The sequence below is a fragment of the Extensimonas perlucida genome (genome assembly GCF_007655255.1).
Classification (GTDB): Bacteria; Pseudomonadota; Gammaproteobacteria; order Burkholderiales; family Burkholderiaceae_C; genus Extensimonas; species Extensimonas perlucida.
On sequence record NZ_VMYE01000002.1, the window covers coordinates 169,729 to 226,644 of the forward strand.

Below are 56,916 nucleotides of genomic sequence, written 5' to 3' on the forward strand. Positions count from 1 at the left end.
AGCGTGGACAGCTGCAGCAGGCGGATCGATTGTTGCAGCTGGGGGGTGAGGGCAAGGTGCTGCGAAAGGCGCAGGGAAAGGCCGGGCTTCATGGCGCAGTATCCGGCGCGTTGCACGGGGGCGTGGCCGGCGGTGCGAAGAGCGGTGCGAAGAGCGATGCAAAGAGCGGTGTGAACGGCGCAAGCATGGCGGTCACATGCGGAAATGCTCGCCGAGGTACACGCGGCGTACTTCGGCGTTGTCGACGATTTCGGACGGCGTGCCCTGGGCCAGTACCCGTCCGTCGCTGATGATGAAGGCGTGGTCGCAGATGCCCAGCGTCTCGCGCACGTTGTGGTCGGTGATGAGCACGCCTATGCCGCGCGCTTTGAGAAAGCCGATGATGCGCTGGATTTCGATCACCGCGATCGGGTCTATGCCGGCAAAGGGCTCGTCGAGCAGGATGAAGCGCGGTTGCGTGGCCAGTGCACGGGCGATTTCCACGCGGCGGCGCTCGCCGCCCGAGAGCGAGGGCGCGGGCGCGTCGCGCAGATGGTCCACGCGCAGCTCCTGCAGCAGCCGGTCGAGGCGCTCCTGGATGGTCGCAGCGGAGAGCGGGCGACCGTCGGGGCCGCGCTGCAGCTCGAGCACGGCGCGCACGTTTTCTTCGACGCTGAGCTTGCGGAAAATCGAAGCCTCTTGCGGCAGGTACGACAGGCCCAGGCGCGAGCGCTGGTGGATGGGCATGTGCGCGATCGAGTGGTCGTCAATGCGGATGTCGCCGCCGTCGCAGCGCACCAGCCCCACGATCATGTAAAACGACGTGGTCTTGCCCGCACCGTTGGGGCCCAGCAGCCCGACGACTTCACCCTTGTCCACGCGCAAGGAAACGTCCTTGACGACCTTGCGGCTGCCGTAGGTTTTTTCGAGGTGCCGCACTTCCAGGTGGCCGCCGGCAGGGGCTTGCTGGGGCGCGGCCGGCCCGGCGTCGCGTACGGCTGCGGTCATGGGTTTTCCAGGCTCTGGCTGGGGCGCAGGGCCGGCGCGCTGGCGGGTTTTGCCGGTGCAGCCGCTGGGGCTTGCTTCGCAGGGGGCTCCTTGGGCGAGAGCATGGCGCGCACGCGCCCACCCGCAGCCGGCGCAGTGCCCGCGGGACGGTTGGCAGCGCTGGGCTGCCCATCGACGGTGAACAGGTCGGTGAGGTTGTTGTAGACGATGACCGCGCCCGACACCTCGTCGCTCAGCGTGGCGTTGCGGTAGCGGCGCAACTCGGCGCGGCGGATGAAGCGCACGGTATCGTTGCGGCCATCGTATTCGATGACTTCGCCTTCGCCCTCGATGAATTCATCGGGCGCGCCCGGCGGGGTGTCGCGCTTTTGGCGGAAAAAGGCGCGCTTTCCGGGCTCCGCCGTGGCCACGCCGGACTGGTAGCCGTCGGCATCCTGGCGCACCTCTACCTGTGCGCCGCGCAGCACCATGGTGCCCTTGGTCACGACCACATGCCCGGTGAACACGCTGGTTTGCTTGAGCTCGTCATGGCGCAGCGCGTCGGCCTCGATGTTCATGGGCTTGCCGCGGTCGGCTTTTTCGGCCAGGGCCACGCCCGAAAAAGCTACCGCAGCACTCAACAAAAGAAGGGAGGGAAGCCGGTGTTTCATAAGGGCATGGATCTTGCTATTTGCTGCCTTGCATTGTAGCCCGGCCCGTCGGCAGGCAGGCATCAGCCCTGGCGCACCTGAGCGGCAAGGTGTTCGACGATTTTGAGCACGGTCTGCATGCTGCCGGCCATGGTGCCGTCGGTGTAGTAGCGCCCCGCGATGCCCATGGAGGGCACGCCTTCGACGCCGTAGGCATCCTGCAGCTGCGTGGCGCGGCGCACCTGGTTGGCGACGCCGAAAGACTGGTACATCTCCTTGAACTTGGCCGCGTCCACGCCCTGCTGGGCGATCCAGGCGAAGATGGCCTCATCTTTGTTGAGCGGCTTGCGCTCCGCATGGACGGCCTGAAAGACCTTGGCGTGCAGGGCGTCGAGCTTGCCCATGCCTTCGAGCGCGTAGTAGAGCTTTTGCTGCGGCACGAAACTCGCATTGAAGGCCACGGGCACGCGGCGCACGCTAATGTATTTGGGTGCGCTCTTGAGCCAGGCTTCGAAGCTCGGCTCGAAGGCGTGGCAGTGCGGGCAGCTGTACCAGAAGAATTCGAGCACTTCGACTTTGCCCGCGGGCGCGTCGGTGGGCACGGGTTTGGCGAGCCTGAGGTAATCCTTGCCTTCCCGGAAGGCGTTTTGCGCCTGGGCCGAAGGGGCCAGCGGCCCCATGAAGGCGAATGCCAGGGTGGACGCGGTGGACAGCGAAAACGCGCGGCGTTGCATGGTGGAATCTCTCCGGTCGGTGTCTATGGGACAAAAGGCTATGAGTGCGGAATCGGTACGAGGTTTTGGCGTTACGCAGGTTCAGTGCTGCACGCGCACCAGCGCTGCGTCCACGCCGGCCGCTGCCAGTTTGCCCTTGAGGTCCTCGGCATCGTCACGTTTGGCAAAAGGCCCCACGCGCACGCGGAACACCGTGCGGCCGTTTTGCTCGCGCTCGCTCACGCGCGCTTCCCAGCCCAGCATGGCCAGCTTGGCGCGCTGGGCGTCGGCTTCGGCCTGGGAGCGGAAAGCACCGGCTTGAACAAAGTAGTCGAAGGCGTTGCCGTCTGCAGCCGCGGCGCGGGCCGCAGCAAGCTCACCCAGGGGGTCGGCGGAGCCGGCCTTGGCATCGGCTTTGCCGGCGGCGGGCTTGGCGCCGGAGACGGCGGCCTCTGCATCGGCCGGCGCGGGCGCGGCCGTGGCGGCTGGGGTGGAGGCGGGTTGCGCGGAGGGCTGTGCGATCGGTGCCGGGTTTTTGCCGTAGAGCGGCGCGTTCGGGTCCCAGTTCTTGTTCTTCTGGTCTTCCTGCGCGTCCTGGCCCGGCGAGCGGATGACGCCCTTGTTCATGAAGGGCACGGGCACCTTGGTCACATAGACGGCCACGACCAGGGCAATGCCCAGGCCCACGACCAGGCCGATGATGAAGCCGACGATGGTGCCGCCCTGTTGCTGCTTGTGCATGTTCTACCCACCTACATTCTTTGCGGCGCCGCGACGCCGAGCACCGCGAGGCCATTGTGCAATACCTGCGCCGTGGCGGCGACGAGCGCCAGGCGGGCGCGCTTGACGGCTTCATCATCGACGAGGATGCGCTCGGCGTCGTAGTAGCTGTGGTAGCTCGCCGCCAGGTCGCGCAGGTAAAAGCTCACGTCGTGTGGCGCCTCGCTGTGCGTGGCGGCGCTGAGCATGTCAGGGTACTTGGCCAGTTGCAGCATCAGCGCCTGCGCCTCACGGCCTTGCAGGGGCGAAAGGTCAACCTGCGCGAGCGCAGCCACGTCGCCACCCCAGGCAGCGAGCACCGAGCAGATGCGCGCATGGGCGTATTGCACGTAATACACCGGGTTGTCGTTGTTCTGCGCCACGGCCAGATCGACGTCGAAGGTGTATTCGGTGTCGGGCTTGCGGCTGAGCAGGAAAAAGCGCACCGCGTCCTTGCTCGTCCACTCGATCAAGTCACGCAGCGTGACGTAGCTGCCTGCGCGCTTGCTGATCTTGACCTCCTGCCCGCCCTTGGTCACGCGCACCATGGTGTGCAGCACGTAGTCGGGGTAGCCGGGCGGGATGCCGATGTCGAGCGCCTGCAGGCCGGCGCGCACGCGCGCAATGGTGCCGTGATGATCCGTGCCCTGCACGTTCACCGCCTTGGTGAAGCCGCGCTCCCACTTCGTCACGTGGTAGGCCACGTCGGGCACGAAGTAGGTGTAGCTGCCGTCCTGTTTGCGCATGACGCGGTCTTTGTCGTCGCCATATTCGGTGGTCTTGAGCCACAGCGCGCCGTCTTGCTCGTAGGTCTTGCCCTTGGCGATCAGGCGCTGCACGGTTTGCTCGACGCGGCCGCTGGTGTAGAGGCTGGACTCGAGGTAATACTGGTCGAACCTGAGGTCGAAGGCGCGCAGGTCTTTGTCCTGCTCGTGGCGCAGGTAGGCCACGGCGAAGTGGCGGATCGACTCGATGTCCTCGACGTCGCCGCTCGCAGTGAAGGCGCAGTCGTCGGCCTGCACGGTTTGCCGGGCGAGGAAGGCGTCGGCGATGTCCTGGATGTAGTCGCCGTTGTAAAAATTTTTGCTCTCGGGGTTGTCGGGGTCGGTGGGCCAGCACGGGTCGCCGGGCTTGAAGCCCTTGGCGCGCAACTGCACGCTGCGCGCGAGCGTTTGAATTTGCACGCCCGCGTCGTTGTAATAAAACTCGCGGTGCACGCTCCAGCCCTGCGAAGCGAACAGGTGGCACAGCGCATCGCCTATGGCCGCCTGGCGCCCGTGGCCCACGTGCAGCGGCCCCGTGGGGTTGGCCGAGACGAATTCGACGATCACGCGGCCGCCGTGCGCGGGTTGAAAGCCGTAGCGCGCGCCGGCCGTCAGCACTTCGCGCACCACCTGCTGGTGTGCGGCGGGCAGCAGGCGCAGGTTGATGAAGCCCGGGCCGGCAATTTCTATGCTGGCCACCCAGCGCTGGAAGGTGGGCGCTGCGAGCAGCGCAGTGCGCAGTTTTTCTGCGACTTGGCGTGGATTGAGCTGCAGCGGCTTGGCTAGCTGCAGCGCGGCCGTGCAGGCGAGGTCGCCGTGTGTGGCCGCCTTGGGCGATTCGAAGGCCGCCTTGGCGCCGGCACCGGGGGAGAGTTGTTCGAGCGCAGCCGCCAGGTCGGCGAGCAATTCTTGTTTGACGGAAAGCATCGCGCGATTCTACGAGGCGCTCTGGCGAGATTGCTGGCGCGGTTGCTGTCGCAAGTGGCCCGCGCCGCGCCGGATTCCGGCCACGCCGCCGCTGTGGCGTTTGCGGCACGCGCGGGCACAGTGAACTGCTGCGGGCCGTTGTGGGCGCGCTGGAGCTATGGTGCAATGCGAGCGGGGTGTCATGCCCTGTTGACTCCTTTATCTACTCTTTCAGGAGAACCGCATGAAACAGCTTCTTTCCATGTCCGTGCTGGGCCTTGCCCTCGCGATGGGCGCTGCCCACGCAGCCGATAGTGCCAGCGCCGCGGCCGGTGCAGCGAGCAAGCCCGCCGCTGCCCCCACGGCGCAGCAGGAAAAAATGAAGGCTTGCAACGCCCAGGCCAAGGGCAAGAAGGGCGACGAGCGCAAAGCCTTCATGAAAGAATGCCTGAGCAACAAGCCTGCTGGCGCACCCGCCGCTGCAGCCAGTCAAGCCGCCGCACCCCAAACCCAGCAGGAAAAGATGAAAGTCTGCAGCGCCGAAGCCAAAGGCAAGAAAGGCGACGAGCGCAAGGCCTTCATGGCCGAATGCCTCAAAAAATAAGCCTTCGCTGCTGAACCCAAAGGCCGGCCTAGGAGCCTGTCGGACTTTGGAATCGTCGGCTGCGAATGCGCCGCAGCGGCCCATTTTTTACCGTCTTCTTGCCCCATAGCACCACTATGGGGGCGGCGCATCCGGCAAAAACTGGCCTCGCTGGGGCGCATTCTCGCTTTCGACGCCCAAAGTCCGACAGGCTCCTAGCGTCGGCTTTTGCTTTTTCGGCGGCGGTGCAGTTTTACCAGCCGCGCGCCCAGAACACGGCGAGCACGGCAATCACTGGCAGCAGGTGCGACTCGAACATGATGAGCCGGCGCACCGTGCGCACTGCGTCGGCGCCGGGCAGCGCGCCCGTGGAATGCAGCGTACGTTGCCAGCGGCGCAAGGCCAGCGTGGGCGCCACGTGCAAGGCCGCCATGAGCACGAACAGCGTCACCTTGAGATGCAAAAGCGGCTGCGGCGCGTACCACGCCGCGCCCTTGATGCCCCAGAACACCCGCGCGAGCCCCGTGGCCAGCACGGCAGCCAGGCACACGAGGTAGATCACATTCAAGCGGCCCAGGCGCTGCACCACCGCGGCATTGAGCCATTCGATGCGGCACAGCGCGGCTTGGCTCGAGAGGAATACCGTCAAGGTCAGCACGGCCACCAGGTGCAGCGCGGCCAGCAGGGCTTCGAGGGTCATGGCGGACGCCCTTTCAGAGAAGAAAACCCAAGGGAGGGAGCCTTCAGGCAGCCTGCCCAAAGAACCCCGGCTGGGCGTAATTGTGCTTGAGGAAGTCTATCCACAGGCGCAGGCGCAGTGGCAGGTGCTTGCGTTGCAAAAACACCGCGTAAATACCGTTGGGCGGCGCGGCATACGCTGCCAGCACCTCGACGAGCCGGCCCGCGGCAATATCGGCGGCCACCTCCCAGGTGCTGCGCCAGGCGATGCCGTGGCCTGCGAGGCACCAGTCGTGCAGCACTTGCCCGTCCGAACAGTCGAGCGGCCCGGCGGGTTTGAAATGCACGATTTCACCGCCACCACTGCCACCGCCGGTGCCACCACCGGATGCCGGCACGCGAAACGCCCAGCCGCGCGTCTGCGCCGCTTCGCTCGAGAGCGCAAGGCAAGCGTGCGCCGCCAGCTCGCCCGGGTGCTGCGGCGTGCCGCGGCGCTGCAGGTACTCGGGCGTGGCCACGCACAGGCGCCGGTTGTCCGCGAGGCGGATGCTCACGAGCGACGAGTCGGGAAAGTCGCCCACGCGTACCGCGCAGTCGAAGCCCTCGGCAGCCAGATCGAGCACGCGGTCGCTGAGCGACAGCGACAGCGTCACCTCGGGGTGCGCCGCGTGAAACTGCGGCAGCAGCGGCGCCACGTGGCGGCGCCCGAAGCCTGCGGGCGCCGTGATGCGCAAATGCCCCGCCGCGCGCACGCCGCCTGCGGACACGCTGGCCTCGGCATGGGCCACGTCGGCAAGCAGGCGCTGGCAGTCTTCGAGAAAGGCGCTGCCCTCGTGCGTGAGGCTGATGCGTCGCGTGGTGCGCACGAGCAGCTTGACGCCCAGATGCGCTTCGAGCGCGTCTATGCGCCGCCCGATCAGCGCAGGCGCCACACCTTCAGCGCGCGCCGCAGCGCTCAGGCTGCCGCGCGTGGCCACGGCGACGAAGGAGGCAAATGCCTTGAGCTTGTCCATTCACTTTCCACTTTTGCAAAAAAGTTGCAGGTTTCGATATTTTCAGGGGATTTATGTGCGTGGACAAATCGAATACAGTGGCCCGCTTTCGCACGCCGCGCTGCGTGTGCCCGCGTTTTGCCCTTTTGGCTGAGAGGAATCCCGATGACCGCACGCACCACCGTCCACCGCCTGCAGGTGGCCACCATCTTGTATGACTTCATCGAGCAGCAGGTGCTGCCCGGCACCGGCGTCGCAAGCGCTGCGTTCTGGCGCGGCTTCGATGCCATCGTCGCCGACCTCGCGCCCAAGAACATCGCTCTGCTGGCCGAGCGCGACCGCCTGCAGGCCGAGCTCGACGCCTGGCACAAGGCGCACCCCGGCCCCATTCAAGACATGGCCGCGTACCGCGCCTTCCTCGAACAAATCGGCTACCTCGTGCCGCAACCCGCGCAGGTGCAGGTGAGCACGGCGAACGTCGATGCCGAGCTCGCCTCGCAGGCCGGCCCGCAGCTCGTGGTGCCGATTTTGAACGCGCGCTACGCGCTCAACGCCGCCAATGCGCGCTGGGGCAGCCTGTACGACGCGCTCTACGGCACCGACGTGCTGTCCGAAACCGAGGGCGCGACCAAGCGCACGCCCGACGGCAAGGCGTACAACCCCGTGCGTGGCGCCAAGGTGATCGCCTACGTGCGCCGCCTGCTCGACGCCTTTGCACCGCTGGCGCAGGGCTCGCACGCCGACGCCACGGCCTACCGCGTGGACGGCGGGCGTCTCTCCGTGGCGCTGCAAGGTGGCGCGAGCACGGGGCTCAAGGACGCCGCGCAGTTCGCCGGCTACCGCGGGGACGCGGCCCAGCCCAGCGCCGTGCTGCTGCGCCACCACGGCCTGCACATCGAAATCCAGATCGACCGTAACACGCCCATAGGCCAGAGCGACGCCGCGGGCGTGAGCGACGTGGTGCTCGAAGCGGCGCTCTCGACCATTCTCGACCTCGAAGACTCGGTGGCCGCCGTCGATGCCGAAGACAAGCTGCTGGGCTACAGCAACTGGCTGGGCATTTTGCGCGGCACGCTCACTGAATCGTTCGAGAAAAACGGCAAGACGCTCACGCGCGGCCTCAACCCCGACCGCAGCTACACCGCACCCGTTGGCCAGGGCACGCTGCGCCTGCACGGCCGCTCGCTGCTGTTCGTGCGCAACGTGGGCCACCTGATGACCAACCCAGCCATTCTCTACACCGCCGCCGACGGCACGGTCAAGGAGATTCCCGAAGGCATCATGGACGCCGTCGTCACCACCACGATCGCACTGCACGACCTGCAAGGCCATGGCAAGCTGCCCTCGGGCGAGGCGCTGCGCAACTCGCGCGCGGGCTCGGTGTACATCGTCAAGCCCAAGATGCACGGCCCGGCCGAAGTGGCCTTTGCCGCGGAATTATTCGGCCGCGTCGAGCAGATGCTGGGTCTTCCCGACAGCACCGTGAAGCTCGGCATCATGGACGAAGAGCGCCGCACCAGCGTGAACCTCAAAGCCTGCATCGCCGCCGCCGCGAGCCGCGTGGCCTTCATCAACACGGGCTTCCTCGACCGCACGGGCGACGAAATCCACACCGCGATGCACGCCGGCCCCATGATCCGCAAGGGCGACATGAAAAACAGCGCCTGGATTCAGGCGTATGAAAAGAACAACGTGCTCGTGGGCCTGGGCTGCGGGCTACGCGGCAAGGCGCAGATCGGCAAAGGCATGTGGGCCGCGCCCGACCTCATGGCGGCGATGCTCGAGCAAAAAATCGCCCACCCCAAGGCCGGCGCCAATACCGCCTGGGTGCCCAACCCCACCGCGGCCACGCTGCACGCGCTGCACTACCACCAGGTCAACGTCGCGCAGGTGCAGCAGGAGCTCGAGCGCATCGACGCCGATGCACAGCGCGAAAGCCTGCTGCAGGGCCTGCTGACGGCGCCTGTCGCAAGCCAGCCGAACTGGAGTGCGCAGGAGCGCCAGGAGGAGCTCGACAACAACCTGCAGGGTATTCTGGGCTACGTGGTGCGCTGGGTCGATCAGGGCGTGGGCTGCTCCAAGGTGCCCGACATCCACAACATCGGCCTCATGGAAGACCGCGCCACGTTACGCATCAGCAGCCAGCATGTGGCCAACTGGCTGCTGCATGGCGTGGTGGGCTCCGAGCAGGTGCGCGCGACCTTCGAGCGCATGGCCGCCGTGGTCGATGCGCAAAACGCCGGCGATCCGCTGTACCGCCCCATGGCCGGCCATTTCGATACCAGCATGGCCTACCAGGCCGCGTGCGATCTGGTCTTCCAGGGCCTCACGCAACCGAGCGGCTACACCGAACCGCTGCTGCATGCCTGGCGCCTCAAGGTGAAGGCCGCGGCTTGAGCGACCGAGCGTTTTTCGTGCGCCTGCCTTGCGTGCCCACAAAAGATCGGGCGGGCGCGGCAGCGGCGGGCCTGCGAAACCATGCTAGAATCTATAACTCTTTGGAGGGGTGCCCGAGTGGCTAAAGGGGGCAGACTGTAAATCTGTTGGCTTACGCCTACACTGGTTCGAATCCAGTCCCCTCCACCAGCCATGGCGTGGTTGCATGGATGCCGTGAAGGCAAGGATGCTGGCCGCGATGTGTGCGGGTTGTGCGGGAGTAGTTCAATGGTAGAACCCTAGCCTTCCAAGCTAATGACGCGGGTTCGATTCCCGTCTCCCGCTCCATTGGAAGTTTTGTGAGTGTTGTGTGCCGCCTCAGGGCGCCACCTCTTGCCCATGTGGCTCAGTGGTAGAGCACTCCCTTGGTAAGGGAGAGGTCGCGGGTCCGATTCCCGCCATGGGCACCATTTTTTGGTGTGTCCAAGTTTGGTTGCGCCGAGTTTCGGTTGTTGTATTGATACAAATATTTTTCGGAGTCGGAAAATGGCAAAAGGAAAATTCGAACGCACGAAGCCGCACGTGAACGTGGGCACGATTGGTCACGTGGATCATGGCAAGACCACGCTGACGGCGGCCATCGCCACGGTGCTGTCGGCCAAGTTCGGCGGTGAAGCCAAGAAATACGACGAAATCGACGCAGCGCCTGAAGAAAAGGCGCGCGGCATCACCATCAACACCGCGCACGTCGAATACGAAACCGCCAGCCGCCACTACGCCCACGTGGACTGCCCCGGCCACGCCGACTATGTGAAGAACATGATCACCGGCGCAGCCCAAATGGACGGCGCCATCCTCGTCGTCTCCGCCGCCGACGGCCCCATGCCGCAAACGCGCGAGCACATCCTGCTGGCCCGCCAGGTGGGCGTGCCCTACATCATCGTCTTCCTCAACAAGTGCGACATGGTCGACGACGAAGAACTGCTCGAACTCGTCGAAATGGAAGTGCGCGAACTGCTCGACAAATACGACTTCCCCGGCGACGACACGCCCATCATCCGCGGCTCGGCCAAACTCGCCCTCGAAGGCGACAAAGGTCCGCTCGGTGAGCAAGCCATCATGAAGCTCGCCGAAGCCCTGGACAGCTACATCCCCACGCCCGAGCGCGCCATCGACCAGCCCTTCCTCATGCCCGTCGAAGACGTGTTCTCCATCTCCGGACGCGGCACCGTGGTCACGGGCCGTGTCGAGCGCGGCGTCATCAAAGTCGGCGAAGAAATCGAAATCGTCGGCATCCGTGACACGCAAAAAACCACCTGCACCGGCGTGGAAATGTTCCGCAAGCTGCTCGACCAGGGCCAGGCCGGCGACAACGTCGGTATCCTGCTGCGCGGCACCAAGCGCGAAGACGTTGAGCGCGGCCAGGTGCTGGCCAAGCCCGGCACCATCAAGCCGCACACGCACTTCACCGCTGAAGTCTATGTGCTGTCCAAGGAAGAAGGCGGCCGCCACACGCCGTTCTTCAACAACTACCGTCCGCAGTTCTACTTCCGCACCACCGACGTGACCGGCGCGATCGAGCTGCCGGCCGACAAGGAAATGGTGATGCCTGGCGACAACGTGACGATCACCGTCAAGCTGATCAACCCCATCGCCATGGAAGAAGGCCTGCGCTTTGCCATCCGTGAAGGCGGGCGCACCGTCGGCGCCGGCGTCGTGGCAAAGATTCTTGCCTGAGGCTTGAGAGAGGTTCAGTAGGGGTATAGCTCAATTGGCAGAGCGTCGGTCTCCAAAACCGAAGGTTGTAGGTTCGATTCCTACTGCCCCTGCCACTTGAAGGTGGCCTTCACGAGCCCGCCAAACTCTGGCGGGCTTCAGTGTCTTCAAGGCGCTGGAAACGAGATTGCGGGAATACATCAGATATGGCCACAACACAGGTCGAAACCGTACAAACGGGTGCAGATAAAGCCAAAATCGCAGCAGTAGTGGTTTTGGTGCTCGCTTCTGTGGCCGGCTTTTATTTGCTCGCCAAACAGGGTGCGGTGGTGCAATGGGCCGTCCTGCTGCTGGGTCTTGTGCTTGCAGTGGGTGTTTTTCTGCTCTCGGAGCCCGGGCGGCGTTTTGTCGGCTTCGCCCGTGAAGCCTGGCGTGAGGTCAAAAAAGTCGTTTGGCCCAGCCGCAAAGAAGCGGTGCAGATGACGGCTTATGTATTTGCTTTCGTCGTGATCATGGCATTGTTTTTGTGGATGACGGACAAAACGCTGGAGTGGGTTTTGTACGATCTGGTGTTGGGTTGGAGAAAATCATGACGAATGTTACGGAAGCGGTTGAGGCCGCGAACAACCTGTCTCCTGCCACTCCGGGTATGCAATGGTATATCGTCCATGCTTATTCCGGCATGGAGAAGGCGGTCGAGCGCAACATTCGCGAACGGATCGCGCGCTCCGGCATGCAGGATAAATTCGGCCGTATCCTCGTGCCCACCGAAGAGGTGGTCGAAATCAAAAACGGTCAGCGCAAGACGGCAGAACGGCGTTTGTTTCCGGGCTACGTGTTCGTCGAAATGGTCATGGACGACGATACCTGGCACCTCGTCAAACATACGAGCAAGGTCACGGGCTTTGTCGGTGGAGCAAAAAACCGCCCCGCGCCGATTTCGGAAGAAGAGGTGCAAAAAATCCTCCAGCAGATGCAGGAGGGGGCTGAAAAGCCGCGCCACAAAGTCGAATTCATGGTGGGCGAAGTGGTGCGCATCAAAGATGGGCCATTCACCGATTTCAATGGCGCGGTGGAAGAAGTCAATTACGAGAAAAGCCGCTTGCGCGTTTCCGTCATGATCTTCGGACGCTCCACCCCGGTGGAACTCGAATTCGCCCAGGTGGAAAAAACCTGAAAGGCCCTTGCGCCGTTTGGCGCAAGGCTGCGAAAAGAACGGTGCGCTTTCCGGCTCGGCGCACGAAATACATTTCAAAGAGTCGTTTATCACGGGGAGCCTGCAGGAGATGCAGGCGTTCGCACCCGTAAGGAGTAAAGCATGGCGAAGAAAATCGTCGGCTTCATCAAGCTGCAAGTGCCAGCTGGTAAAGCCAATCCCTCACCACCCATTGGCCCGGCGCTCGGTCAACGCGGTCTCAACATCATGGAGTTCTGCAAGGCATTCAATGCCCAGACCCAGGGTGTGGAGCCGGGCCTGCCGCTGCCAGTGGTGATCACCGCCTTTGCGGACAAGAGCTTCACTTTCATCATCAAGACGCCGCCCGCGACGACGCTGATCAAAAAAGCGATCAAGCTCGAAAAAGGCTCTTCCAATGCGCTCAAGACCAAGGTCGGCAAGATCACGCGCGCGCAGCTCGAAGAAATAGCGCAAACCAAGATGAAAGACATGAATGCAGCCAGCCTGGATGCGGCGGTGCGCACCTTGGCGGGTTCGGCGCGCTCCATGGGCGTTTCGGTGGAGGGTTTGTAAATGGCCAAGTTGACGAAAAAGCAAAAAGCCTTGCAGGGCAAGGTGGACAGCACCAAGCTGTATCCGCTGGGTGAGGCTCTGGCGCTCGTGAAGGAAGCCGCAACGGCCAAGTTCGACGAATCGATCGATGTTGCCGTGCAGCTTGGCGTCGATGCGAAGAAGTCCGACCAGGTGGTGCGTGGCGCCGTGGTGCTGCCCAATGGCACCGGCAAAACCACGCGCGTGGCAGTGTTCGCCCAAGGCGCCAAGGCAGATGAGGCCAAGGCGGCCGGTGCCGACATCGTCGGAATGGACGACCTGGCTGCCATGATCAAGGCCGGCGACATGCCGTTTGACGTGGTGATTGCCGCGCCGGATGCCATGCGCATCGTCGGCACGCTGGGCCAGATTCTCGGTCCGCGCGGTCTGATGCCTAACCCCAAAGTGGGTACGGTGACGCCCGATGTGGCCACGGCTGTCAAGAATGCCAAGGCGGGTCAGGTGCAGTTCCGCGTGGACAAGGCCGGTATCGTGCACGGCACGATTGGCCGCCGCTCGTTCGAAAACGAAAAACTGCAAGGCAACCTCGCGGCCCTCATCGACGCGCTGAACAAGGCCAAGCCCGCATCGAGCAAGGGGCAATACCTGCGCAAGGTGGCTTTGTCCTCGACCATGGGTATCGGGGTGCGGGTAGATACCCAATCCATCGCTGCCTGAGGCGGGGATGCCGCGTTCATCGCGGGCAAAAAATCTTCAGGCTTCTTTATGGGGCCTGATGTGGTGGGTCGCAGATGCGTGCATCTGCGGGCCATCCAAGACCGTTGGTGTGCAGACCGGTGCACTTAAACCATTCATGGGCCAACGCAGATGGCGATCCCGCTGCAGATGGAATTTGTTCCACCACAGTTGGTCGCTGCAACAAGAGCGTGTTCCAGGGTGCAAGCCCCAAAACACATTTTTTAAGGAGTAAACCTTGAGTCTGAATCGCAGTGAGAAAGAAGCGGTCATACAAGATGTGACCAAGCTCGCCGCTAAAGCTCAAACGCTCGTGATTGCGGAATACCGTGGCATTACGGTGGCCGACATGACACGACTGCGCGTGGATGCACGCAGCAAAGGCGTGAGCCTGAGTGTTCTCAAGAACACCCTGGCACGCCGCGCGGTGGCAGGCAGCGCATTCGAAGTGGTGTCGGACCAATTGACGGGTCCGCTGATCTACGGCTTCTCGGAAGACGCCGTGGCTGCCGCGAAAGTGGTGGCCGATTTTGCGAAGACCAACGACAAATTGGTCATTCGCGGTGGCGCATTCGCAGGGAAAGCCCTCGACGTTGAAGGCGTGAAGCAGCTGGCCAACATTCCTTCGAAGGAAGTATTGCTGGCGCAGTTGTGTGGCTTGCTGAAGTCCCCCATCTCGCGTACCGCAGTGGTGCTCGGCGCGCTGGCTACGAAAAAAGGCGAAGCTGTCGCCGCATAAGGGCGCAGCAAACTTGTCAACCCTGACCCATGCAAGCGCAGCTGTCTGGGCCACTCGCGGCGAAAACGCCCTGGGCCTGCAGCGCGAATGTGGCATGGGTCCTCAACCCAATATCAGGAAATCAAAATGGCATTCGATAAAGACGCATTTCTGACCGCTCTCGACAGCATGACGGTCATGGAACTCAATGACCTGGTCAAGGCCATCGAGGAAAAATTCGGTGTGAGCGCTGCCGCCATGGCTGCTCCCGCTGCGGGCGGTGGTGCTGGTGGCGCAGCGGCTGCTGCTGCCGAAGAGAAGACCGAGTTCAACGTGGTGCTGCTAGAAGCTGGCGCCAACAAGGTGTCGGTCATCAAGGCTGTGCGCGAAATCACCGGCCTGGGCCTCAAGGAAGCCAAGGACTTGGTCGATGGCGCTCCCAAGAACGTCAAGGAAGGCATTGCCAAGGCCGACGCCGAAGCTGCTGTCAAGAAGCTCGTGGAAGCCGGCGCCAAGGCCGAACTCAAGTAATTTTGGCCGTCCGCAAGGGCTGGAGCGCTCGCCAAGGGCCTCCAGCCTTTGGCGCTTTCAGAGCGCACCCGAAAACCCCGCTGCTCGGGCGGTTTTCGAGTGTCTTCTGAATACCCCCGACAGCAGAAGACGCCTTGGTACGGGCGATGTGCAAGGCATCGCCGTCCGCCATGGTTGGTAGCGGCCAACCGCCAAGCCTGCAAAGTTTGACTTTGTGGGGCAGTCGTCGAAGACCCCCTTCCATGTCTTTGCCCGGAGATCTCATGGCTTATTCTTTCACCGAACGCAAACGCATCCGCAAAAGTTTCGGCAGCCGCGAAAGCGTGTTGGAAGTTCCCTATCTGCTACAAATGCAAAAGGACGCCTATACGGCTTTCCTGCAGGCAGATACGCCGCCCCAAAAAAGGGCCAACGAAGGCCTGCAGGCCGCATTCCAATCCGCGTTCCCCATCGTCTCGCACAATGGCTTCGTCGAGATGAAGTTCATCGAATACAACCTGGCCAAGCCGGCGTTCGATGTGCGCGAATGCCAGACCCGCGGCCTCACCTTTGCCTCGGCCGTGCGGGCCAAGGTGCAGCTGATCATTTACGACCGTGAATCTTCCACGGCCCACTCGAAGGTGGTCAAGGAGGTCAAGGAGCAGGAGGTCTACATGGGCGAAGTGCCGCTCATGACCGACAAGGGCTCGTTCATCATCAATGGCACCGAGCGCGTGATCGTCTCGCAGCTGCACCGCTCGCCCGGCGTGTTCTTCGAGCACGACAAGGGCAAGACGCACAGCTCGGGCAAATTGCTGTTTTCCGCGCGCATCATTCCTTACCGTGGTTCGTGGCTGGACTTTGAATTCGATCCCAAGGATATTTTGTATTTCCGCGTGGACCGTCGGCGCAAGATGCCGGTCACGATTTTGCTCAAGGCGATCGGCCTGAATGCCGAGCAGATCCTTGCGCACTTTTTTGTCAACGACAACTTCCGCCTGATGGACAGCGGTGCGCAGCTGGAATTCATTGCCGACCGCCTCAAGGGTGAGGTGGCGCGCTTTGATATCACCGACAAATCCGGCAAGGTCGTCGTTCCCAAGGACAAGCGCATCACGGCGCGCCATGTGCGCGAGCTCGAACAATCGGGCACCACGCACATCAGCGTTCCCGAAGACTATCTGATCGGCCGCGTGCTCGCGCGCAACATCGTCGATCCCGACACCGGCGAAATCCTCGCCAAAAGCAACGAGGAGTTGACCGAGGCCCTGCTGAAAAAGCTGCGCAGTGCAGGCGTGCAGGAGCTGCAGTGCCTCTACACCAACGAACTCGACCAGGGCCCCTACATCTCGCAGACGCTGCGCATCGACGAGACCGCGGACGAGTTTGCCGCGCGTGTGGCGATCTACCGCATGATGCGCCCCGGCGAGCCGCCCACCGAAGACGCCGTGCAGGCCTTGTTCCAGCGCCTGTTCTACAACCCCGACACGTATGACCTCTCGCGCGTGGGGCGCATGAAGTTCAATGCGCGTGTGGGGCGCGCCGAGTCCACCGGCCCCATGGTGCTGTCGAATGAAGACATTCTGGCCGTGGTCAAAATCCTGGTCGAGCTGCGCAATGGCCGCGGCGAGGTCGATGACATCGACCACCTGGGCAACCGCCGCGTGCGCTGCGTGGGCGAGCTGGCTGAAAACCAGTACCGCACGGGCCTGGCGCGCATCGAAAAGGCCGTCAAGGAACGTCTGGGGCAGGCCGAGCAAGAGCCGCTGATGCCGCACGACCTGATCAACTCCAAGCCGATTTCTGCGGCCTTGAAGGAATTCTTCGGCGCCTCGCAGCTCTCGCAGTTCATGGACCAGACCAATCCGCTGGCCGAGATCACGCACAAGCGCCGTGTCTCGGCGCTTGGCCCTGGCGGTCTGACGCGCGAGCGTGCCGGCTTCGAGGTGCGTGACGTGCACGTCACGCACTATGGCCGCGTGTGCCCGATCGAAACGCCCGAAGGCCCGAACATCGGCCTGATCAACTCGCTGGCGCTGTACGCGCGCCTGAACGAATACGGCTTTATCGAAACGCCGTACCGCCGCGTGGTCGATGGCAAGGTCACGAGCGAGATCGACTACCTGTCCGCGATCGAGGAAGGCAAGTACGTGATCGCCCAGGCCAACGCCGCGCTCGACAAAGAGGGGCGCCTGGTGGGCGAGCTGGTCTCGGCGCGCGAAAAGGGCGAATCCATTCTGACCCCGCCCGAGACCGTGCAATACATGGACGTGTCGCCTGCGCAGATCGTTTCGGTGGCCGCGTCGCTCGTGCCCTTCCTGGAGCACGACGATGCGAACCGCGCCCTGATGGGCGCCAATATGTCGCGCCAGGCCGTGCCCGTGCTGCGGCCCGAAAAACCCCTGGTTGGCACCGGCATAGAGCGCGTGGCTGCGGTCGATTCGGGCACCGTGGTGACGGCCAAGCGCGGCGGCGTGGTGGACTATGTGGACGCCACGCGCATCGTGATCCGCGTCAACGACGCTGAAGCGGTGGCCGGTGAGGTCGGGGTGGACATCTACAACCTCATCAAGTACCAGCGCAGCAACCAGAACACCAACATCAGCCAGCGCCCCATCGTCAAGCGTGGCGACCGCCTCGAAAAAGGCGACGTGATCGCCGACGGCGCCTCGACCGACCTGGGCGAGATCGCGATCGGGCAGAATATGCTGATCGCCTTCATGCCCTGGAACGGCTACAACTTCGAGGACTCGATCCTGATTTCCGAAAAGGTGGTGGCCGACGACCGCTACACCAGCATCCACATCGAGGAACTGGTGGTCATGGCGCGCGACACCAAACTGGGCGCCGAGGAAATCACGCGCGACATTCCGAACCTGAGCGAGCAGCAGCTCAACCGCCTCGACGACTCGGGCATCATCTACGTGGGTGCCGAGGTGCAGCCTGGCGACGTGCTCGTGGGCAAGGTCACGCCCAAGGGCGAAACCACGCTGACGCCTGAAGAAAAGCTGCTGCGCGCGATCTTCGGCGAAAAGGCCTCCGACGTGAAAGACACCTCGCTGCGCGTGGACCAAGGCTCGCAGGGCGTGGTGATCGACGTGCAGGTGTTCACGCGTGAAGGCATCCCGCGCGACAAGCGCGCGCAGCAGATCATCGACGACGAGCTCAAGCGCTTCCGCCTCGACTTGAACGACCAGCTGCGCATCGTCGAGGCCGACGCCTTCGACCGTATCGAGAAGCTCCTGCTCGGCCGCGTGGCCAACGGCGGCCCGCAAAAGTTGCCCAAGGGCACGAAGATCGACAAGGCCTATCTGGACGCGATCGACAAGTTCCATTGGTTCGACATCCGCCCCGCCGAGGACGAGGTCGCGGCGCAGCTCGAGAGCATCAAGAACGCGCTCGAGCAGACGCGCCACAACTTCGACCTCGCGTTCGAAGAAAAGCGCAAAAAGCTCACGCAAGGCGATGAGTTGCCCGCAGGCGTGCTCAAGATGGTCAAGGTCTATCTGGCCGTCAAGCGCCGTCTGCAGCCCGGCGACAAGATGGCCGGCCGCCACGGCAACAAGGGTGTGGTCTCCAAGATCGTGCCGATCGAGGACATGCCCTACATGGCCGACGGCACGCCCGTGGACATCGTGCTGAACCCGCTGGGCGTGCCTTCGCGCATGAACATCGGGCAGGTGCTCGAAGTGCATCTGGGCTGGGCCGGCAAAGGCATTGGCCAGCGCATCGGTGACATGCTGCAGCGCGAGGCCAAGGCGGCCGAGCTGCGCAAATTCCTCGAAGAGGTTTACAACACGCGCGGCCGCAGTGAAGACCTGGCCAAGCTCAGCGACGAGGCCTTACTCGCCATGGCGTCCAACCTCGTCGATGGCGTGCCCTTTGCCTCGCCCGTGTTCGACGGCGCTTCGGAAGACGAAATCCGCGCCATGCTGCAGCTTGCCTACCCGGACGACGTCGTTGCACGCAAGGGCCTGACCCCCGCGCGCACGCAGGCCTACCTGCACGATGGGCGCACCGGCGACCGCTTCGAGCGCCCGACCACCATAGGCTACATGCACTACCTCAAGCTGCACCACCTGGTGGACGACAAGATGCACGCGCGCTCCACCGGGCCGTACAGCCTGGTCACGCAGCAGCCGTTGGGCGGCAAGGCGCAATTTGGTGGCCAGCGTTTCGGCGAGATGGAAGTGTGGGCGCTCGAGGCTTACGGCGCCGCCTACGTGCTGCAGGAAATGCTCACCGTCAAGTCCGACGACGTGCAGGGCCGCACCAAAGTCTATGAAAACATCGTCAAGGGCGAGCACTCGATCGAGGCCGGCATGCCCGAATCGTTCAACGTGCTGGTCAAGGAAATCCGTTCGCTGGGCCTGGACATGGAGCTGGAGAGGGATTGACGGCCAGCGGCCCGGCGCACCACCGCGCGCGGGGCCGCGACATTTCGCCTGCCTGCACCCCGATTCCAGCCCCGTCCTCATCATTTAAGGAAGTTCGACATGAAGTCCTTGCTCGACCTGTTCAAACAATTCACGCCGAATGAGCACTTTGACGCCATTCGCATCGGCCTGGCCTCGCCCGAGAAGATCCGTTCGTGGTCTTTTGGCGAGGTGAAAAAGCCCGAAACCATCAACTACCGCACCTTCAAGCCCGAGCGCGACGGCCTGTTCTGCGCCAAGATCTTCGGCCCCATCAAGGACTACGAGTGCCTGTGCGGCAAATACAAGCGCCTCAAGCACCGCGGCGTGATCTGCGAGAAGTGCGGCGTCGAAGTCACGCAGACCAAAGTGCGCCGCGAGCGCATGGGCCACATCGACCTGGCCGCGCCCTGCGCGCACATCTGGTTCCTCAAGTCGCTGCCCAGCCGCCTCGGTCTGGTGCTCGACATGACGCTGCGCGACATCGAGCGCGTGCTGTATTTCGAAGCCTATGTCGTCACGGACCCGGGCATGACGCCGCTCAAGAAGTTCAGCATCATGAGCGAGGACGACTATGAAGCCAAGCGCAAGGAATTCGGTGACGAGTTCGTTGCCAAGATGGGCGCCGAGGGCATCAAGGAGCTGCTCGAATCGATAGATATCGAGGCCGAAATCGAAAGGCTGCGCGGCGACCTGACCGGCTCCGAAGCCAAGGTCAAAAAGAACGCCAAGCGCCTCAAGGTGCTCGAGGCGTTCAAAAAATCCGGCATCAAGCCCGGCTGGATGGTGCTCGAGGTGCTGCCCGTGCTGCCGCCCGACCTGCGTCCGCTGGTGCCGCTCGACGGCGGCCGCTTTGCCACGTCGGACTTGAACGACCTGTACCGCCGCGTCATCAACCGCAACAGCCGCCTGCGCCGCCTGCTCGAGCTCAAGGCGCCGGAAATCATTGCGCGCAACGAAAAGCGCATGCTGCAAGAGGCGGTGGACAGCCTGCTCGACAACGGCCGCCGCGGCAAGGCCATGACGGGGGCGAACAAACGCGCGCTCAAGTCGCTGGCCGACATGATCAAGGGCAAGGGCGGGCGCTTCCGCCAGAACCTGCTGGGCAAGCGCGTCGATTATTCGGGCCGCTCGGTGATCACCGTGGGCCCCACGCTCAAGCTGCACCAGTGCGGCCTGCCCAAGCTCATGGCGCTGGAGCTGTTCAAGCCCTTCATCTTCTCGCGCCTCGAAGCCATGGGCATCGCGACGACCATCAAGGCCGCGAAGAAAGAGGTCGAATCCGGCACGCCCGTGGTCTGGGACATCCTCGAAGAGGTGATCAAGGAGCACCCGGTGCTGCTCAACCGCGCGCCCACGCTGCACCGCCTGGGCATCCAGGCCTTCGAGCCCATCCTGATCGAAGGCAAGGCGATCCAGCTGCACCCGCTGGTCTGTGCGGCCTTCAACGCCGACTTCGACGGCGACCAGATGGCCGTGCACGTGCCGCTGTCGGTCGAGGCGCAGATGGAGGCGCGCGTGCTCATGCTCGCCTCGAACAACGTGCTCTTCCCGGCTTCGGGCGAGCCCTCCATCGTGCCCTCGCAGGACGTGGTGCTGGGCCTGTACTACGCCACCCGCGACCGCATCAACGCCAAGGGCGAGGGCTTGATCTTTGCCGACACGGGCGAAGTGCAACGCGCCTTCGACGCGGGCGAAGTCGAGCTTGCCTCGCGCGTGAACGTGCGCATCACCGAGTGGCGCAAGAACAAGGAAACCGGCGAATTCGAGCCCGAAGTCAAACTCGTGGCCACCACCGTGGGGCGCGCGCTGCTGTCGGAGATTCTGCCCAAGGGCCTGCCTTTCGAGCACCTCAACAAGGCGCTCAAGAAAAAGGAAATCTCCAGGCTCATCAACGTGTCCTTCCGCAAGTGCGGCCTGAAGGAAACCGTGGTGTTCGCCGACAAGCTGCTGCAAAACGGCTTCCGCCTGGCAACGCAGGCCGGCATGTCGATCTGCGTCGATGACATGCTGGTGCCGCCGCAAAAGGCCGAGATCATCGAGCGCGCCGAGGCCGAGGTGAAGGAAATTGCCCAGCAGTACGCCTCGGGCCTGGTCACGGCGGGTGAGCGCTACAACAAGGTCGTGGACATCTGGGGCAAGGCCGGCGACGAGGTCTCCAAGGTCATGATGCAGCAGCTGGCCAAACAAAAGGTCGTGGACCGCCACGGCAAGGAAGTCGATCAGGAGTCGTTCAACTCCATCTACATGATGGCCGACTCGGGCGCGCGCGGCTCCGCGGCGCAGATCCGCCAGCTCGCCGGCATGCGAGGGCTGATGGCCAAGCCCGACGGCTCGATCATCGAGACGCCGATCACGGCCAACTTCCGCGAAGGCCTGAACGTGCTGCAGTACTTCATCTCCACGCACGGCGCGCGCAAGGGCCTGGCCGACACGGCGCTCAAGACGGCCAACTCCGGCTACCTCACGCGCCGCCTGGTTGACGTCACGCAAGACCTGGTGGTGACCGAAGACGACTGCGGCACGGCCAACGGCTCGCTGATGCGCGCCATCGTCGAAGGTGGTGAGGTCATTGAATCGCTGCGCGAGCGCATTCTGGGCCGCACTGCGGCCGAAGACGTGCTGCACCCCGAAACGCAGGCCGTGCTCGTGCCGGCCGGCCAGGTGCTGGACGAAACCCTGATCGAAGAGATCGAAGCCGCGGGCGTGGATGAAGTCAAGGTGCGCACGGCGCTGACCTGCGAGACACGCTACGGCCTGTGCGCGCGCTGCTACGGCCGCGACCTGGGCCGCGGCGGCCTGATCAACCTCGGCGAAGCCGTGGGCGTGATCGCCGCGCAGTCCATCGGTGAGCCCGGCACGCAGCTGACCATGCGCACCTTCCACATCGGCGGTGCCGCCTCGCGCGCCGCGGTGGCCTCGAGCGTCGAAGCCAAGTCCAACGGCATCATCGGCTTCAACGCCACCATGCGCTACGTGAGCAACACCAAAGGCGAGCTCGTGGTGATCGCGCGTTCAGGCGAAATCATCATCCAGGACGAACATGGCCGCGAGCGCGAGCGCCACAAGGTGCCCTATGGCGCGGTGCTGACCGTCAAGCCCGACCAGGCCGTGAAGGCCGGCACCGTGCTCGCCAACTGGGACCCGCTCACGCGCCCCATCATCACGGAATTCGCCGGTCGTGTGAAATTCGAGAACGTCGAAGAAGGCCTCACGGTGGCCAAGCAGGTGGACGAGGTCACGGGCCTCTCGACCCTGGTGGTGATCGATCCCAAGCGCCGCGGCGCGGCCAAGGTCGTGCGCCCGCTGGTCAAGCTGCTGGACGCGGCGGGCAACGAGGTCAAGATTCCGGGCACCGACCACACGGTGACCATCGGCTTCCAGGTGGGCGCGCTGATCCAGGTGCGCGACGGCCAGGACGTGGGCCCCGGCGAAGTGCTGGCGCGCATCCCGGTCGAAGGCCAGAAGACGCGCGACATCACCGGCGGCCTGCCGCGCGTGGCCGAACTGTTCGAAGCGCGCACGCCCAAGGACAAGGGCACGCTGGCCGAGCTCACCGGCACCGTGTCCTTCGGCAAGGAGACCAAGGGCAAGATCCGCCTGCAGATCACCGACCCCGACGGCAAGGTGTGGGAGGAGCTCATCCCCAAGGAGAAGAACATCCTCGTGCACGAAGGCCAGGTGGTGAACCGGGGCGAGCTCATCGTCGATGGCCCGGCCGATCCGCAGGACATCCTGCGCCTGCTCGGCATCGAAGAGCTCTCGCGCTACATCGTCGATGAGGTGCAGGACGTTTATCGCCTGCAGGGTGTGAAGATCAACGACAAGCACATCGAGGTGATCGTGCGCCAGATGCTGCGCCGCGTCGTGGTGGACAACCCCGGCGAGTCCAGCTACATCGCGGGCGAGCAGGTCGAGCGCTCCGAAATCCTCAACACCAACGAGGCGCTGCAGGCTGAGGGCAAGATTCCGGCCACCTTCACCAACGTGCTGCTGGGCATCACCAAAGCCTCGCTCTCTACGGATTCCTTCATTTCCGCGGCATCGTTCCAGGAGACCACGCGCGTGCTCACCGAGGCGGCCATCATGGGCAAGCGCGACGAGCTGCGCGGCCTGAAGGAAAACGTCATCGTGGGCCGCCTGATCCCTGCCGGTACGGGCTTTGCCTACCACCACGCGCGCAAGGCCAAGGACGCCATGGACGAGGCCGAGCGGCGCGCCATCGCCGAGGCCGAGGCCGCCGAGCTGGAGGCCGCAGCGCACGCTGTGCCCGAGGCTGAAAGCACCAGCGGCAGCGACGCCTCCGCAGACTGAGCACGGACCGCACTACAGCGCCACAGCGCCCCCGTCCCAAGGTTTTCGCCGGGCGGGGGCGTTTTTTCAGTCCCCGCTCCAAGCCTGCACCCATGGCCTTGTCTGCGCTTTTCTGGCTGGCCGCGGCCGCCTTGCTGTTTTGGGCCGTTGGCGCCTACAACCGCCTCGTGCGCCTGCGCGCGGGCGTGGCGCAGGCATTTGCCGGCATCGCCGCGCACGGCGCTCGCCTGCTGGCCTTGCTGGAGGAATTCGGCGCCGCCAATCCTGTCGGTGAAGCCATGCCCGCGCATGCCGTGCTGAAGGCCGCCGCGGCGCAGTTCGCCATTTGCCTGGCCGCCGCGCGCGCCGCGCCCTTGCATGCCGCGGAAATCGCGGCGCTCGCCACGGCTGCGCAGGTGCTGGGCACGGCCTGGGGCGCGGCTTTGCACGAGCTGCCAGAAGCCGAGGGCAAGGACGCGCCCGCGGCTGCCACCACCGGCCCACGCGCGCTCTGGCGCCAGCGCTGGGAAGAAGAACAGATGCAAAGCAGCGCCAGCGTGCAACAGTTCCACACTGCGGTGCAGCATTACAACGCGGCGATCGCGCAGTTCCCCGCGCTGCTGCTGGCATGGCTGTTTGGCTTCAAGGCGGCGCGCGCGCTGGAGTGGCACCTTTCGCAAGGCAAGCCATGAACCCAGGCAAACGATCGCACGCGCCCACGCGCCCACTTTCCCCCATGCCCGCGCCTGCAGGCGCACAGGCAGGCGCGCCCCAGAGCACGCGCGCGCACGTGCCCGACGTTCCCGGCGTCGCCTTGTGGCAGCAGCTGGGCGCCGTCGCCGCCGCGCTGCAAGACATCATGGCGGGCCGCTCGGGCACGGCGGTGCTCGCCGCAGTGGCGCCCGAGATGCGCCCTGGCGTGCAGGCCCTGCTGTACCAGGTGCTGCGCGCGCTCGGGCGGGCGCAGGCGCTGCGCAGCCAACTGGCCGCACGCAGGCCGCCGCCGCCGGTCGATGCGCTGCTGTGCACGGCGCTGGCCCTGGGCTGGCAGGAGGACGCGGCCCCCTATCCACCGCACACCCTGCTGCACCAGGCCGTCGAAGCCGCGAAACACCACCCCGCCACGCGCGCGCACGCGGGCTTCCTCAACGCCTGTCTGCGCCGCTTTTTGCGCGAGCGCGCCGCGCTGGTGGCCGCGACCGACGCCGATCCGCTGGCGCGCTGGAACCACCCGCCGTGGTGGGTGCAGCGCCTGCAAAAAGACCATCCGCAGCATTGGCAGCAGATCCTGCAGGCCAACAACGCTGCGGCGCCCATGGCGCTGCGCATCAACAAGCAAAAATGCACGCTGACGCAGTACCAGCAAGCACTACAAGCTATCAATATAGAAGCTGATGCGGTGACCGAAAGCGCTCTGCTGCTGCGCCATCCGGTGCCCGTGCACAAGCTGCCGGGCTTCGAGGCGGGGCTGGTCTCGGTGCAGGACGCCGGGGCGCAACTGGCCGCGCCGCTGCTGCTGCAGGGGCTGGACCTGGCCCAGTCCCAACTCCAGCCCCAACTCCAGTCCTTGCGCGTGCTCGACGCCTGCGCCGCGCCCGGCGGCAAGACCGCGCACCTGCTCGAACTCGCGCCGCCCGGCGCTCCGCTGCAGGTGACGGCGCTGGAAGTCGATGCGGCGCGCTGCGAACGCATCCATGCCAATTTGCACAGGTTGGGCCTGCAGGCGCAAGTGCTCGTGGCCGACGCCGCGCGCCCGCAGGATTGGTGGCCGCAGCATTGCGCCGGCCTGCCCTTTGACGCCATCTTGCTCGACGCGCCCTGCACCGCCTCGGGCATAGTGCGCCGCCATCCCGACGTGCGCTGGCTGCGCCGCCCCGGCGACATCGACCAGCTTGCCGCCCAGCAGCGGCGCCTGCTCGACGCGCTGTGGCCCTTGCTGCGCCCCGGCGGCCGGCTGCTGTATTGCACCTGCTCGGTATTCCGCGCCGAAGGGGAAGACCAGGCGCAAATGTTTCTTGCGCGCCACAAAGACGCACAGCGGCTGCCCGCGCCCGGGCATTTGCTGCCCTCGGGCCCCGACAATCCCCGGACTGGCCTGGACGAGCTGCCTTATGACCACGACGGATTCTTTTACGCCTTGTTTCAAAAAACCCTGGCATGACAAGTGGGCCGGCTGGGCATTGCGCCTGGGCGTCGCGCTGCTGTGTGCGCTGCTGCTGCAGGGGCAGGCCTGGGCAGAGCAAGCCGTGGGCGAAGTCGAAGAGCTGCGCGTAGAGCGCGCCGAGGACGGGCTGTACCTGAGCGCGACCCTGCAATTCGCCCTGCCCGAGCTGGTCGAAGACGCGCTGCGCAAAGGCATCCCCATGTTTTTCGTGGTGCAGGCGCAGGTGCTGCGTGATCGCTGGTACTGGTCGGACCGCGAGGTGGCCGACGCGCGCCGCTACCTGCGCCTGAGCTACCAGCCGCTCACGCGCAAGTGGCGCCTGAACACCTCGCCCGCGCCCTTCAGCAATTCGGGCCTGGGCGTCACCTTGGGGCAGAGCTTCGACGACCTGGCCGACGCGCTCGCCGCGATGCGCCGCATTGCGCGCTGGAAGATCGCCGACGCCAGCGCGATCGAGGTCGGCGCAGGCCATACGCTGCGCTTTTACTTCCAGCTCGACCTGTCGCAACTGCCGCGCCCCTTCCAGATCGGCGCCGTGGGCCGCGCGGGCTGGAGCCTGCAGCTCGAGCGCAGCCTGCGCTTCGTGCCTGAAACCGCGCCATGAGCCGCGCCATGAGCCGCCCCCGCAAGCCAGCGCCCCCGCCGCCGCAGACCGGGCCGGACGCCGCCACCGACGCCGCCGCGGCGGACGGCTCGGCCGCCTCCGCCTCCGCCTCCGTGCGCGCGGCCCAGCGGCAGGCGCGTGCCGTGCGCTGGATGGTGGGCGTGGGCCTGGCCATCGTGGTCGCCATCGGCCTGGTGCTGCTGTTTTTGCTCACCCTGGCCACGAACAACCGCGAGCTGTACGAGCGCCATTACCCCTGGCTGCTCGGGCTCAACGTGCTCGTGGCCGTGCTGCTGCTGCTCGTGCTTGTGTGGATGGTCGCGCGGCTGGGCCTGCGGCTGCGCCGCAAGCGCTTTGGCAGCCGGCTGCTGTTCAAGCTCGCGGGCATTTTCGGCCTCGTGGGCCTGGTGCCGGGGCTGCTGATCTACATCGTCTCGTACCAGTTCGTCACGCGCTCGATCGAGAGCTGGTTCGACGTGAAGGTCGAAGGCGCGCTCGCCGCGGGCGTGAACCTGGCGCGCGTCTCGCTCGACGCCATGGCCAGCGACATGGCCGCCAAAACACGCGCTGCCAGCGCCCAGCTGGCCCAGGTGCCAGACGCCGCCGCCGGGTTGGTGCTCGAGCGCATCCGCGACCAGCTCGGCGCCACCGACGTGGTGCTGTGGAGCGCGGCAGGCCGCCCTTTGGCAAGCGTGGGCCAGTCGCGCTTCGAGCTGAACCCCGAGCGCCCCAGCGCGGCGCAATTGCGCCTGGCGCACGAGCAGCGCCTGACCACGCAGATCGAGGGGCTGGACGACATTGCACCCGGCACCACCGCGCCGCCCCCCGCGCGCGTCAAAGTGCTCGTGCTGGTCAGCAGCCCCAGCGTGGGCCTGTTCGCAGAGCCGCGCTACCTGCAGGCCACCATTCCCTTGCCGCCCGCGCTCATCGCCAACGCCATTGCCGTGCAGGAGGCCAACCGCGAATACCAGGAGCGGGCCCTCGCGCGCGACGGCCTGCGCCGCATGTACGTGGGCACGCTCACCCTGAGCCTGTTTCTGGCCGTGTTCGGCGCGGTGGTGCTCGCGGTGCTGCTGGGCAACCAGCTCGTGCGCCCGCTGCTCGTGCTCGCCGAAGGCGTGCGCGAAGTGGGCGCCGGCAACCTCAGCCCCAAGGCCGCGCTGCAGGGCAAAGACGAACTCGGCGACCTCACGCGCTCCTTTGCGCTCATGACGCAGCAGCTCGCGGACGCGCGCGCTGCGGTCGAGCGCAGCATGGGCGAGGTCGATGCCGCGCGCGCCCAGCTGCAGACCATTCTGGACAACCTCACCGCGGGCGTGCTGGTGCTCGACACGCAGGGCACTTTGCTCTCGGCCAACCCCGGCGCGTCGCGCATCCTGCGCCTGCCGCTGGCAGAGCACATCGGCCAGCCGCTCGCCCAGGTGGCGGGGCTGGCAGAGCTGGCGGCTGCCGTGCAGGCGCAGTTCGACGCCCTGCGGGCAGAGCACGACGCACCCGACGCGCCCAACGTGCACGACATGCGCCCCGCCGGCCACTGGCAGCAGCCCTTCGAGCTGCACGGCGCCGCCGGAGCCACGGTGCAGCACCCCATCAGCCTGATCCTGCGCGGCGCCGTGCTGCCGGGTGGCGCGCACCTGCTCGTCTTCGACGACATCACCGAGATCGTCTCGGCCCAGCGCGCGCAGGCCTGGGGCGAAGTGGCGCGCCGCCTGGCGCACGAAATCAAAAACCCGCTCACCCCCATCCAGCTCTCGGCCGAGCGGCTCGCCATGAAGCTCGCGGGCAAGCTCGCGCCGCCCGAGCAGGCCATCCTGGCCAAATCGGTCAAGACCATCGTCGAGCAGGTCGATGCCATGAAGCGGCTCGTGAACGAATTCCGCAACTACGCGCGCCTGCCATCGGCCGAGCTGCAGCCGCTGGACCTGAACGCCCTGGTGAGCGAGGTGCTGCAGCTGTACGGCGAGGAAAACGCCACCGTCCCCGTGCAGGCAGACCTGGACCCGCGCTGCCCGCCCATCGCGGGCGACGCGCAGCAGCTGCGCCAAGTGGTGCACAACCTGCTGCAAAACGCGCAGGACGCCACCCTGCAGGCCACGAGCGGCCAGGCGCCACCGCCGCCCGTGCGCATCGTCACGCGCTGGAATGAATCCTCCCGCCGCGTGCGCCTGAGCGTGCAGGACAGCGGCCCCGGCTTTGCGCAGCACATCCTGCAGCGCGCCTTCGAGCCCTATGTCACCACCAAGCCGCGCGGCACCGGCCTGGGCCTGGCCGTGGTCAAAAAAATCGCCGACGAGCACGGCGCGCGCATCGAGCTGTCCAACCGCGTCGAGGAGGGCGTGGTGCGCGGCGCCCAGGTGTCGCTATCATTCGCCACGACAGTTTCCGTGGCGTCGTGACAACAACGCCACAATCTTTTCGAGGTGCTTCACATCCATGGCAAACATTTTGGTGGTTGACGACGAGCTAGGCATCCGTGAGCTCTTGTCGGAAATTCTCAACGACGAAGGCCACAGCGTAGATCTGGCAGAAAACGCCACCCAGGCCCGCGCCCTGCGCGCCAACAATGGCTATGACCTCGTGCTGCTGGACATCTGGATGCCAGACACCGACGGCGTGACGCTGCTCAAGGAGTGGGCCATGGGCGGCTTGCTCACCATGCCCGTGATCATGATGAGTGGGCACGCCACCATAGACACCGCCGTGGATGCGACACGCATAGGCGCCTTTTCCTTCCTCGAAAAGCCCATCACCCTGCAAAAGCTGCTCAAGGCCGTAGAGCAGGGCCTGGCCCAGGGGCTGCGCCCCCCGCAGCCGTCCGCCGCCACAGCGGCCCCCGCGCCGCAGGCCGCGCCAGCGCTGCAGCCCGCGCCGCCCGGCCACGCCGCAGCCAATGGGTCCGCCGAAGCCGCACCCGCCACCCGGGCCGACCCAGCCCCCACAGGCCACCAGGGCTTCGACCTCGACCTGCCCCTGCGCGAGGCACGCGACCAATTCGAAAAAGCGTATTTCGAATTCCACCTGGCCCGCGAAGGCGGCTCCATGACCCGCGTGGCCGAAAAAACCGGCCTCGAGCGCACCCACCTCTACCGCAAGCTGCGTCAACTGGGCGTGGAACTGGGGCGCGGCAAGCGCGGGTATTGAGCCTGGTTTCCACATTGCCCATGAGGCAGGCCTCCATGGCCTCTCCGAGCTCGCGCACACTGGTGAACACGCCGCGGTGCAGCCGCTCGGTCGTAATGCCGCGAAAGAAACGCTCGACCATGTTCAGCCAAGACGCCGAGGTGGCGTGAAGTGCATGTGAAACAGGGGGCTTGTGGGTGGTGTAGCTGTCGGCAATCAGGTGCAATGTTTTGTCGGGCCCACTGTACGGCGTTGGCTGCAGACAGGTGCGTGGACTTGGGGAACGCCAACAGGAAAGAGATGCTGATTGCGCAAGGAGTGTATTGGGTGCAAAATAAGTGCATATCCATTGCGTGGAGTTGGCGCCATGAGCACCGTACTGCAAAAACCCTTCGCCGAGCAGTTCCGAGAGCCGGACACGCCTTACCTGTCGCCGGCCCGGATCGGGGATTTCTTCGGCTTCAAGGTACAGGAGTTGGCCGAGCGCGCACACGTCCATCGAAACACCCCGACAGCGAGGCCCCAGGCCCCCCAGTTGCAGAAGTATCTGCAGGACATGGTGCGGGTGCTGGCCGTGGCCACCGAGATGACCGGCGATAAAAAGCGTGCAGCATTCCTGCTGCGCAACGAGCCGCTGCGCGCCTTTGGCTACAAGACGGCGGATGCCCTGATCCAGGACGGGCGAGCCGATATGCTCATCGCTTACTTGGAGTCGCTGGCGGGCGGCGCTGCGGGATGATCCTGGCCGTCACGCTCGGCGAGGACAAGGACGAGGCCTGCTACCGCGTCATCTCGCCAGCCTACGCCGGCGCGCCGCTGTCCGGCATGGGCGCTGCGCGCCAGGGCGGCCGCTTCAACCGACCGGGACAGGAGGCGCTCTATCTGTCGCTGGACGAAACCACCGCACTGGCGGAATACAAGCAGGACAACCCCTGGCTGCGGCCGGGCACGATCTGCACTTTTTTCGTCCGCGGACTGCGGGTCGCTGACCTCAGCGCCGGCTTCGACCCGGCGAACTGGCCGCCGCTGTGGGCTGATTTTTCAGTGGACTGGCGGACGGAGTGGTTCGGCAAATCCGTGGAGCCGCCCTCCTGGTACATGGCCGACGATGTCGTCTCTGAGGGGCTGGACGGAATCCTGTTTCCCTCGCAGGCTCGCCGCAGTGGCCTCAATCTGGTGGTCTATCGGAGTTCGTCCAGGCCTCTCGATCAATTGCGCGTGTACGACCCCGACGGCGCCCTGAGGAAGATCGCGCCTCGGTAAGCGGTCGGGCGTCTTCGTCAGAAATTGGGGTCAGAAATTGGGGTCAGACTCCAATTTCCGCGCCCCATAGAATGCCGCCCATGTCCCACGAAGACGACGCCTCGTACAAACTGCTGTTCTCCGCACCCGAAGTGGTACGCGACCTGGTGCTGGGCTTCATTCCCGATGCCTGGCTGCACAGCCTGGACTACTCCACGCTCGAGAAAATGCCGGGCAGCTACATCACCGACGACCTGCGCCAGCGCGCCGACGACGTCGTCTGGCGCGTCAAGGCCGACGGCGAATGGATGTACCTGTACCTGCTCATCGAATTCCAGAGCAGCGTCGATGCCTGGATGGCCGTGCGCATCATGACCTACGTCGGGCTGCTGTACCAAGACCTGATCCGCCGCAGCGAAGTGCCAGGCGGCAAAAGGCTGCCCCCGGTGCTGCCCATCGTGCTCTACAACGGCGACGCCAAATGGACGGCCGCCACCGACATCGCCACACTGATCCCCAAAGTGCCCGGTCTGGTGGCAAAGTACCTGCCCAAGCTCGAATACCTGCTGATCGACGAAAACCAGTACGCCGAAGCAGACTTGGCGGAGTTGAAAAACCTCGTGGCAGCCATCATCCGCATCGAGCACCCGGAGAATGAACAAGCGCTGCTCGCGCTGATCGACCTGGTCAACGAGCTGCTGCAAGGCAATGCAGAGTTGAAGCGCACTTTTGCGATCTGGATTCGTGCGGTACTCTTGCGTCAGAGCAAGGACAGCCTGGTGCTGCCCAAGGTGCAAGACTTGAAGGAGTTGAAAATGACGTTGGCTGAACGCTTTGACCAGTGGGCGCGGAATTATGAGCAAAAGGGCATCGAGAAAGGCATCGAGAAAGGTGAAGCCCTCCTGCTGCAGCGCCAGTTGACGCGCCGCTTTGGCACTTTGCCCAGCGACGTCGTTGGCCAGATTGCCGGGGCCACCGCAGCACAGTTGGAGCAATGGGGCGACCGCGTGCTGGATGCCGCCAGCCTGGAAGAAGTCTTTCGCCCCTGAGGGCGCAGAAATTGGGGTCAGATTCCAATTTCCGCGCCCCATAGAATGCCGCCCATGCCTCGCGAAGACGACGCCTCGTACAAACTGCTGTTCTCCGCACCCGAAGTGGTACGCGACTTGGTGCTGGGCTTCATTCCCGATGCCTGGCTGCACAGTCTGGACTACTCCACGCTCGAGAAAATGCCGGGCAGCTACATCACCGACGACCTGCGCCAGCGCGCCGACGACGTCATCTGGCGCGTCAAGGCCGATGGCGAATGGATGTACCTGTACCTGCTCATCGAATTCCAGAGCAGCGTCGATGCCTGGATGGCCGTGCGCATCATGACCTACGTCGGGCTGCTGTACCAAGACCTGATCCGCCGCAGCGAAGTGCCCGACGGCAAGAGGCTGCCGCCCGTGCTGCCCATCGTGCTCTACAACGGCGACGCCAAATGGACGGCCGCCACCGACATCGCCACACTGATCCCCAAAGTGCCCGGTCTGGTGGCAAAGTACCTGCCCAAGCTCGAATACCTGCTGATCGACGAAAACCAGTACGCCGAAGCAGACTTGGCGGAGTTGAAAAACCTCGTGGCAGCCATCATCCGCATCGAGCACCCGGAGAATGAACAAGCGCTGCTCGCGCTGATCGACCTGGTCAACGAGCTGCTGCAAGGCAATGCAGAGTTGAAGCGCACTTTTGCGATCTGGATTCGTGCGGTACTCTTGCGTCAGAGCAAGGACAGCCTGGTGCTGCCCAAGGTGCAAGACTTGAAGGAGTTGAAAATGACGTTGGCTGAACGCTTTGACCAGTGGGCTCAGAAGTATGAGCAAAAGGGCATCGAGAAGGGCCTCGAGCAGGGCATTGAAAGAGGCATCGAGAAGGGCGAAGCCCTCCTGCTGCAGCGCCAGTTGACGCGCCGCTTTGGTACTTTGCCCAGCGACGTCGTTGGGCGGATTGCCGGGGCCACCGCAGCGCAGCTGGAGCAATGGGGCGACCGCGTGCTGGATGCCGCCAGCCTGGAAGAAGTCTTTCGCCCCTGAGGGCGTGGCGCCGCCGCTGCGAGCGCTCATCCACCCATTGCGAACAGGTCATCTCAGTGGGCCTGTAGCCAGTCGGCGAACTCAGCCACTGAAAGGACAGGAATGCGAAACTGCGACCTGACCGCCTGAATGTCGCCGTCGCCACTTACCAGAGCATCGGCCTGGCCCACGGCTGCGAGTGCCAGAAAGATCACATTGTCGGCGTCACGAATCTCTGGCAGTCCCGCAGGCGGCGTCTCGACCTTGACGGTTTCCACGAACGGCAGAAATTCAGCCAGCAGTGCCTCTTGCTCGTTTTGGCTCAGTTTGAATTTGGGATAAGCGAGCACGCGCAGCAACTCGCAGATCGTGTCGCGGCTGGCCAAAGGGATCAAGCGCTTGGTCTGCCAAGCCTCCTGCAGCCAGGCAAACTTGCCGCGCGAGAAGATCAGGGCCGAAACCAGGCAGTTGGTGTCGAGGACAACGCGCGGGGCGCTCATCCGCGCTTTCTTGCCCAGGCGATGGCGTCAGCCACGTCATCTTGCGTGATACCCAGTTCCTCCAACTTCGCCCGTACCGCGTCGGCCTGCTGCAGTCGCACCGGCGTCAGCACGATCTTGCCGTCTTGAACGGTCACGTCGTAGTAGTCGGCTTCGCCCACCGTTTGGACGATGGCCTTGGGCAAGGTGACTTGGTTCTTGCTTGTGCGCTTGGCCAGCATGGCAACATCCGAAAGTAAGGAAGTAAGGAGCGCGATTTTAGCCCCCCCAGGAGGCGAGCCAATGCAGCAAGCATGCCCCATGCATTCGCCCCTACAGCCGCTCATCCACCCATTCACGCGGCCACACCGACTTCACGTCGAACACCACGCCGCCCGGCGCCAGCAGCTGTTGGACCTGCTCCGGCGCCATGCGGCAAAACGGCTCGTGCGCCACGGCCAGCACCAGCGCGTCCCACGGCCCCGCGGGCAAGGTGCTGGCCAGTGGCTCGCCATACTCGTGCAGCACCTGCGGCGCATCGGCCACGGGGTCGTGCACCTGCACCTGGGCGCCAAAATCGCGCAGGGTGTGCACGATGTCCATCACCTTGGTGTTGCGAATGTCCGGGCAGTTTTCCTTGAAGGTCACGCCCAGCACCAGCACGCGCGCGCCGCGCGGTGCAAAACCGCGCCGCGACAGCAGCCGCAGCACCCGCATGGCCACATGCTCGCCCATGCCGTCGTTGATACGCCGCCCGGCCAGGATCATCTCAGGGTGGTAGCCCAGCTGCTGCGCCTTGTAAGTCAGGTAGTACGGGTCCACGCCAATGCAATGCCCGCCCACCAGCCCAGGGCGAAAAGGCAAAAAGTTCCACTTCGTGCCCGCCGCGTCCAGCACCTCGCGCGAATCCAGCCCCAGGCGCTCGAACAAAATCGCCAGCTCGTTGACCAGCGCAATGTTCACGTCGCGCTGAATGTTCTCGATCACCTTCGCCGCCTCGGCCACGCGCAGCGAGCCCACCGGGTGCGTGCCCGCGCGAATGATCTGGCGATACAAAGCGTCCACATAAGCCGCGCACTCGGGCGTCGAGCCCGAAGTCACCTTGACCACGTCCGCCAGCCGCCGCTGCCGGTCGCCCGGGTTCACGCGCTCGGGGCTGTAGCCCACGAAAAAGCCCTCGTTGAAGCGCAGGCCCGAGGCGCGCTCCAGCACCGGCACGCACACCTCCTCGGTGCAGCCCGGGTACACCGTGCTCTCGTAAATCACCAGGCCACCCGCGCGCAAATGCCGCCCCACGAGCGCGCTGGCCGCCTCCAGCGGCCCCAGGTCAGGCCGCGCCGCCGCGTCCACCGGCGTAGGCACGGCCACGATGAACACGTTGCACGCGGCCAAGTCCGCCTCGTCGGCGCTGAAGCGCAAGCGGCCCGCCGCCGCCAGCTCCTGCGCATCCACCTCGGCGCTCGCGTCGAGCCCCTGCTGCAACTGCGCAATGCGCGCCGCGCTCACGTCAAAACCCACGGTAGCATGGTGCTGCCCGAACGCCACCGCAAGCGGCAGCCCCACGTAGCCTAGGCCGATGATGGCGATGCGGGGGGAGGAGGGGAGGGGTGAAGGGGTCAGGGGCATAAAAAGCAAACGAAATGGCAAGAAAGCAGGCGTGGGCCGAAGAGCGTAACGAGGCAGCCTCTATCATCCGGCACCGTGTGGTCAAAAGCTGATGTGCCAAGCACAGGGCGCTATGATCGCCGAACTACCCCGGTTGTTTCCGGCCCGTTCCCTCTCAACATGACCACACCCGAGCGTAAACGCGCGCAGATTTCTGGCGTCACCGGTCAGGAAACCCGCCCCAACGTGCCCGCCGGTAGCCGACCTCAGCCCCGCAGCGGCACCGGCCTTCCCAACACCCGCTCGAACACCGCCCGATATCCCTCCACCATCCGCTCCAGCGTGTAGCGGCACTCGACCACCCGTCGGTTGTGCTGGCCCATGCGCCGCACCCGCTCGCGGTCGGCGGCCAGCGTGCGCAGGGCAGCGGCGTAAGCCTCCGGCTCACCGACCGGACACAGCAACCCGCCCAGGGCGCGCTCGATAAGCTCCGGGTTCGACGCCGCGTCGCTTGCCACCACGGCAAGGCCGCTCGCCATCGCCTCCAGCAGTGCCAGGCTCATGCCCTCGCGCACGGTCGGCAGCAGCAGCACATCGAACTGCCGGTACAGCGCCGGCATGTCCGCGTGAGGCACGCGGCCAATCGCCTTGAGTCCCGCCCAGCGCGGATCGCCGATGCCCGCCCGCGCACCCGTGGTGTAGTGAATCTCCACGTCCGGCCCGGCCAGGCGCGCGATTTCCGGCAACAGGTCGGCGCCCTTGCGGCGCGTCAGATTGCCGCTGAACAGCACCTGCAGCGGACCGTCAGTCGGTTCCCCCACAGCCGGAGAAAACCGACCTGTATCCACGCCATTCGGAATCACCTCGATGGCGCCGGTGAACCGCATGTCCTCCCGCACCAGCGCTGCCGTGAATGCGCTCACCGCGGTCACTGCCTGTGCGCGTCGCAGGGCGAGCCGCGTGAACAGGCGCAGATCGGTGGCGTAATGCAGGCACTGCGCGCGCGAACTGAAAGGCCGCATCGCGCTATCGAGCACGTAGTTGTGGAAAGTCACCACCAGCGGGGTGCCGCGCCGACAAGCGAATACCGCATGATCCGGTGGCGCATGCACCAGATCGGTTGGCTGCTGGCCCAGGCGCCACAGCAGCGGCGGGCAATACTCCCAGGCCGGTGGATAGGTTTCAAGCCCGTAGCCTTGTATGGCGCGCGTGAGCGCGCTATGCACTACCGATGCCCCACTGCCGGCCGGCACGCAGCCGATGATGCGCGGATCGCCCTGCATCAGGCCGGCGCAAACGGTTCGAGCAGCCGGTACGGCGCGGAGCGGTAGCGCACGCGGCCGGCGCACAGGGCGAGCAGCACCGCGGCTTTCTTGGGCGAGATCGCTGCCGCCAGTGGCGAGGCCCGCCACATGCGCCAGCAACGCATGCCCAGTCCGGCACCGCGGCAGCCGATGAACAGCCATTGCTGCGCCACCACCTGTGCCGCGGCCGGATTGCCGGCGAAATGCTCGCGTAGCCGGACGAGCCATGCCTCGAAGGCACGCAGCTCGTCCAGAGAGTCAATGGGCGCCGGGTCCCGGACCCGCACGTGCAGGTCCACTTCCTCCTGGCTCGCTGAAATGCCGCAGTCGGTCAGATAGCGCGCACGGATGCGGTGCGCTAACGCCGCCTGTTCAGAATTGAAGACTCTGGATGCCTGTACGGCCGAAAGCCGATACCGCATCAGAACTTGCGGGACATTGCCGAAACGCGCGCCAGCAGCGGCAAGTCGGGTCCACAGGTCGTAGTCCTCGGCCGCGCGTTGAAATTCAGCGCTATAACCCCCGATCCGCAACACCCAGTCACGACGCATTAGAACGGATGGATGCAGTAGCGGGGGCTGAAAATGAAGCGCAGCTTTGATGGCGCCGTCATCTACCGGAGGCCGCGCGATTCCCCCCGGCACATGCCCAAATCGGCGATACCAGGTGCCGCAAATATCCAGACCGTGGGTATCGATAAACATCACTTGCGTTTCCAGCCGGGGCGGGTATGCGACATCGTCGTCGTGCATTACCGCGACCAACGGCGACCGGGCCATTGTTAGTAGACGATTGAGCGCCACCGGCAAACCCTGGCCGTGCGCGTGGCGGATGACCCGGACGCGGGCGTCACGCTGGCGCGCCGCGTCGAGCACCTGCGCAGTGTCGTCGGTCGAACCGTCGTCGAGCACCAGAATCTCGATGTCGCGCAAGGTCTGCCGCTGCACGCTGGCCAAGGCCGCACGCAGCAGCCCGGCGCGGTTGCGCGTAGGCACCAGTACGCTGACTTGCGGATGGGTCGTCACGCCGGCTCGCGTCATGGCATCGACGGCTTGGCCGTGACGCGTAAAAGCAGGTCTTCCCACTGCGGCATGATGCGTTCGGATGTGTAGGTGGCCGCACGTGCCCGCCCCAGGACGGCATAGTGACTCCGTGCCGTGTCATCCGTGAGCAGATGGGCTAATGCATCCGTGAACGCACCTTCGTCACTATCGGGAGTGAGTACGCCGGCCTTCCCGCCGTCTAATACCTCCCGCGGGCCGGATTCACAGTCCATTGCGACCACAGGCAAACCGGCACTCATCGCCTCAATGAGCGTCAGGCCAAACCCCTCATAACGCGAGCACATTCCAAACACGGTGGCCTTTTGGTAAAACGGTGTCGGATCGTCCACGTGTCCGGCAAACAATGTCGTAGATCCGACGCCGAGTCGCTCAACTTCCGCTTCGAGCGCACCCTTTTCAGGCCCCGTTCCGACGATTATCAGATGGTGCTCGATGCCCCGGTCGAGCAGCGACCGATGCGCGCGAAGCAGCCGGTCCAGGGCCTTCTGTGGCGCGAGTCGCGCGACTGTAAGAAGCACTGGCCGTCGAAACCACGGGTCCCACTCCGAGCGCCACGAGGTGGAAGCCTCGGGTGTCGGCAGTTCTATGAAGTTGGGGATTACCCACCAATGCGGCGGGCGTCTGCATCGCAACGCCTGAGCTAGGGATTCGGCCGCGCCCTCGCTCGGAAACACAATGCATTGAGCCCGCCGATATACCCATCGGGCAATCGAATCGTGACCGGGGGGCAAAAGTGAGCCTAAACGTGAGTAAGCCACATGCGTCCACGAAATGAAGGGCCGACAGGCGATCATGCTAGCCAACCAACCGTAGTTGGTCGCGGCGATTTCCTGCGCCGCCAGCACAACGTCGTGCGCTCTGGCCAAGCGCGTCAGCCCGAATAGTGCTTTGATTTGCCGTCGGCGGCCGGCGGGTACCAGCGGCGCGAATGTCATGCCGGGCTCGACTGGGCTGACAGGCGCGTCGGGCGTGGGAAATAGCGTAGTGAGCGTAATGGACCAACCAGATTCCATTAGGCGGCGACTGACGGACATCACGATACGTGTGGTGCCCCCGGCCGCCAGCGTGGGCAGGATGATCAGCAACTGCTTGCGCACTTTTATCCGTCCTGCGCCGGTCGGTACGCCAGCATTTCCAGTGTTTCCTCGAAACACTTTGGAAAAGGATGCTGATCCCGAAGCGTGTATAGGCCCAAATGAAGTGCGTGATTCATGATGTAGCGAACACGGTTCAACGCCCGCAGGAGTGATCGTCCGGGTTTGCGAAACGAGAAAAAAAGACGCGGCGCATGGAGCACGATTTCCGTGCGCTCAAAGCCAGCCAGTTCCAGTACCTGGCGCAGGGAGTATTCATTGAAGCTGATGAGGTGCGTGAAGTCTATCGCGTGGTTAAAACCACCGAGCAGGCTGCTGGCATTGGGTACCGCGACGCTGATCAACCCGCCAGGTTTGAGCAGCCCATACAGACGCTCCAGCGTTTCGATGACCTGGTCCCGCTGGATGTGTTCGAGCACCTGATGAAGCACGATGGCATCGAATCGGCCCGCGCAGTCGTCGAGCGTTTGTGTTCCAAGATGCCGCAGGTCGACGGTGGTGCCGGCCAATCGATCTCGGGCGTGTCGCAGCACCGATTCGGAAATGTCGGCCCCGACCAGATGGCGAAGGCCAAGCCTATGCAGAACCGACAGCATGTAGCCGTCGGCGCATCCATAGTCGAGGATGTGCGCATCGGGCGGGAGCCGCGTCAGCCAGCGGGGGGCGCGATCCCGCATGAGCTCGTTCGTATTGAGCGTTTTTGAGTCCCTGAGTTGGTGTAGACGCAAATAATGCTCGTTGTAATGCTCGAATGCGCGATTGGTCATCTCATGCCCTGTTGATGGTTTCGCGCTTTTTTGAGGATAGCGCTTTGAAATGCGATCATCGCCACTTCCGAACCATAAGCGGCGATGGCGGCGCCGGTCAGGCCAAACGACGGCACCAGCAATAGCGTGCAGCTCGCACCGGCCGCCGCGCCCACTGCATAAATCCAATAGAGGTGAGTTTGCCCGTCGCGACTGACAATTACGGCGGTCAGCAGCGTGCGGATCACGAACAGGCAGGGCATGAAAGCAAGCAGGCGAATGACGTTGGCGGAGGGAGCGTAACTTTCACCCAGTAGTACAGGTAGCCAGTGGGCACCGGCCATCAGCACCAGGCCGCCCGCCACGGCCAGCGATAGCGGCATTGCGCCAAGCACAAATATCGTCGAAATGCTGGGCGTGCTGCGGTAAGCGCGGGGAAGCAGTGCTTCCAGCAATGCCTGCAGTGGAACCAACAAAAGCTCGGTCACCCGCTGCGCCGCGCTGAATACCCCTACGCCGGCCATCGCATCCAGCCGCGCCAGGATGGGTTTGTTGGCTTCCGCCTGCACGCGCACGGCCGAGCCAGCAAAGGCGAAGGGAAAGCCGACGGCGGTGAGGCTGGAAAGGGATATGCCTGATCGGCGCGGCCGGCCGAATACGCGTATCACTACGAGCGTTGCGGCAAGCAGGTAGGCGGCCGTGATCGCGCCGTACCACAGCGCCCAATCGGCCGGCGTGGGTACGGTTACGGCGAGAAGAGCGCAAAAGACGGCCAGCCGCGCCAGGATCAGCCCCGTCATGGTCGCGCCGAAGCCGGCCATGCGTTGCGCCGCCTGCCAGGTGCGGGCCAACACTTCGAGTAGGCTGGCGCCCACCACATCCGCCAGCACGATGGCCACCACCGAATAAGCCGGCAGAACAGGTGACACCAGCAGCCGGCACGCGACGAACGCCAGCACGCACAGTGGCACCACGGAAGCAGCCCACAGCCATAGCGCATCGCCCAGATGCATGGCGAGCTGCTGGGGATTGCGGGCGCCATCGCGCAGCATGACCGCCTGCCCGCCAAGCCCTGCCAGCGGCGCAAAGAACGTGGCCACCGCCATCACCGCGATCAGCGTCCCGTAGCCGGCCGCGCCCATCGACCTTGCGACGAGCACGAACAGCGCCGTCTGCGCAGCCGTGCGCAGCGCCAGCCAGCCGAACAGCGTGCCGCTGGCGCGCAGATAGCCTCCGGGGCGCCAGGCAAGCAGGCGTGTGAATATGGCGGTAGTTGCGTTCAAGGTGGTGTTGTTCCAGTTGAGCCTCTTGCAAAACTCGCTGTCTGAACGGATTTTTCTTGTCGCACGGCGGGCAAAAAAGGTAGCAGGCGACCATTGCTGCATGATGATATTGCCTTGATTTCTTCATCATATCTGCCTTGAAGAACGGTACCACAAGCATGGTGGCCCCCGGCAGATTCATGCAACGCTGGAGTGCGGTTCAGCACGAGTTGATCCCGGAGATACGGGCCGCCGATAAGGAGCTTCCATTTTTCAAGGCCAAGTCTATTTTTTCCCCAAACACCTCCCACGCAAACCCCCGCGCAAACGCGCGGATGCTCGCCTCGTCCAAAGGCGTGGCCAGCAGTTGCACTACGGCGTCGGCAAAGGCAGTGGCATCGCCGGGCGGCACCAGGTAGCCGCTTTGGCCGTGCGCCACGGCGTCTGGCACCCCGCCCGTGGCATAGGCCACCGTGGGCAGGCCGTGGGCGGCGGCTTCGGTGGCGACCATGCCGAAGCCTTCGGGGTCGTTGGGTCGTTCGCGGATGGGAAAGACATGTACCTGTGCGGCTTGGTAAGCGGCGGCGAGTTCTTCTTCCGATACTTTGCCGAGAAAAAGCACATGCTGCGCCACTCCGGCTGTTGCGGCGGCGGACTGGATGCTGGCGGGGGTTTGCGCCTGGCCGAACAAGGCATTGGCGGGCGCATCGCCGATCACCAGCAGGCGCGTGTCGGCCCGCTTGGCAACGATGCGCGGCAGCACTTCGGTGACGAATTCGCGCAGGCCTTTGCGCGCCGTCAGGCGTCCGACCGAAAGCAGCAGCGGCGCATCGCCCAGCCCGTGCGCGGCGCGAAAGGCGCGGGCAGCGGGTGTGGGCAGGGTGCCGGGTGCATCGGCTGGCAGCTGTACGCCTGGGTGCACGATGTGGATGCGCTGCGGGCTAATGCCGGCCTGCGCGGCCAGCGCTGCCGTGGCACGGCTGTTGGCGATCACGGCGTCGAGCCGGCGCAGCGCCGGCAGCCACAGGCGCCGGTACAGCGCATGCGGCACGGTGATGTCCAGCCCATGCACGTAGGCCACGGCCCGCGCACCCGCACAGCGCGCGGCCAGCCAGGCGATGGGCGCCGTCAGCCCGCTACCGGCCAGCACCACGGCGGGGCGCTCGCGCCGCGCGGCCCGCAAGGCGCGCCAGGTGGCGGCGAGCACAAAGCGCCACAAGGGCTTGAGCGGCACTTCTTCCACCGTGACGCCCGTGGGGGCCTTGGCGGCTGCACCTGCGGGGGCGATCACGTGCACAGGGTGGCGCTTGCCAAGCTCCGCCGCCAGATGCCAGTTGAGCCGCTCCATGCCGCCCCACAGCGGCGGAAAGTTGCGCGTCACAAGCAAGACGCGCGGGCGCTCGGGCAACGGCTGCGGGGGCATGGCGTTTGGTGTAGCGGTGCGGATCGCCATCAACCCTCGCGCTTGTAAGTCAAATTGGTGATCTGCTCGGAAAGCAGGCCGATCAGAAACACGATCACCGCTGCCGAAAGCAGCAGCGCGCTCATGTTGGTAAAGCGGCGCTCGGCTAAAAACGTGTGCAGATAATTGCCCAGCCCGAGCAGCAAAAAGCCCGCGCTGACCGGAAAGAAGAGCTTGAGCGGTGAATACAGCGTGGCGATTTTGAAGATGATGAGCAAAAACCGCACGCCGTCGCGCACGAGGCGGATGTGGCTTTTGCCTATGCGCCGCGCCGCGACGATGGGCACGTAGGCCACGGGGTACGCGCTGCGAAAGAACGCCATGGTGCACGTAGTGGGGTACGAAAAGCCGTTGGGCAGCAGGTACAAAAATTCGCGGAACCTGGCGGCGCGCACGGCGCGAAAGCCGCTGGTCAGGTCTTGCACCTTGTGGCCCGTCATCCAGCTGGCCAGGCGGTTGTAAACGCCGTTGGCCACGCCGCGCCCCACGCTGGCCTGCGAGCCCTGGCCGCGCGCGCCCACGGCCATGTCGTAGCCCTCGTCCAGCTTGGCCAGCAGGCGCGCGATGTCGGCCGGGTCGTGCTGGCCGTCGGCGTCCATGAAGACCAGCACATCGCCCGTGGCGGCGCGCGCGCCGGCTTTGATGGCGGCGCCGTTGCCCATGCTGTAGGGGCGCGCGAGCACTTGCGCGCCCGCGGCGCGGGCGATGGCGGCGGTGTCGTCGCTGGAGCCGTCGTCCACCACGATGACCTCGGCGGCGGGATAGTGCGCGCGCAGACGCGCGAGCAGCGGGCCTATGGCGGCGGACTCGTTTTTGGCGGGGAGGACGACGCTGATCGTGCTCAAGCCAACGGCGGTGGCAGCGGCGCCAGCAATGGCGCTAGGGCTGGCTGGCTGGCTGGCTGGCTGGCGCATGTGCGGATTTTTCAAGGCGGTCTATCAACTTTTCGTGGGCGGTGATGCTGTCGTTCCAGATTTTGGCCTGAAAGATATTCTTCGGCGTCTTGGCGCGCATCAGTTCCAGGTTTTGCCGCGCAAGGTCGAAGCGGCCTGCACTGATGGGGATTTCGACCAGGCGCTCGGCCACGGGCAGGTAGGTGCGGTACGAAAAAGCGGCTTCCACATGCTGCATGGTGGCGGCAAAGTCGCGCTCGTCGAAGTAGAGCATGGCCAGAGCATCGTTGGCGCAGTAACCGACTTCGCGGCCCGTGGCGATGTGCTTGTTTTTCAGAATTTCGTTGCCCAGCCAATAAAAGTCGGCCCGGCTGAGGCCTGGGCAGGCGTCTTGCATGATGATCTTGGCGGTTTTGTCGAGCGCATCGCAGATGATGCCGTTCAAGCGGCCGGTGGTGATGCGCTCGGGGTGGGCCTTGTATTGCGCAATGCGTGCGCCGGCCTGGCCGGTGAAGCACGAGAGCTGCAGCGCCTGCATGCCAACGCCCAGGTCTTGCGGGTGCGCGTCGGCAAAGCGCGCCATGGCTTCGCCCGCCGCGTGGTAGTTGCCCATCATGGCGTAGGCGAGGGCAAGGTTTTCGGTGGCGCGCACGGACTCGGGGTGCTCCTGGTGCCAGACCATGGCAGAGGTCAGCTTGTCGCCCTGCACTGCCGCCACGGCATGGCACACCGTGGCCACCAGCGCACCATAGACCACGAGCAGCGCCGGGCCCAGCAGCCCGCCGCGCCTGGCCGGTGCCGGCTGCGCGCTCGCCCCGGCGGCACTGCCCACCGTGCTGCTGCGGCGCAAGGCCAGCGCGGCAATGGCGACGACGGGGCCGATGGCGGGCAGGTAGTTGCGGTGCTCAAAATAAAGCTCCAGCGGGATGATGGTGGACTCGAGCAGGTGGCCGGCAAAAAACCACAGCACGGCAAACGCATAAACCGGCGCGCGCCGGCGCAGCCACAGCGCCGAGGCGATCAGGCCGGCGATGAGCAGCAGGGCGGCGAGGGTCGTGGCCGGCTGCAGCAAGCCGGTGGACACCGGAAAGTCATCCTGAAACGGGCCGATCAGGGCGCGGCGCGGCATGAGCAGCAGCGACAAATAGCGCAGCACGATGCGCGGCTCGGTCAGCACGCGCTCCTGCCAGGTAAAGTCGCGCGTGGAATAGGCGCCGGCCAGGTTGGGCAGCAGCTTGAGGATGTACCCCAGGATGCACAGCGCAGGCAGGCCCAGAAAGACGAGCGTCCATTTTTTGTAAGCGGCGCCCAGCGGGGCCACGGTGCGCTGCAGCAGCGTGGCCTGCAGCACGAGCAGCAGCAACGGCAGCAGCGCGCCATTTTCCTTGCTGAAAACGGCCAGCACGGTGCCCAGCACCACGCTCGCGCTCAGGGTGGCGTAGCCGGCGCGCACGCGCCGGGCGGCCAGCAGTTCCAGCCCCTTGAGGTAGCCCAGCGTGCCCAGTAGCGAAAAAGTGAGCGCCAGCGTGGTCATGCGCTGCACGATCATCAGGTTGGTGGACACCAGCAGCGGCTGTGCCATCCACAGCGCCGCTACGGCCAGCGCCAGCCAGTGCGCGCGCAGGCCCGTGTCGCCGCGCAGGCGCTGTACGCGCAGCGCGCACCACATCAGCAGCAGCGCGTTGAGCAGGTGCAGGCAGATGTTGGTGTGGATGAAGTCTGCCGGGGCCACTTCCCACGAGGGTGTGTTGAGCAAAAACGATGCGAGCGCCACCGGCCGCCCCAGCGGGCCGCCCTTGGGCTCGGTGATGAAGGCAATGGCCGAATGCAGGTCGCTAACGTGGGCCAGGCCGGAAAGATTGGGGTAATCGTCAAAGAAAAAGCCGCTGCCGAGCCCCGGCGCATAGAGCTGGTAGCCCAGCACGGGCAGCAGGCAGACGGCGGCGGCAAGCAACAAAAACGCGGGGCGGAGCATGGGCAATGGACGGGCGGGGGATTTGCGCACCGCGGGCACTGGCAGCGGCGCGAGGTGCTGGGCGGAGATTGGAGGGCGCAAGGGCGGAAGAGCTCGAAGGCTACACCATCAGGGGCTTGGCGCGGGCGGGGAGTGTGGCGGGCAGCGCCCGGCGGGCTGGGCATTGTGGGGCGCAGCGCAGTGTGCGATGTGGCCGCAAGGGGCTTGTGCGCCTGTGCTGCGCAGGCGGCGCATTCGCCGCACAAGGGTCATAGGCTCTCGCCCAAAAAAAAGCCCCTCTCGCGAGGGGCTCGGTGCGCCTATGCCGTGTGCTTAGCGGCAGCTGGCGGGGAGGTATTTGATGGGCAGGGCGGCGGTACCACCCGGCTTGCACTTCCAGACGAGCACGCCATTGGTGGTGGACTGCACGGACATCACGAAAGTCTTGCCCGCAGCAGCGCCGGGGAATTTCGACGTGTCACCAGTGGTCTTCAGGGTCAGGAGGCCATCGCTATCCCAGTCGGGCGTACCTGTCAGGCCATAGGCAGTAGCGGAAACACCTGCCGAGGCCAAACTAGTGGGCAAGTGGCCCTGCGAAGAGTAGAACTCGGCAATGCTGGTCTTGGCCTCAGCGCCCTTGGCCAGGACTTCAGAGACCTTGGCGCGCACGGTGTAGTCCTGGTAGGCCGGCAGCGCGATGGCGGCCAAGATGCCAACGATCGCGACGACGATCATCAATTCGATGAGGGTGAAACCCTGCTGCATGGAACGCTTCATGGAAAACTCCTGGTGAAAGGAAGAAAAGGAAAAAACCTGACGGCAGCAAGCATGCAGCAATCGTGCCATGCCTGGGCTACCGGGCTGCCGGTGATTTTGCAGCGCCGCAGGGGCCCGGCGCTGACTTGCATCAAGACATTGGCGCGTGGGGCTGACAATTTTGTCGTACGGGAATGTCCTTTGGTGGGCTGCAGGCAGGAAATGCGCGGCCGTTGCCATCTTGGCAATGCCGCATTCCGGCTGCGGCGCCGTCAGCGCTGCTCGAACACCATTTTTGTGTCCGCCAGCTCGAGCTGGTCGCCGCTGCGCAGCAGCACGGGCGCGCTGCCTATGGGGGTGCCGTTGAGCCGGGGCGCCTCGGGGCCGTCCACGTGGGCGAGCATGAAGCCCTGGCTGCGGCGCGTGATGGAGGCCACGGCCACGCCCGGCTTGCCCAGCGTGGTGACGACTTTTTGCAGCACCATTTCGCGCCCCGCGGCGGCGCCCGAGAGCACGCGCACGCTGGCCGTGGGCAGGGGTTCGGGCAGCGGCGCCATGGCAGAGGGGCGCAAGGGGGTGGGGCTGTTGTCTTCGAGCAGGCGCAGCGTGTATTTGCCCACCTGCACCGTGTCACCATGGCGCAGCAGGCTGCGGCGCACGGGCTTGCCGTTGACGTAGGTGCCGTTGGTGCTGCCCAGGTCTTCGATGGCGACCTCGCCGCCCTGCAGGTGCAGCACGGCGTGTTCGCCGCTCACGGCCAGGTTGTCGATCACGATGTCGTTGTAGGGCCGGCGGCCTACGCTGGTGTATTCCTTGGTCAGCGGCACTTCGCGGGTCATGAGACCGTCGATGGCAATGATCACGCGCGGCATGGCTTGGGGCTCCTGGTGGGTTGCAGTCTTGGTGTGCGTGGTGTGCGTGGTGGGCGGCAGCGGCGGCCCTGGGCGGCAGGGGGCAGGGTGTCAGGCGGAACGCCAGCGTGTGAGGATACCGCGTTTGGCGGCGCCGACTTTGGCGCGAACGGCCCCTGCGACCTTGGCTCCGATTCGGGCGCCTACCTTGGCCTGCACCAGCAGCACGCTGATGTTGTCGCGCCCGCCGTGGGCGTTGGCGCTGTCTATGAGCAGGGCGGCTTTTTCGGTCAGCGGCATGGGGGCGCGCAGGATTTCGGCCAGCTCGGCGTCGGCCACCATGTCGGTCAGGCCGTCCGAGCACAGCAGGTACAGGTCGTGCTCCGCCACGGTGAATTCGTTGATGTCGGCCGCAGCATGCGGCTCACTGCCCAGGGCGCGTGTGATCAGGTTGCGCATGCCCACGGTGGCGGCCTGCGCGGGTGTGAGCAGGCCGGCGTCTATCTGTTCCTGCAGCCAGGAGTGGTCGCGCGTGAGCTGCTGCAGCGTGCCCGCGCGCAGGCGGTAGCAGCGCGAGTCGCCAATGTGCGCGAGGACGAGCTGCCGGCGCACGAACAGCGCCGCCACAAAGGTGGTGCCCATGCCCGCACAGGCAGGCTGGGTGCGTGCCGCGTGCCAGATGCGCTGGTTGGCGTGGCTGATGCTGGCCTGCAATGCCGCACGTGCTGCCTCTGCCGATGCCAGCGGGCCGGCCTGGGCATGCCACTGGGCGATGTCGGCGCGCACCGTGGTGATGGCCATGGCGCTGGCGACTTCGCCGGCGTTGTAGCCGCCCATGCCGTCGGCCAGCAGCCCGAGCTGGGTGGCGCGGTCGAAGGCTGCGGCGTCTTCGTTGTTGGGGCGCAGCCGGCCGCGGTCGGTGCGGGCGGCAAATTCGTAGCGCATGGCGGCGGGGTGGGGGGTGGGTGCTGGGTGCGTTGGCGCCTGGACGTGCGGGCTTTGGGGTGGGGCGCGGCGCGGGTCAGGTGCCGGCAGGCGGCGGGGTGCGGCCTTGCCAGAGTCTGCCCACGCCGGCCACCGAGGTTGCGCCCGTTGTGTCAGGACTTTGTAACACAAAACAAAGCGCCCGGAACCGAAGTTGCGGGCGCTTGGGGATGAACCAGGGCAGGGAAATGCTTACTTCGTGAGTGCCGCCTTGGCGAGTTTGCCGAGCTCGGAGGGGTTGCGCGTGACGATGAAGCCGCATTCTTCCATCACGGCGAGCTTGGCCTCGGCCGTGTCGGCGCCGCCCGCAATGAGCGCGCCGGCGTGGCCCATGCGCTTGCCGGGCGGGGCGGTGACGCCGGCGATGAAGCCGATGATGGGCTTTTGCATGTTTTCCTTGCACCAGCGCGCGGCGATGGCTTCGTCGGGGCCGCCGATCTCGCCGATCATGATGACGGCGTCGGTTTCGGGGTCGTCGTTGAAGGCTTTCATCACGTCGATGTGCTTGAGGCCGTTGATCGGGTCGCCGCCAATGCCCACGGCGCTCGACTGGCCCAGGCCCACTTCGGTGAGCATGGCAACCGCCTCATAGGTGAGCGTGCCCGAGCGGCTGACCACGCCGACGCGGCCCTTGCGGTGGATGTGGCCGGGCATGATGCCGATCTTGATCTCGTCCGGGGTGATGAGGCCGGGGCAGTTGGGGCCGAGCAGCAAAGTCTCTTTGCCGCCGGCGGCGACTTTGGCCTTCATTTTGTTGCGCACGATGAGCATGTCGCGCACGGGGATGCCCTCGGTGATGCAGACCACGAGGTCGAGGTCGGCCTCGACGGCTTCCCAGATGGCTTCGGCAGCGCCGGCCGGGGGCACGTAAATGACCGAGACGGTGGCGCCGGTCTGCTGTGCGGCCTCTTTGACCGAGGCGTAGATGGGGATGTTGAAGATCGATTCACCGGCCTTTTTGGGGTTCACGCCGGCGACGAAGCAGTTTTTGCCGTTGGCGTATTCCTGGCACTTTTCCGTGTGAAACTGGCCGGTCTTGCCGGTGATGCCCTGGGTGATGACTTTGGTGTCTTTGTTGATGTAGATCGACATGGCTTTTCCTGATCTTGCTGATGCGGCAGTGTGCGCCCGCGCCTTTTGCTTTTACTTGGCCACCGCAGCCACGATCTTGGTCGCGGCTTCGGCCATGGTGTCGGCGGGGATGATGGGCAGGCCGGATTCTGCGAGCATTTTCTTGCCCAGCTCTTCGTTGGTGCCCTTCATGCGCACGACCAGCGGCACCGAGAGGTTCACGGCCTTGCAGGCGGTGATTACGCCGGTGGCGATGGTGTCGCACTTCATGATGCCGCCGAAGATGTTGACCAGAATGCCCTTGACCTTGGGGTTCTTGAGCATGATCTTGAAGGCTTCGGTGACTTTTTCTGCCGTGGCGCCGCCGCCCACGTCGAGGAAGTTGGCCGGCTCGCCGCCGAAGAGCTTGATGGTGTCCATGGTTGCCATGGCAAGGCCGGCGCCGTTGACCAGGCAGCCGATGTTGCCGTCGAGGCTGATGTAGGCGAGGTCGAACTTGGAGGCTTCGACTTCGGCCGGGTCTTCTTCGTCGAGGTCGCGCAGGGCGACGATTTCAGGGTGGCGAAAGAGCGCGTTGTCGTCGAAGTTGAACTTGGCGTCGAGCGCGATGAGGCGGTTTTGGCTGTCGCGGTTGAGCGGGTTGATCTCGACCAGCGAGGCGTCGGTGTCCATGTAGCACTTATAGAGCTTTTGGAACATGTCTATGGCCTGCGCCATGGAGGCCTCGGGCAGGCCGATGCCGGTGGCGATCTTGCGCGCCTGCGCTTCGGTCAGGCCGACGAGCGGGTTGATGTATTCGGTGATGATTTTTTCGGGCGTGGCGTGGGCCACTTCCTCGATGTCCATGCCGCCTTCGCTCGAGGCGATGAAGGCCACGCTCTGCGTGGCGCGGTCGGTCAGCAGCGAGACGTAATATTCTTTTTGGATGTCTGCGCCTTCTTCGATATAGAGGCGCCGCACTTTCTGCCCTTCGGGGCCGGTCTGGTGCGTGACGAGCTGCATGCCCAGAATCTGGCTGGCAAGCTCTTTGACCTGATCCACGCTCTTGGCCAGCTTGACGCCGCCGCCCTTGCCGCGCCCGCCGGCGTGGATCTGCGCCTTGACGACCCAGACCGGGCCGCCGAGCTTTTGCGCGGCTTCGACTGCTTCTTGCACCGTGAACGCAGGAATGCCGCGCGGCACGGTCACCCCAAAATTGCGCAGGATTTCCTTGGCTTGGTATTCGTGAATCTTCATGAGGCCTCTCTCAGGGAAGGATGACAACAGCCCGTCTGTCGAGCCAAGAACCACAGGCTGTCAGTGACAAGGGATATGGCAGCTGGCGAATGTATCATGCTGCGGCGCATCATTTAGGCGACAGCGAGTGTCCCTCGGGCGCTGGTAGGAGATTTCCATGTTCAAGGTATTCATCGACGGCGAGGCCGGCACCACGGGTCTGCAAATTCGCGAGCGCCTGCAGGCCATGCCGCAGATCACGCTGCTGAGCATCGCGCCCGAGCAGCGCAAGGACCCGGCGGCCAAGCGCGCGCTGCTGGCCGAGGCGGACCTGGTGGTGCTGTGCCTGCACGACGACGCGGCGCGCGAGAGCGTGGCGCTGGTCGCGCAGGTGGAGGCCGCCACGGGCCGTACGATCAAGGTGATAGACGCAAGTACCGCGCACCGCACGGCGCCGGGCTGGGTGTTTGGCTTTCCTGAGCTCGTGCCCGGCCAGGCGGATGCCGTGCGCCAGGCGCGGCGCGTGGCGAACCCGGGCTGCTACGCGACCGGGGCGATCGCGCTGCTGCGCCCGCTGGTGGACGCAGGATTGGTGCCGCCGGACTTTGCGCTCGCGCTGCCGGCGGTGAGCGGCTATTCGGGCGGGGGGCGCAGCATGATTGAAGCGCATGAGCAGGGCACGGCGCCGCCGTTCGAGCTCTACGCGCTCGCGCTGCAGCACAAGCATGTGCCCGAGATCATGCGCTACGCCGGCCTCACGCGCCGCCCGATCTTCGTGCCCGGCGTGGGCAACTTCCGCCAGGGCATGCTCGTGCAGGTGCCGCTGCACCTGGACTTGCTGCCCGGCGCGCCCAGGGCGAGTGATCTGCACGACGCGCTTGCCGCACACTATGCGCGCAGCAACACGCCCGCGCAGTGGGTGCAGGTGCTGCCGCCCACGCAGGACGGCCGGCTCGACGCGACGGCCGTGAACGACACCAACCAGCTCGAGCTGCGCGTGTTCGCCAACGAGGCCGAGCGCCAGGCGGTGCTGGTCGCGCGCCTGGACAACCTGGGCAAGGGTGCGAGCGGCGCGGCGGTGCAGAATTTGCAGCTGATGCTTGGCGGCTGAACTTTTGATGCTTTTATATCGATAGCTGCTTGTGCTTTCGTATCAATGGGTTGAGGCCAAAAACATCTAAAACCTGGTGGTTTTGCCGTCCGGCGCCAGGGAGCGCCCGGTGTCGTGGCCCAGTGCGCGAAATGCCGGGTAAATTCCTTGTTTTCATCGCAATGGGCGCGGATTGATCCGATACATTCGGGTTTGCTGCGTGCGTGCGCTACGGCTTGCGTGCGCGTCCAAACCGTTGTCATCGATCCCGACTTCATTCAGCCCGAGCCCGCATGTTCGTCATCATTGGTTATGTTCTGAGCCTGGTGTGCGTTTTCGGCGTGTTCATATTGCACGGCGGAAACATCATGGTGGTGCTGCACGCGCTGCCTTTCGAGATGGCCACCATCGGCGGCGCGGCGGTGGGGGCATTTTTGGTGAGCAACCAGCCCAAGGTCATCAAAGCCACGCTCAAGGCGCTGGGCGGCGTGCTCAAGAGCTCCAAATACACCAAGGCGCGTTATCTGGAGCTCATGACCATGCTCTATGAAATTTTGCAAAAGGCGCGCAAGGAAGGGCTGATGGCAATCGAGAAGGACGTGGAAGCGCCCAGCGAGTCGGAAATATTCAGCAAATTCCCAGTGGTTGGAAAGGATCACCACGTGATCGAATTCACGACCGACTATCTGCGCATGATGGTGTCGGGCAACCTCAATGCGCACGAGATCGAGTCGCTGATGGACGCCGAAATAGACACCCACCACGAAGAGGCGCATGCGCCCGTGGCCGCGCTCAACCGTGTGGCGGGGGGCTTGCCGGCGTTCGGCATCGTGGCGGCGGTGCTGGGCGTGGTGAATACCATGGGCGCCGTGGGGCAGCCGCCTGCAGTGCTTGGCGGCATGGTGGGCTCCGCATTGGTGGGCACGTTTTTGGGGATTTTGCTGGCCTACGCCTTCGTCGAGCCGCTGGCGGCGCTGATCGAGCAGAAAGTCGAAGACGCCGGCAAAGAGCTGCTGTGCATCAAGAGCACGCTGCTGGCGAGCATGCAGGGTTACAACCCGGCAACGGCGATAGAGTTTGGTCGCAAGGTGCTGTTTTCGGGCGATAGGCCGGATTTTGCCGAGCTCGAGAACCACGTGCGCGGCAAGAAATAAAGCCGTGCCGCTGCCTCACCGACCTGCAGTTTTTTCCTGACGGACTACGCCATGGCCGACAAGAAACTTCAGCCCATCATCATCAAGCGGGTCAAAAAGGGCGGTCACGCGGCGCACGGCGGCGCCTGGAAGATCGCCTACGCCGACTTCATGACGGCCATGATGGCGTTTTTTCTGCTGATGTGGCTGCTGGGCTCGACCACCGAGGGTGATCGCAAGGGCATTGCAGACTACTTCAGCTCGCCGCTCAAAGTTTCTCTTGCCGGCGGCAGCGGGGCGGGCAACAGTTCGAGCGTCATTCCGGGCGGAGGCAACGACCTGGCCAGGGTACACGGCCAGGTGCGGCGCGCGGAGCCTTCGGCAAAAGATGCGATGCGCAATGTTGACAGCCCGCGCACGGCTCGCTCCAAAGATGACGGGGCGCGTATTCGGGCGCTGCAAAAGCGCCTGGACGCTGCGATCACGGCCAACCCGCGCCTCAACGAATACCGCTCGCAGATCCGCATAGACCTCACGCCCGACGGCCTGCAGGTGCAGATCGTGGACGAGCAGAATCGCCCCATGTTCGACAGCGGCAGCGCCGTGGTCAAGCCCTACATGCGCGACATCCTGCATGCGATCGGCGCAGCGCTGAGCGACGTGGACACCAGCATCAGCCTGGCGGGCCACACCGACGCCACACCCTACACCAACGGCGAGCGCGGCTACAGCAATTGGGAGCTCTCGGCCGACCGCGCGAACGCTGCGCGGCGCGAGCTGATCGCGGCCGGCATGCCCGAGGCCAAGCTCGCGCGCGTGGTGGGGCTTGCGGCCAGCGACCTGCTCGAGCCCGACAACCCGCGCGCGCCGCTGAATCGGCGCATCACCATCACGGTGCTCACGCACGAGGCCGAAGAGCGCCTGCTGAACAAAAAACCCGTGATCGTGCCTGCGGCAGAATTGGCGGCGCAAAAGAGCGAAAATCCCGCCTCGACCGCGCAGCCGTAACGAGTTGTCACAATAGCGGTGCATTCCACCATTTTGGCTATCTTCTGCCATTCCTGACCGAAAGGGTCCCCGACGTGAGCCATGCCCTTCGTTTTTTGATCGTCGATGATTTTTCCACGATGCGCCGCATCGTGCGCAATCTGCTCAAGGAGAGCGGCTACCCCGACGCCGACGAGGCCGAGGACGGCGTGGCCGCTCTCAACAAGTTGCGCAGCAGCAAGTTCGATTTCGTCGTCACCGACATCAACATGCCCAACATGAACGGCTTCGAACTGCTCAAGGAAATCAAGAAGGACGAGCAGCTCAAGCATCTGCCAGTGCTCATGGTGACCGCCGAGGCGCGCAAGGAAGACATCGTGGCCGCGGCGCAGGGCGGTGCAGCGGGCTACATCGTCAAGCCCTTCACCAAGGCCACGCTGGAAGAAAAGGTGGGCCTGATTCTGCAGAAGATGGGGCTGGGCAAAGCATGACGGCGCCTGACGATGGCGCTGGCGCAGCGGATGCTGCGCGCAGCGCGGACGACGTCCACCACAAAATCGGCCGCCTCGCGCGCCAGTTGCACGACGCGCTCAACGAGCTCGGTTTTGCCGATCGGCTGCGCAGCTCCATGGGCGAGCTGCCCGACGCGCAAAGCCGGCTGTCCTACATCGCCCGGCTCACGGGGGAGGCTGCCGAAAAGGTGCTCAGCCACGTCGAGCAGGCCAAGGCGCAAAACGATCACATCACGGCGCAAACGCTGCGCGTCAAGGCGCTGCTCGTCAAAGACCCCGTGGCCGCCGTCGCCAAGGGCGAGGTGATGAACTACCTGCTGGACATGGAGCGGTTTGCCCAGGAGGCCGACACGCACCTGACCGAAATCATGATGGCGCAGGATTTTCACGACCTCACGGGCCAGGTGATTGCGCGCGTCGTCAACCTCACGGCGACGCTGGAGCGGCAGCTGGTGGAGTTGCTGATCCAGACGGCGCCGGCGGATGCCCCCATGCCCGCCATGCCGGCGCAAACCGAGCGCCCGCACCTGCCCGGCCCGGTGGTGGACCCCGAGCACACGCCCGACGTCGTGACCAGCCAATCGCAAGTGGATGACTTGCTGGCCAGCCTTGGTTTTTGAAAAGGCGCAGAAAATTGGGGTCAGATTCCAATTTTCGGCTGCGCCAATGTATGCAAAAATAAGCCTATAGCGCTTATCTGGTAAGCGCTCATAGCTCCTAAATATATAGTGTCATCCCTTTGCGCGCACAGCGTCCTGCACGAGGTCTTCGGTTACGAGCAGTTCCGCGGCCCGCAGCAGGACATCGTCGAGCACGTGATCGCCGGCGGCGATGCGCTGGTGCTCATGCCCACGGGCGGCGGCAAATCGCTGTGCTACCAGATTCCGGCCATCGTGCGTCAGCGGCAGGGGCGCGGCGTGGCCATCGTGGTCTCTCCGCTGATCGCGCTCATGCACGACCAGGTCGGCGCGCTGCACGAAGCAGGCGTCGAGGCCGCGTACCTCAATTCGACGCAGGACTTCCAAGCCACGCAGGAGGTCGAGCTGCGTCTGCTCGCCGGCGCGCTCACGCTGCTCTACGTGGCGCCCGAGCGGCTCAACACGCCGCGCTTTCTGGGCCTGCTCGACAGCCTCTACCACGAAGGGCACCTGAGCCTGTTCGCGATCGACGAGGCGCACTGCGTGAGCCAGTGGGGGCACGACTTCCGCCCCGAGTACCGCACGCTCACCCTGCTGCACGAGCGCTACCCCGAAGTGCCCCGCATCGCGCTCACGGCCACGGCCGATGCGCTCACGCGCGCCGACATCGTCGAGCGTCTGCAGCTCGAAAACGCGCGCCAGTTCGTGAGCAGCTTCGACCGCCCCAACATCCGCTACCGCATCGTCGAAAAAAAGGACCCGACCGCACAGCTGCTGCGCTTCATCAGCCAGGAGCACGCGGGCGAGGCCGGCATCGTCTATTGCCAGTCGCGCCGGCGCGTCGAAGAAGTCGCCGCCCTGCTGCAAGAGGCCGGCATCCCCGCGCTGCCCTACCACGCGGGCCTGGCGCACGGCGTGCGCCAGCAGCACCAGGATCGATTCCTGCGCGAAGAGGGGCTCGTGATGGTCGCCACCATCGCCTTCGGCATGGGCATAGACAAGCCGGACGTGCGCTTCGTCGCGCACCTCGATATGCCCAAGAATATCGAAGGCTACTACCAGGAAACCGGCCGCGCGGGCCGCGATGGCCTGCCCGCCGACGCCTGGATGGCCTATGGCCTGCAGGATGTGGTTAACCAGCGCCGCATGATCGACGAAAGCCCCGCCGCCGAGGCGTTCAAGCAAACGCTGCGCGGCAAGCTCGACGCCCTGCTGGCGCTGGCCGAAGCCACCGACTGCCGCCGCGTGCGCCTGCTGGGCTACTTCGGCGAAGCGGCCACGCCCTGCGGCAATTGCGACAATTGCCTCGCGCCGCCCGCAGTGTGGGACGCCACCGAGGCCGCGCGCAAGCTGCTCTCGACCATCTACCGCGCGCAGCAGGCCAGCGGCATCAGCTTTGGCGTGGGCCACATCCTGGACATCGTGCGCGGGCGCAAGACGGAAAAGGTGGAACAGTTCGGGCACGAGCGGCTTTCCACCTTCGGCATAGGCGCCGAGTTCAGCGAAGCGCAGCTGCGCGGCGTGCTGCGCCAGCTGCTCGCGCTGGGCGCGGTGGGCGTGCACAAGGTGCTGCTCGAAGGCGGCCGCAGCGTGGACACGCTGTGCCTGACCGAAGGCTCGCGCGCCGTGCTGCGCGGCGAACGCGCAGTGCAGCTGCGCGCCGCCAGCGCCGCGCCCGCACCCGCGGTGCGCCGCACACGCCGCCCCGCGGCCCCGCCGGCGGCCGCGAGCGCGCTCGGACCCGACGCGCAGGCGCTGTTCATCAACCTCAAAGCCTGGCGCGCCGAAGTCGCCCGCGCACACAACCTGCCCGCCTACGTGATCTTCCACGACGCCACGCTCGCCGCCATCGCCGAGCAACGCCCCACCACGCTCGAGGACTTGCAAGGCATCAGCGGCATGGGCAGCAAAAAGCTGCAGGCCTACGGCGAGGAAGTGCTGCGCATCTGCCGGGCGGGGTGAGGGGGAAATTGGGGTCAGATTCCAATTTTTTCGCCCTCGTCATTGGGAGTACCGCAAGCCCCGCGGCAATCCATGCCCGCGAATCCACGCAGCGCCCCATGCACAGGCTGCCTTGGATTGCCGCGCCCCTGCGGGGCTCGCAATGACGGGTGTTTGAACCCAGATTGTCCATTAGGCGGTGCTACGCACCTACGCGGGCGCTGGCAGGCGCCTGACGGCCATTTTGGCCGCTGCCTCGGCGTCCATGGCACCGGCCATGGACTTCTCCTCAGCAGCCAAACTGCCGCGCCAGCCACCTCGCCATCATCCCACGTCCTAATGAACAATCTGGGTTGAAAGAAGGGCCGAGCGCAGCGACGGCCCGTGTGGTATTCCTTTGCCCTTCTGTATGCGCCGAGGAGCGCAGCGCCCGGCGGGAAAAGGGCGCGCGACTGTTTGAGCGAAGCGCAGCGCAGCGAGTTTCGCGCGACCCCGCCGGGCGCGAGCACCGCAGGTTGCCCTGGGCGCCGTTCAGGCGCACAGGGACGCAGACAGCAGGGTCGCCTTCTTTTGCCTTCTTTTCTTGGCGAGACAAGAAAAGAAGGTGCGCCGCCGGGCGCATCTCCCGGCACCCACCCTTGGCCCCTTCGCTTTCGCAAATAATTGGAATCTGACCCCAATTAAGGGCATCGCAGGCGCGATGCACGCGCCGGGAATTGGAATCTGACCCCAATTTCTGCATGTTTTTGGCCATTTACGCAGACGCAGCAAGCGCAAGCAGCTACCAAAACCATACAAAACCCACCGCATCCAGCCCATGCTAAGCTGATCGCCATCACTGTTTTGCACGGAGAAAAACCCATGCCCGGCCTGCTGCCCGATGTCGATCCCGACGGTCTGCTCGAATTTTCGGTGGTCTATACCGACCGCGCGCTCAACCACATGTCCAAGCGCTTCGTGGGCGCGATGCAGGAAATTCTCGCCACGCTCAAAGAGGTGTACCACGCGCAGGCGGCCGTCATCGTGCCTGGCAGCGGCACCTTTGGCATGGAGGCCGTGGCGCGGCAGTTTGCGCAGCGGCAGAAGGTGCTGATCGTGCGCAACGGCTGGTTCAGCTACCGCTGGAGCCAGATTCTGGAAATGGGTGGCTTTGCCGGCGAGGCCATGGTCTGCAAGGCGCGCCAGCAG

Annotated in this window: 51 protein-coding genes and 4 tRNA genes (2 of these 55 cut by a window edge); 31 read left to right on the plus strand and 24 right to left on the minus strand. The window is 65.0% G+C overall.

Annotation, left to right across the window (positions count from 1 at the left end; all coding sequences use genetic code 11):
- From FK527_RS03330 to argS, 6 genes are all read right to left on the minus strand, one after another.
- A protein-coding gene (locus tag FK527_RS03330; protein ID WP_144729677.1) for an RNA polymerase factor sigma-54 crosses the window boundary here: on the minus strand, positions 1–92 show its start. The gene continues 1,492 nt to the left of window position 1, outside the view; 92 of the gene's 1,584 nt are visible here — the first part of the coding sequence; its start codon is at positions 90–92; the stop codon falls past the left edge of the window.
- Positions 93–192: 100 nt separating this feature from the next.
- The gene (gene lptB / locus FK527_RS03335; RefSeq protein WP_144729679.1) at positions 193–987 is read right to left on the minus strand and encodes an LPS export ABC transporter ATP-binding protein; all 795 of its coding nucleotides are present in this window, start codon (positions 985–987) and stop codon (positions 193–195) included.
- Positions 984–1,637: a lipopolysaccharide transport periplasmic protein LptA gene (gene lptA, locus FK527_RS03340; RefSeq protein ID WP_144729681.1), complete on the minus strand. Its 654-nt coding sequence runs from the start codon at positions 1,635–1,637 to the stop codon at positions 984–986. Before lptA ends, lptB begins: the two co-directional genes overlap by 4 nt.
- 62 nt (positions 1,638–1,699) lie before the next feature.
- Positions 1,700–2,350 (minus strand): thiol:disulfide interchange protein DsbA/DsbL, encoded by a 651-nt coding sequence (locus FK527_RS03345; RefSeq protein ID WP_144729683.1) that lies wholly within the window; start codon positions 2,348–2,350, stop codon positions 1,700–1,702.
- Positions 2,351–2,431: 81 nt separating this feature from the next.
- A complete protein-coding gene (locus FK527_RS03350) occupies positions 2,432–3,070 on the minus strand; it encodes an SPOR domain-containing protein (protein ID WP_144729685.1) in 639 nt (212 codons plus the stop codon).
- A gap of 11 nt (positions 3,071–3,081) precedes the next feature.
- Positions 3,082–4,779, minus strand: a complete 1,698-nt coding sequence (gene argS / locus FK527_RS03355; protein ID WP_144729687.1) for an arginine--tRNA ligase — start codon at positions 4,777–4,779, stop codon at positions 3,082–3,084.
- 223 nt (positions 4,780–5,002) lie between these two features.
- On the opposite strand from argS, the gene FK527_RS03360 reads away from it, so the two are divergent.
- Complete coding sequence (locus tag FK527_RS03360) at positions 5,003–5,362, plus strand: PsiF family protein (protein ID WP_144729689.1); 360 nt, start codon at positions 5,003–5,005, stop codon at positions 5,360–5,362.
- Positions 5,363–5,594: 232 nt separating this feature from the next.
- On the opposite strand, the gene FK527_RS03365 is transcribed toward FK527_RS03360, so the two are convergent.
- Both FK527_RS03365 and FK527_RS03370 read right to left on the minus strand, forming a co-directional pair.
- Positions 5,595–6,041: a DUF2214 family protein gene (locus FK527_RS03365; RefSeq protein WP_144729691.1), complete on the minus strand. Its 447-nt coding sequence runs from the start codon at positions 6,039–6,041 to the stop codon at positions 5,595–5,597.
- A 43-nt stretch (positions 6,042–6,084) separates the two neighbouring features.
- Positions 6,085–7,032 (minus strand): LysR family transcriptional regulator, encoded by a 948-nt coding sequence (locus tag FK527_RS03370; RefSeq protein ID WP_144729693.1) that lies wholly within the window; start codon positions 7,030–7,032, stop codon positions 6,085–6,087.
- A 144-nt stretch (positions 7,033–7,176) separates the two neighbouring features.
- On the opposite strand from FK527_RS03370, the gene FK527_RS03375 reads away from it, so the two are divergent.
- From FK527_RS03375 to FK527_RS03490, 23 genes are all read left to right on the plus strand, one after another.
- The gene (locus tag FK527_RS03375) at positions 7,177–9,408 is read left to right on the plus strand and encodes a malate synthase G (protein ID WP_144729695.1); all 2,232 of its coding nucleotides are present in this window, start codon (positions 7,177–7,179) and stop codon (positions 9,406–9,408) included.
- Between the two features lie 103 nt (positions 9,409–9,511).
- Positions 9,512–9,597: transfer RNA gene (locus FK527_RS03380), tRNA-Tyr, on the plus strand.
- Positions 9,598–9,661: 64 nt separating this feature from the next.
- Positions 9,662–9,735 (plus strand) — tRNA-Gly (locus FK527_RS03385).
- A 47-nt stretch (positions 9,736–9,782) separates the two neighbouring features.
- A tRNA-Thr gene (locus tag FK527_RS03390) sits at positions 9,783–9,857 on the plus strand.
- Positions 9,858–9,933: 76 nt separating this feature from the next.
- On the plus strand, positions 9,934–11,124 hold the full coding sequence (gene tuf, locus FK527_RS03395) for an elongation factor Tu (RefSeq protein ID WP_144728626.1): 1,191 nt from the start codon (positions 9,934–9,936) through the stop codon (positions 11,122–11,124).
- A 19-nt stretch (positions 11,125–11,143) separates the two neighbouring features.
- A tRNA-Trp gene (locus FK527_RS03400) sits at positions 11,144–11,219 on the plus strand.
- Positions 11,220–11,309: 90 nt separating this feature from the next.
- Positions 11,310–11,696 (plus strand): preprotein translocase subunit SecE, encoded by a 387-nt coding sequence (gene secE / locus FK527_RS03405; RefSeq protein ID WP_144729697.1) that lies wholly within the window; start codon positions 11,310–11,312, stop codon positions 11,694–11,696.
- Entirely contained in the window at positions 11,693–12,280 is a 588-nt protein-coding gene (nusG, locus tag FK527_RS03410) for a transcription termination/antitermination protein NusG (protein WP_144729700.1), read from the plus strand. The genes secE and nusG overlap by 4 nt, the downstream gene beginning before the upstream one ends.
- Positions 12,281–12,421: 141 nt before the next feature.
- On the plus strand, positions 12,422–12,853 hold the full coding sequence (gene rplK / locus FK527_RS03415) for a 50S ribosomal protein L11 (RefSeq protein ID WP_144729702.1): 432 nt from the start codon (positions 12,422–12,424) through the stop codon (positions 12,851–12,853).
- Positions 12,854–13,549 (plus strand): 50S ribosomal protein L1, encoded by a 696-nt coding sequence (gene rplA / locus FK527_RS03420; protein WP_144729704.1) that lies wholly within the window; start codon positions 12,854–12,856, stop codon positions 13,547–13,549.
- Positions 13,550–13,805: 256 nt separating this feature from the next.
- Entirely contained in the window at positions 13,806–14,306 is a 501-nt protein-coding gene (rplJ, locus tag FK527_RS03425) for a 50S ribosomal protein L10 (RefSeq protein ID WP_144729706.1), read from the plus strand.
- 126 nt (positions 14,307–14,432) lie between these two features.
- The gene (rplL, locus tag FK527_RS03430) at positions 14,433–14,816 is read left to right on the plus strand and encodes a 50S ribosomal protein L7/L12 (RefSeq protein WP_144729708.1); all 384 of its coding nucleotides are present in this window, start codon (positions 14,433–14,435) and stop codon (positions 14,814–14,816) included.
- 263 nt (positions 14,817–15,079) lie between these two features.
- Entirely contained in the window at positions 15,080–19,192 is a 4,113-nt protein-coding gene (gene rpoB, locus FK527_RS03435; RefSeq protein WP_144729710.1) for a DNA-directed RNA polymerase subunit beta, read from the plus strand.
- 99 nt (positions 19,193–19,291) lie between these two features.
- Positions 19,292–23,524 carry a DNA-directed RNA polymerase subunit beta' gene (gene rpoC, locus FK527_RS03440; RefSeq protein WP_144729712.1) on the plus strand — a complete coding sequence of 1,411 codons (4,233 nt, stop codon included), beginning with the start codon at positions 19,292–19,294 and terminating at the stop codon, positions 23,522–23,524.
- A gap of 92 nt (positions 23,525–23,616) precedes the next feature.
- Positions 23,617–24,195, plus strand: a complete 579-nt coding sequence (locus tag FK527_RS03445) for a LemA family protein (protein ID WP_144729714.1) — start codon at positions 23,617–23,619, stop codon at positions 24,193–24,195.
- A 44-nt stretch (positions 24,196–24,239) separates the two neighbouring features.
- Positions 24,240–25,664 (plus strand): 16S rRNA (cytosine(967)-C(5))-methyltransferase RsmB, encoded by a 1,425-nt coding sequence (gene rsmB, locus FK527_RS03450; protein WP_144730040.1) that lies wholly within the window; start codon positions 24,240–24,242, stop codon positions 25,662–25,664.
- Complete coding sequence (locus FK527_RS03455) at positions 25,615–26,271, plus strand: DUF4390 domain-containing protein (protein WP_144729716.1); 657 nt, start codon at positions 25,615–25,617, stop codon at positions 26,269–26,271. Before rsmB ends, FK527_RS03455 begins: the two co-directional genes overlap by 50 nt.
- Positions 26,272–26,279: 8 nt before the next feature.
- Complete coding sequence (locus tag FK527_RS03460) at positions 26,280–28,667, plus strand: sensor histidine kinase (protein WP_144729718.1); 2,388 nt, start codon at positions 26,280–26,282, stop codon at positions 28,665–28,667.
- 37 nt (positions 28,668–28,704) lie between these two features.
- Complete coding sequence (locus FK527_RS03465; protein WP_144729720.1) at positions 28,705–29,412, plus strand: response regulator; 708 nt, start codon at positions 28,705–28,707, stop codon at positions 29,410–29,412.
- A gap of 346 nt (positions 29,413–29,758) precedes the next feature.
- Complete coding sequence (locus FK527_RS03475) at positions 29,759–30,130, plus strand: antitoxin Xre/MbcA/ParS toxin-binding domain-containing protein (RefSeq protein WP_144729722.1); 372 nt, start codon at positions 29,759–29,761, stop codon at positions 30,128–30,130.
- Entirely contained in the window at positions 30,127–30,654 is a 528-nt protein-coding gene (locus FK527_RS03480; RefSeq protein WP_144729724.1) for an RES family NAD+ phosphorylase, read from the plus strand. Before FK527_RS03475 ends, FK527_RS03480 begins: the two co-directional genes overlap by 4 nt.
- 80 nt (positions 30,655–30,734) lie before the next feature.
- Positions 30,735–31,682, plus strand: a complete 948-nt coding sequence (locus FK527_RS03485) for an Rpn family recombination-promoting nuclease/putative transposase (RefSeq protein WP_144729726.1) — start codon at positions 30,735–30,737, stop codon at positions 31,680–31,682.
- A gap of 54 nt (positions 31,683–31,736) precedes the next feature.
- Positions 31,737–32,708 carry an Rpn family recombination-promoting nuclease/putative transposase gene (locus FK527_RS03490; RefSeq protein ID WP_144729728.1) on the plus strand — a complete coding sequence of 324 codons (972 nt, stop codon included), beginning with the start codon at positions 31,737–31,739 and terminating at the stop codon, positions 32,706–32,708.
- A 53-nt stretch (positions 32,709–32,761) separates the two neighbouring features.
- Here the strand turns inward: FK527_RS03490 and FK527_RS03495 are convergent, their stop codons facing one another.
- From FK527_RS03495 to sucC, 16 genes are all read right to left on the minus strand, one after another.
- Positions 32,762–33,187, minus strand: a complete 426-nt coding sequence (locus FK527_RS03495) for a putative toxin-antitoxin system toxin component, PIN family (protein WP_186298372.1) — start codon at positions 33,185–33,187, stop codon at positions 32,762–32,764.
- A complete protein-coding gene (locus tag FK527_RS03500; protein ID WP_144729732.1) occupies positions 33,184–33,408 on the minus strand; it encodes an AbrB/MazE/SpoVT family DNA-binding domain-containing protein in 225 nt (74 codons plus the stop codon). The genes FK527_RS03495 and FK527_RS03500 overlap by 4 nt, the downstream gene beginning before the upstream one ends.
- Positions 33,409–33,499: 91 nt before the next feature.
- Complete coding sequence (locus FK527_RS03505) at positions 33,500–34,792, minus strand: nucleotide sugar dehydrogenase (RefSeq protein WP_144729734.1); 1,293 nt, start codon at positions 34,790–34,792, stop codon at positions 33,500–33,502.
- A 245-nt stretch (positions 34,793–35,037) separates the two neighbouring features.
- Positions 35,038–36,054 carry a glycosyltransferase family 4 protein gene (locus FK527_RS03510; RefSeq protein ID WP_186298373.1) on the minus strand — a complete coding sequence of 339 codons (1,017 nt, stop codon included), beginning with the start codon at positions 36,052–36,054 and terminating at the stop codon, positions 35,038–35,040.
- Complete coding sequence (locus FK527_RS03515) at positions 36,054–37,115, minus strand: glycosyltransferase family 2 protein (protein WP_144729738.1); 1,062 nt, start codon at positions 37,113–37,115, stop codon at positions 36,054–36,056. The genes FK527_RS03510 and FK527_RS03515 overlap by 1 nt, the downstream gene beginning before the upstream one ends.
- Positions 37,112–38,236, minus strand: a complete 1,125-nt coding sequence (locus FK527_RS03520) for a glycosyltransferase (RefSeq protein ID WP_144729740.1) — start codon at positions 38,234–38,236, stop codon at positions 37,112–37,114. Before FK527_RS03520 ends, FK527_RS03515 begins: the two co-directional genes overlap by 4 nt.
- A 2-nt stretch (positions 38,237–38,238) precedes the next feature.
- Positions 38,239–39,000, minus strand: coding sequence for a class I SAM-dependent methyltransferase (locus tag FK527_RS03525; RefSeq protein WP_144729742.1), 762 nt, complete (start codon positions 38,998–39,000; stop codon positions 38,239–38,241).
- Complete coding sequence (locus FK527_RS03530; protein WP_144729744.1) at positions 38,997–40,364, minus strand: lipopolysaccharide biosynthesis protein; 1,368 nt, start codon at positions 40,362–40,364, stop codon at positions 38,997–38,999. Before FK527_RS03530 ends, FK527_RS03525 begins: the two co-directional genes overlap by 4 nt.
- Positions 40,365–40,461: 97 nt before the next feature.
- A complete protein-coding gene (locus tag FK527_RS03535) occupies positions 40,462–41,664 on the minus strand; it encodes a glycosyltransferase family 4 protein (protein WP_144729746.1) in 1,203 nt (400 codons plus the stop codon).
- 29 nt (positions 41,665–41,693) lie between these two features.
- Entirely contained in the window at positions 41,694–42,617 is a 924-nt protein-coding gene (locus FK527_RS03540) for a glycosyltransferase family 2 protein (protein ID WP_222116126.1), read from the minus strand.
- On the minus strand, positions 42,583–44,571 hold the full coding sequence (locus FK527_RS03545) for a hypothetical protein (protein ID WP_144729748.1): 1,989 nt from the start codon (positions 44,569–44,571) through the stop codon (positions 42,583–42,585). Before FK527_RS03545 ends, FK527_RS03540 begins: the two co-directional genes overlap by 35 nt.
- Before the next feature lie 312 nt (positions 44,572–44,883).
- The gene (locus FK527_RS03550) at positions 44,884–45,327 is read right to left on the minus strand and encodes a pilin (protein WP_144729750.1); all 444 of its coding nucleotides are present in this window, start codon (positions 45,325–45,327) and stop codon (positions 44,884–44,886) included.
- A 251-nt stretch (positions 45,328–45,578) separates the two neighbouring features.
- On the minus strand, positions 45,579–46,178 hold the full coding sequence (locus FK527_RS03555; protein WP_144729752.1) for an FHA domain-containing protein: 600 nt from the start codon (positions 46,176–46,178) through the stop codon (positions 45,579–45,581).
- Between the two features lie 90 nt (positions 46,179–46,268).
- Positions 46,269–47,102 (minus strand): Stp1/IreP family PP2C-type Ser/Thr phosphatase, encoded by an 834-nt coding sequence (locus tag FK527_RS03560; protein ID WP_144729755.1) that lies wholly within the window; start codon positions 47,100–47,102, stop codon positions 46,269–46,271.
- Positions 47,103–47,333: 231 nt separating this feature from the next.
- Positions 47,334–48,233: a succinate--CoA ligase subunit alpha gene (sucD, locus tag FK527_RS03565; protein ID WP_144729758.1), complete on the minus strand. Its 900-nt coding sequence runs from the start codon at positions 48,231–48,233 to the stop codon at positions 47,334–47,336.
- Between the two features lie 51 nt (positions 48,234–48,284).
- Positions 48,285–49,448 carry an ADP-forming succinate--CoA ligase subunit beta gene (sucC, locus tag FK527_RS03570; protein ID WP_144729760.1) on the minus strand — a complete coding sequence of 388 codons (1,164 nt, stop codon included), beginning with the start codon at positions 49,446–49,448 and terminating at the stop codon, positions 48,285–48,287.
- 157 nt (positions 49,449–49,605) lie between these two features.
- On the opposite strand from sucC, the gene argC reads away from it, so the two are divergent.
- The 7 genes from argC to FK527_RS03605 all read left to right on the plus strand — a co-directional run.
- Positions 49,606–50,538 carry an N-acetyl-gamma-glutamyl-phosphate reductase gene (gene argC / locus FK527_RS03575; RefSeq protein ID WP_144729763.1) on the plus strand — a complete coding sequence of 311 codons (933 nt, stop codon included), beginning with the start codon at positions 49,606–49,608 and terminating at the stop codon, positions 50,536–50,538.
- A 272-nt stretch (positions 50,539–50,810) separates the two neighbouring features.
- Positions 50,811–51,671, plus strand: a complete 861-nt coding sequence (motA, locus tag FK527_RS03580; RefSeq protein WP_144729766.1) for a flagellar motor stator protein MotA — start codon at positions 50,811–50,813, stop codon at positions 51,669–51,671.
- Positions 51,672–51,722: 51 nt separating this feature from the next.
- Positions 51,723–52,658, plus strand: a complete 936-nt coding sequence (gene motB, locus FK527_RS03585; RefSeq protein WP_144729769.1) for a flagellar motor protein MotB — start codon at positions 51,723–51,725, stop codon at positions 52,656–52,658.
- A gap of 74 nt (positions 52,659–52,732) precedes the next feature.
- Positions 52,733–53,128 (plus strand): chemotaxis response regulator CheY, encoded by a 396-nt coding sequence (gene cheY / locus FK527_RS03590; RefSeq protein WP_144729772.1) that lies wholly within the window; start codon positions 52,733–52,735, stop codon positions 53,126–53,128.
- Positions 53,125–53,769 (plus strand): protein phosphatase CheZ, encoded by a 645-nt coding sequence (locus FK527_RS03595; RefSeq protein WP_144729775.1) that lies wholly within the window; start codon positions 53,125–53,127, stop codon positions 53,767–53,769. The genes cheY and FK527_RS03595 overlap by 4 nt, the downstream gene beginning before the upstream one ends.
- A gap of 108 nt (positions 53,770–53,877) precedes the next feature.
- The gene (gene recQ / locus FK527_RS03600) at positions 53,878–55,749 is read left to right on the plus strand and encodes a DNA helicase RecQ (RefSeq protein WP_144729777.1); all 1,872 of its coding nucleotides are present in this window, start codon (positions 53,878–53,880) and stop codon (positions 55,747–55,749) included.
- Between the two features lie 840 nt (positions 55,750–56,589).
- Positions 56,590–56,916, plus strand: the beginning of a protein-coding gene (locus FK527_RS03605; RefSeq protein WP_144729780.1) for an aminotransferase class V-fold PLP-dependent enzyme. It continues 810 nt past the right edge of the window; only the first 327 of its 1,137 coding nucleotides appear in the window; the start codon lies at positions 56,590–56,592; its stop codon lies off the right edge, out of view.

What these genes read in the sequence shown, in the direction of transcription:
- FK527_RS03475 (WP_144729722.1), top strand. Translation starts at nt 29,759, where the DNA reads ATGAGCACCGTACTGCAAAAACCCTTCGCCGAGCAGTTCCGAGAGCCG.
- FK527_RS03525 (WP_144729742.1), bottom strand. Translation starts at nt 39,000, where the DNA reads ATGACCAATCGCGCATTCGAGCATTACAACGAGCATTATTTGCGTCTA.
- FK527_RS03530 (WP_144729744.1), bottom strand. Translation starts at nt 40,364, where the DNA reads ATGCAGCAATGGTCGCCTGCTACCTTTTTTGCCCGCCGTGCGACAAGA.
- FK527_RS03465 (WP_144729720.1), top strand. Translation starts at nt 28,705, where the DNA reads ATGGCAAACATTTTGGTGGTTGACGACGAGCTAGGCATCCGTGAGCTC.
- motA (WP_144729766.1), top strand. Translation starts at nt 50,811, where the DNA reads ATGTTCGTCATCATTGGTTATGTTCTGAGCCTGGTGTGCGTTTTCGGC.
- nusG (WP_144729700.1), top strand. Translation starts at nt 11,693, where the DNA reads ATGACGAATGTTACGGAAGCGGTTGAGGCCGCGAACAACCTGTCTCCT.
- FK527_RS03350 (WP_144729685.1), bottom strand. Translation starts at nt 3,070, where the DNA reads ATGCACAAGCAGCAACAGGGCGGCACCATCGTCGGCTTCATCATCGGC.
- FK527_RS03545 (WP_144729748.1), bottom strand. Translation starts at nt 44,571, where the DNA reads ATGCTCCGCCCCGCGTTTTTGTTGCTTGCCGCCGCCGTCTGCCTGCTG.
- sucC (WP_144729760.1), bottom strand. Translation starts at nt 49,448, where the DNA reads ATGAAGATTCACGAATACCAAGCCAAGGAAATCCTGCGCAATTTTGGG.
- FK527_RS03595 (WP_144729775.1), top strand. Translation starts at nt 53,125, where the DNA reads ATGACGGCGCCTGACGATGGCGCTGGCGCAGCGGATGCTGCGCGCAGC.
- FK527_RS03555 (WP_144729752.1), bottom strand. Translation starts at nt 46,178, where the DNA reads ATGCCGCGCGTGATCATTGCCATCGACGGTCTCATGACCCGCGAAGTG.
- FK527_RS03485 (WP_144729726.1), top strand. Translation starts at nt 30,735, where the DNA reads ATGTCCCACGAAGACGACGCCTCGTACAAACTGCTGTTCTCCGCACCC.
- lptA (WP_144729681.1), bottom strand. Translation starts at nt 1,637, where the DNA reads ATGAAACACCGGCTTCCCTCCCTTCTTTTGTTGAGTGCTGCGGTAGCT.
- FK527_RS03550 (WP_144729750.1), bottom strand. Translation starts at nt 45,327, where the DNA reads ATGAAGCGTTCCATGCAGCAGGGTTTCACCCTCATCGAATTGATGATC.
- rplL (WP_144729708.1), top strand. Translation starts at nt 14,433, where the DNA reads ATGGCATTCGATAAAGACGCATTTCTGACCGCTCTCGACAGCATGACG.
- FK527_RS03515 (WP_144729738.1), bottom strand. Translation starts at nt 37,115, where the DNA reads ATGACGCGAGCCGGCGTGACGACCCATCCGCAAGTCAGCGTACTGGTG.
- argS (WP_144729687.1), bottom strand. Translation starts at nt 4,779, where the DNA reads ATGCTTTCCGTCAAACAAGAATTGCTCGCCGACCTGGCGGCTGCGCTC.
- argC (WP_144729763.1), top strand. Translation starts at nt 49,606, where the DNA reads ATGTTCAAGGTATTCATCGACGGCGAGGCCGGCACCACGGGTCTGCAA.
- FK527_RS03345 (WP_144729683.1), bottom strand. Translation starts at nt 2,350, where the DNA reads ATGCAACGCCGCGCGTTTTCGCTGTCCACCGCGTCCACCCTGGCATTC.
- tuf (WP_144728626.1), top strand. Translation starts at nt 9,934, where the DNA reads ATGGCAAAAGGAAAATTCGAACGCACGAAGCCGCACGTGAACGTGGGC.
- motB (WP_144729769.1), top strand. Translation starts at nt 51,723, where the DNA reads ATGGCCGACAAGAAACTTCAGCCCATCATCATCAAGCGGGTCAAAAAG.
- FK527_RS03365 (WP_144729691.1), bottom strand. Translation starts at nt 6,041, where the DNA reads ATGACCCTCGAAGCCCTGCTGGCCGCGCTGCACCTGGTGGCCGTGCTG.
- FK527_RS03510 (WP_186298373.1), bottom strand. Translation starts at nt 36,054, where the DNA reads ATGCAGGGCGATCCGCGCATCATCGGCTGCGTGCCGGCCGGCAGTGGG.
- FK527_RS03360 (WP_144729689.1), top strand. Translation starts at nt 5,003, where the DNA reads ATGAAACAGCTTCTTTCCATGTCCGTGCTGGGCCTTGCCCTCGCGATG.
- FK527_RS03490 (WP_144729728.1), top strand. Translation starts at nt 31,737, where the DNA reads ATGCCTCGCGAAGACGACGCCTCGTACAAACTGCTGTTCTCCGCACCC.
- FK527_RS03540 (WP_222116126.1), bottom strand. Translation starts at nt 42,617, where the DNA reads ATGCGCCAGCCAGCCAGCCAGCCAGCCAGCCCTAGCGCCATTGCTGGC.
- FK527_RS03505 (WP_144729734.1), bottom strand. Translation starts at nt 34,792, where the DNA reads ATGCCCCTGACCCCTTCACCCCTCCCCTCCTCCCCCCGCATCGCCATC.
- FK527_RS03500 (WP_144729732.1), bottom strand. Translation starts at nt 33,408, where the DNA reads ATGCTGGCCAAGCGCACAAGCAAGAACCAAGTCACCTTGCCCAAGGCC.
- FK527_RS03370 (WP_144729693.1), bottom strand. Translation starts at nt 7,032, where the DNA reads ATGGACAAGCTCAAGGCATTTGCCTCCTTCGTCGCCGTGGCCACGCGC.
- FK527_RS03535 (WP_144729746.1), bottom strand. Translation starts at nt 41,664, where the DNA reads ATGCCCCCGCAGCCGTTGCCCGAGCGCCCGCGCGTCTTGCTTGTGACG.
- sucD (WP_144729758.1), bottom strand. Translation starts at nt 48,233, where the DNA reads ATGTCGATCTACATCAACAAAGACACCAAAGTCATCACCCAGGGCATC.
- rpoB (WP_144729710.1), top strand. Translation starts at nt 15,080, where the DNA reads ATGGCTTATTCTTTCACCGAACGCAAACGCATCCGCAAAAGTTTCGGC.
- FK527_RS03480 (WP_144729724.1), top strand. Translation starts at nt 30,127, where the DNA reads ATGATCCTGGCCGTCACGCTCGGCGAGGACAAGGACGAGGCCTGCTAC.
- FK527_RS03375 (WP_144729695.1), top strand. Translation starts at nt 7,177, where the DNA reads ATGACCGCACGCACCACCGTCCACCGCCTGCAGGTGGCCACCATCTTG.
- FK527_RS03460 (WP_144729718.1), top strand. Translation starts at nt 26,280, where the DNA reads ATGAGCCGCCCCCGCAAGCCAGCGCCCCCGCCGCCGCAGACCGGGCCG.
- rpoC (WP_144729712.1), top strand. Translation starts at nt 19,292, where the DNA reads ATGAAGTCCTTGCTCGACCTGTTCAAACAATTCACGCCGAATGAGCAC.
- rsmB (WP_144730040.1), top strand. Translation starts at nt 24,240, where the DNA reads ATGCCCGCGCCTGCAGGCGCACAGGCAGGCGCGCCCCAGAGCACGCGC.
- rplK (WP_144729702.1), top strand. Translation starts at nt 12,422, where the DNA reads ATGGCGAAGAAAATCGTCGGCTTCATCAAGCTGCAAGTGCCAGCTGGT.
- lptB (WP_144729679.1), bottom strand. Translation starts at nt 987, where the DNA reads ATGACCGCAGCCGTACGCGACGCCGGGCCGGCCGCGCCCCAGCAAGCC.
- FK527_RS03455 (WP_144729716.1), top strand. Translation starts at nt 25,615, where the DNA reads ATGACCACGACGGATTCTTTTACGCCTTGTTTCAAAAAACCCTGGCAT.
- FK527_RS03560 (WP_144729755.1), bottom strand. Translation starts at nt 47,102, where the DNA reads ATGCGCTACGAATTTGCCGCCCGCACCGACCGCGGCCGGCTGCGCCCC.
- rplA (WP_144729704.1), top strand. Translation starts at nt 12,854, where the DNA reads ATGGCCAAGTTGACGAAAAAGCAAAAAGCCTTGCAGGGCAAGGTGGAC.
- FK527_RS03445 (WP_144729714.1), top strand. Translation starts at nt 23,617, where the DNA reads ATGGCCTTGTCTGCGCTTTTCTGGCTGGCCGCGGCCGCCTTGCTGTTT.
- FK527_RS03495 (WP_186298372.1), bottom strand. Translation starts at nt 33,187, where the DNA reads ATGAGCGCCCCGCGCGTTGTCCTCGACACCAACTGCCTGGTTTCGGCC.
- secE (WP_144729697.1), top strand. Translation starts at nt 11,310, where the DNA reads ATGGCCACAACACAGGTCGAAACCGTACAAACGGGTGCAGATAAAGCC.